Genomic DNA, 57,671 nt, shown 5'->3' on the forward strand with positions numbered 1-57,671 from the left:
ATGACTAAAGTTGACGGTGTGCTTTATTACGCCAATGATGTGTCGCAACCAGACATCGGCCAGGTTGCGGGTCATCGCCGCCAGCTGTCCGCCCTCCGCCGCCAGACCGGCAAGGCACCCCTCCAGCACTGCCATGGCGTTCGTGCGACCGGCGCGGACGGCGGTGGCGATCTCTGTCACTTGCCTCACGGCGGCCTCGTTCGACAAGGTGGCGGCATGCTGATCCAGCAAGACGAAATTCGCTGTCACACCGGGGATGCAGGAGTCCGGGATGGTCAGGCAGCGATCTTCTTTTCGGAGCGAGGAAGCTCGGGGAGGGCCGGAGCCTGCCGCGCACAGGAAAAGCTGCAACTGGTGGAAGATCATTAGCGGCAGGATGAGCAGGCCGACCTGCGTCGCGGGAAACAATGCCCCCCCCCCGCCATCGGCACGCCGGAAACCTTCTTCGGCCCGCAACATCAGCACGATGGCGTCGGCGCGGGATAATCCCACCAGCCATGCCATGCCCCGTGTCGGAAAGAGGGAGGCTCCTATCACCACCACAATCAGGCACAGCAGAAAAGGATCAGGGAAAAGAGGAACGGGGACCAGCGCGCCATAAAGATCATATGCTGCCGCTCCCCCTACCGATCCATTAGGTGTGTGTGGATTCATCTCATGAGGGGCTGCAAATGTCGCCTTTCCGCGCTTCGAAATCCACCACTTTCGTCGCACCCTGAACTGAATCCCCTACACACCCTGGAATGAGTTGTATCCATCGTTGCAAAAAGAGCACGGTTGATAAGGATGGCTATTTTAAAATCCCTGTACACAACCCGCTATTCCGGAATCGAGCAATCGAGCCGATCAGCAGCCGCATGGCTACGCGCCAATATCCTAACCCGCTTGCGCGGGAGTGTCGCTTGGGCTGACGGAGCGTGGTATTTACAGGTTTTACACGGTCAACCGAGGGTCCCACATGGATCGTCATGATCCCTTATCTGTTCCTCGCCGCCTCGGCGGCGGCCAGCACGCGCAGGACATTGCCCGACCAGATTTTCTGGACATCGGCCTCGCTATATCCAGCCTTGAGCAAGGCGGCGGTGATTTTCGGCAGGTCGACCACATCCTCCAGCCCGGCAACGCCGCCACCACCGTCCCAGTCAAGCCCGATGCCAACATGATCCGGCCCGATCACCTTCAGCGCATGGAGCATATGCGCCATGAAATCGTCGAAAGTCGCCCGGTCCGTCTCGGGATAGAGCCGGTCGATTTCCTGCCGCTTGGCCAGAAGTTCGGCGCGCTTTTCGGGCGACAGCTTCGCATCCTCGCGCAGCTGGCCGAACAGAGCCTTCAGCGCTTCCTGCCGCTGCGGATTGGGCTTTGAGCTACGTAGATAGGCGCCATATGCGTTCATCTGAATGACCCCGCCTTTGGCCGCCAGCGCTTTCAGATGCTCGTCGTCAATGTTGCGCGGATGATCATAGACCGCCTTGCAGCCCGAATGGGTCAGCAGCACCGGCGTGGTGGAAAGCGCCAGCAGATCGTCCAGCACCTGGTCGCTGCTGTGCGATGCGTCTGGCACGACGCCGAGCCGGTTCATTTCCTTCAGCAATTCCTTGCCCAACGGACTGAGCCCACCATAGCGCGGCTTCTTCGACGGATCGGTGGAACTGTCGGCGAACTGGTTATGCGCGAAATGGGCAAAGCCCGACACGCGCACGCCCATGTCGTAGAAGGTCTTGAGCAGCGACACGTCCTCGCCCAGCGGATAGGCGTTCTCGATCGACATATAGACGATGCGCTTGCCCGCCGCCGCGATCGGCGCGGCGTCCTTCGCCTCTAACGCAAGCTGGAAATTGGCGGGGTCCGACGCCACCATCTCGCGGATCGACAGGCCGCGCAGGATCGCGAAGTCGCGGGCCTTGCGGAAGCCCTCCTCGGTCAGCGGTCCCTGCGGCGTGTAGATCGCCCAGAAGCCGCCATCCAACCCACCCTTCTTCATGCGCGGCAGGTCGACCTGGGTATAGTCCTTGTGGACGTCATGCTCCTGCTCGATCGACCAGCCGGGCAGGTCGAGCGAAGCGGGCGTATCGAGATGGGTGTCCAGCGTCAGCAATCCCTGATGAAGCTGGTAGACCTTCTTCGGCACCTCCTGCGCCTGAGTCGTAGCGGAAAGCAGCGCGACCCATGCCACCCCCATCATCATCGTGAATCGCATCAGATCTCGCCCGAAATGGTGAACTGGAAGGTGCGCGGGGAAAGCGGCCGGAAGAAGCCGTCACCCGTCACCGAGGAGGAGATGTAGGACAATGTGTCCTTGTCGAAAAGATTGTCGACATTGAACCGCGCCTTGACGCTCTTGACCGGACCGAAGCTCCAGCCGTCGCCAATATCGACATAGGCGCTGAACACGGTGAAGCCCGGCACGCTCGATCCCGCCGCATTGGTGAAGGTCGACCAGCGCCGCGAAGTATATTTGCCCGAAATGTTAGCTACCAGCCAGCTTGCCGGTTCGATCGTCACGCCGCCGCTGACGATCCATTTCGCGCTGTCGGGGATATATTTGTCCGCGATCAGGATCGGCGTGGCGGCGGGAATGTCGTCCCTGAACCTGGCATTGTTGTAGGTGACGTTCAGGTTGCCATAGGCAAGGCCGTCCAGGAAGGCGGGCTTGTAGGTGCCGCTGAACTCCGCGCCATAGGACCGCACCCGCCCGACATTCTGGTAGAAGGTTTCGGTCGCCGCGCCGCCGCTGCCGGGCAGGATCGTGGTGATGGACTGGATGCGGTTCTTGAACCTGGTGTAGAAGCCCGCGAGCGAAGCATAGAGCTGCCCCTGATTGGTGCGGATGCCGATTTCCATATTCTGCGAGCGTTCGGCGTCCGGCTGCGGCACCCGCAGGCCGCCGGGACGGATGACGGAGTAGATGTCGTCCATTCCCTTGGGCAGCGCCATATTCTCGGCATAGGATGCGAAGAGCTGGGTGCGTCCGTCGATCTTGTAGAGCAGGCCGGCCATCGGCAGGAACATGTCCTTGTAATGGGCGGTGTTGATGCTCGGCCCATAGCCCGCGACCGCCACGCCGCCGACCGTCCGGTAATAATCGTCGAAGTCGCGATAACCGTTATAGCGATAGTCCAGCAGCAATCCCTTGAAGCCGAAATCCAGCACCAGCTTCTCGTCCGCCAGCTTCAGCGTGTCCTTCAGGAAGAGCTGAAGCGTGTCGCGCCGGTAATGATAGTCGCGGCGCAGATAGACCAGCTCGTCCAGATTGGGCGCGCTGTCCGGCGCGCCGTCGACCGTGTTGTAGCGGGCCTGGGTGCGGTGATATTTGTCGACCTCCGCCCAGGCGCCCGCCTCGACCATGTTGACGCCCATTTCCCAGTGCAGCTTGGTGGTGATGCCATAGCGGTCGCCGCCCACGCCCGACCGGCCGAACTCGACCCCCTTGGGCCTGGTGACCGGCAGGCCGATGGCGACCTCGCTGTTATAGCGGCCCAGCGAATTGGAATAAGTGTCCGGCGACACGCCATAGCCGCCCTTGTCCTCCCAATAGAGCGTCGATTCCGCCCATACGTCATCGGCTATGCCCGCATGGAAGGTCGCGCCGTAGAGCTTGTCCTTCCGCACATTGATCGCGAGATTATAGACCTGCGCATAATTGCTGTTGGAATAATAGATGCCCGCAGTCGTGGGCGCGAAGCCGGGCGTCGTGTTGGGCACATTTTCGATATAGGCGAAATCGCGGCCGCAAACGCCCACCACGCTCTTCACCGTGCAATTATATTGGGCGCGGGAAATGGTGGGCGAATCATAATCGAAAAAGTCGTTCGACACGAATTTGAACCGCGCCCAGCTATCGCCACCCAGATCGGCGTGGATCTGCCCCTCCCAATGCTCGCGATCGACCGATCCGGGGCCGCGCCACAGGTCGCTGTCCAGCTTCGTGCGACTGACATAGGCCTTGAACGGGCCGATCCGCCCGGTGCTGGCGCGGATGAAGGTGCGCTTCATGCCGAAATCGCCAAAGCTCTGCGACACGAACAGGCCCATCTCATCCTGTGGTGCGATGCTGTTATACTGCACCACCGGTCCAAGTGTCGAATAGCTGGGCAGGCTGACATCCCCGGCGCCGACCGCGGCCTCCACCACGCCCAGATTCTCATTGTCGACATAGCGGAACACCGGGCTGCCACCGAAGGCGTCGCTGCGCCCGGTGGGGATACCGTCGACCACGAAACCGATCTGATCGAGGTTGAAGGCGCGGGTCTGGACGCTGTTGCCGAACTCGTAGAGGCCAAGCGCGCCGTCGGTCTGGACGTTGAAGCCGGGCAACTGCTCTAGCATCTTCAGGCCCGAAATGCCCGATGGCGCCGATAGCAAGGCTTCGCGGGTGATCGCCACGACATTGCTCACCTTGTCCTCACCGATCGCCTCCGCCGATTGCGAGATGCGGCGGCCGGTGATGGTGATGGTGCTGGCATCTTCTTCCGTATTCGGCTCCTGCGCCCGGGCGTGGTGCGATACTGCGCCGATGCAGCATGAAAGCAGCAGAGCGGCACGGCGAACGGACAGGAATTTCTGCATGAATGGTCCCCTGTTGCCCCCTTTCGGGGATTATGGGCCGTTCAGGCGTGAGCCGTGCGCCACGGCGCGCGGCACTGCATCTCTCCAACAGGCATATGGGTCGGGCACATCGCTGCATCCGGTCAGCCTGCTCAGTTTTCTTGTGAAACGAAACGACGGTGAAAATCCGCCACCGGCAAACGGATAAATCTCAGTCCTGACGTTTTGGACAGTTGCTTATGAGCGAAGCGCAAATGCTGGTTATCTTCAGATTGTCCAGGGGGCATCCGCGCCCATAATGGCCGCAATCAATATTTGACACCCGACCGGTCGGTCGATTAATGCATGAGTCGACCGACCGGACGAATGATTGGAATGGCGGGTGAATGGGAGAGCGGTTCGCTGTGTTTTTCGAGCAGTCAAATCGATCGCGCGAGTGGATGGAGCGAGTGCGCGCTTTCATGGACGGACACATCATTCCGTCCATCGAGATATTCCATCGCCAAAGCGCGGGAATCGATCGGTGGAAGGAAATCCCGCCGGTGTTCGATGAACTGAAGGCCAAAGCCAAGGCCGAAGGACTCTGGAACTTCTTCATGCCGCCGTCGGAACATGACGACGAGTTTTTCACCAGCCCCGGCCTGACCAACCTGGAATATGCTCCCATCGCGGAACTGATGGGGCGTGTGTCGTTCGCCAGCGAAGTGTTCAACTGCATGGCGCCCGATACCGGCAATTTCGAAGTGTTGCATCGTTATGGCACGCCGGAGCAGAAACAGCGCTTCATGGTCCCGCTGCGCGATGGTGAGACACGCTCCGCCTTTCTGATGACGGAGCCGGAAGTGGCGTCATCCGATGCCCGCAACATCCGGACATCCATCCTCCGCGACGGTGGCGATTATGTCATCAATGGGCGCAAATGGTGGTCGTCGGGCGCGGGGCATCCGCGCTGCGCCTTCTTCATCCTGATGGGCAAGACCGATCCCGACGCGCCTGCCTACAAGCAGCAGTCCATGATCCTGGTACCGCATGATGCACCGGGCGTGACGCTCGTGCGGCACCTGCCGGTGTTCGGATACGACCATGCGCCGCACGGTCATTTCGAGGTGCTTCTGGAGGATGTGCGCGTACCCGCCGAGAATCTGCTGCTCGGTGAAGGGCGGGGGTTCGAGATCGCGCAGGGGCGCCTTGGTCCCGGGCGCATCCATCACACAATGCGCAACATCGCGACGATGGAAGTGGCCCTTGAAAAGATGTGCCGCCGCCTGCTCTCGCGCAAGAGCTTCGGCAAGGCGATCGCCGAACATTCGGTGTGGGAAGAGCGGATTGCGCGCGCGCGCTGCGAGATCGAGATGGCACGTCTGCTCTGCCTCAAGGCCGCGCACATGATGGATACCGTTGGCAACAAGGCCGCGCGGGCTGAGATCGCGATGATTAAGATCGCCGCGCCGAAGATGGCGCAGCGCATCGTGGACGACGCTATTCAGGCGCATGGCGGGGGCGGCGTCTCCGACGATTTCGGGTTGGCCGAACTATGGGCGAATACACGTATCGTCCGCCTGACAGATGGCCCTGACGAAGTGCATGAGCGCCAACTCGCACGGTTGGAACTCGATCGTTATCGCGGAGACATCGCGCAATGACCCCGGCCCAGCCAGCCGCCATGATCGGCCAGACCGAGGCCGTCGCTCCGGGCAGCCAGTTCGATGAGGCACTGCTTGCGCGCTACCTGGAAAGCGCGGTGCGTGGCTTTTCCGGGCCTATGACGGTCGAGCAGTTTCAGGGGGGACAGTCCAACCCCACCTTCCTGCTCAACACGCCCGACGCGCGCTATGTGTTGCGCCGTAAGCCGGCGGGCGTGCTGCTGGCGTCCGCCCATGCCGTCGATCGCGAATATCGCGTCACGCGTGCCCTGTTCGAAGCAGGATTGCCTGTCCCCGAGCCGCTGCTCCTGTGCAAGGACGAGGCGGTGATCGGCACGATGTTCTACCTCATGCGTCATGTTCCCGGACGGGTCTTCTGGGACCCACGCATGCCGGGTTTGACGCGTGAACATCGCGCGGCGATCTACGATTCGGCCAATGAAACGCTCGCGCGGCTGCACCTTGTTGACTACGAAGCGCTTGGGCTTGGTGATTATGGGCGACCTGGCAATTATTTCGCCCGCCAGATTTCCCGCTGGTCGCGGCAATATGACGCATCGCGCACCATCGACATTCCTGAAATGGACAGGCTGATCGCCTGGCTGCCGGGAGCGGTCCCGGAAACCGATGATCGCACCAGCATCATTCACGGCGATTATTCGTTTCACAACCTGTTGATCCATCCGACCGAACCGCGCGTCGCTGCCGTCATCGACTGGGAATTGTCGACGCTGGGCGATCCGATCGGCGACCTGACCTATCATATGATGGAATGGCTCCGGCCGGAGGGTGTCGACGATCGGGGCACGTTAAGGGGAGCGGACCTCGCCGCGCTGGGTATCCCCAGCGCTCGTGACTATGCAAAGGCCTATCGCGATCGCACTGGTTTCGAAGTCGATGCGACCCATCCCTTCTACACGGCGTTCAACCTGTTCCGCGTCGCCGCGATCCTGCAGGGGATCGCCGGTCGTGCCCGTGACGGCATCCAGACCGCGGGCAATGCCGGCGACGTCATCCAACGCATCGTGCCCCTTGCCCGGGCAGCGTGGGAAGCGGCCAGGGAGGCGGGCGCAAGCTGATTTTTTTGAAGAACGATCCTGAAAAACAATTGAGGACAAGAGGGAGAAAAACTGATGGCACGCAAGACAGACTGGCTTCTGGCGACCGGATTGACGGTTATCGCAATGGGAACATCATCCGTCTCCGCACAGGAGGCGGCATCGCAGCCAGCGCACGCGAGCGCGCAGCAAAGTCAGGAAATCGTCGTCACGGCGCGGCGCCGCGAGGAACGGTTGCAGGATGTGCCCGTGGCAGCAACGGTCGTCGGCCAGGAACAGATCCGCCAATATGACCTGACCTCGGTCGCCAACATCAAGATCGCGGCTCCCGAAATCAGTCTCGATCGCGGCTTTACCGGTTCTGCCTCGTCGATCTCGTTGCGCGGCGTGAATTCCTCGTCGATCGACGGCGGCGTCGAACAATCGGTCCTGCTCGATTTCGACGGCATGGCGATCAGCCGCGGGCGCATCCTGAACGATGCGCTGTTCGACGTGGAGGGGTTGAGCGTGCTGAAGGGGCCGCAGGCCGTTTTCTTCGGGAAGAATTCACCCGGCGGCGTGGTGTCGATCAAGTCGGCCAATCCTGGATCGAAATTCGAGGCCTATGTCCGGACCGGCTATGAATTCACGTCGGACAATGCGCAGGTGGAGGCGGCGGCTGGCGGACCGATCGGCGCAGGTTTCGGCCTGCGCGTCGCCATGTTCGCCAGTGACAGCCAGGGCTATATCCACAACCAGGATCGGGACGGGGTCGCCGATCTGGTGCGCACCGCTGCGTCGGGCAGCACCTTCGTGCCGGCCGCGCCCAGCCGCCTGGGGGCCGAGCGGAAACTGGCAGGGCGCGTCACGCTGACCTATGACAGCGGCGATGGCTTCACCGCCAATTTCAAGATGCTGGCAAGCCGCTATCGGGGCCAGGGCATTCAGAGCTTCAGCGAGATCATGGGCTGCCCCGGCGGTCGCACCCGGCCGGTGACGGGTGGTGGTGTCGTGGACCAGACCGGCGACTGCCAGTTGAACGACCGTTCGTCACAAGGCTGGCTGTCGCCCACGATTCTGGCCAACTGGTCGCAGGTGACGCAGAACGGCAATGGTCGTCCCTATTCGAAGAATAACAGCTACCTGCCGACGCTGACGCTCCAATATGCCGCCGACGCGGTGACGATCACTTCGGTCACGGGCTATTATGATTATGACTATGCCAGCCAGGGCAATGCGGATGCGACGGCCTATTCCTATTTCTGGTCCTATAGCAACGAGCGCAACAAGAGCTTCTATCAGGAACTGCGCGCGACGACATCCTTCGACGGGCCGCTGAATTTCGCGGGCGGCGGTCATTATGAGCGCAACCGCCGCGTCCTTTTCGTCGGCGCGGCGAGTGGACCATTGCCGCTTGATCCTGCCACTGGCCGGTACAATGCGAACGACAATGAACAGCGTAACCGGTCGGAGGCATGGTCGATCTTTGGCCAGGCATCCTTCGACATCACGCCCGAACTGGAACTGGCCGGTGGCGCGCGCTACACCAGGCAGCATAATGAGGTGAATTCGGGCAACGTATATCGTCATCCGCTCGTGACCTCGCAACTGCCGGTCGGCGTTCGTATCATTGGCGAAAAGAGCCAGGACAATATCTCGCCTGAGGCGACCCTGACATGGCGGCCAAGCCGTCAACTCACCCTTTATGGTGCGTACAAGACCGGTTTCCTCGCGGGTGGTTTCTCCAACCCCGGTGCGTTGAGCGCCATCACCACGCGCGATACGCTGAGTTTCGACGCGGAAACGGTGACCGGTTTCGAGATCGGCGCGAAAACATCGACCATGAACGGCAGGCTGACCGCCAACCTGACCGGCTACCGCTATGTCTATAAGGGCCTGCCGCTGACGTCGATCCTGGCGGTCAATGCCAGCACGCTGACCTACGTCACGCAGAATGCGGCCAACACCATTGCCCAGGGCGTTGAGTTCGAAGGCGCCTACCGCGCGCCCGGCGGCCTGACCCTGCGCGCGACGGCTGCCTATAACGACGCCCATTACAAGGATTTCGCCAACGCCCAATGCTATACCGGTCAGACGGCGGCGCAAGGCTGCGTGCCGGTGGGCAACGTCACTGCGCAGGACCTGTCGGGTCGGGGAGTCTATCGCGCGCCCAAGTTCATCGCCACGGCCGGCGCCGTGCAGACATTCGACCTGGCCAGCAATATCAGCACGACGCTGAACGCCGATGTGCGCTACAGTTCGGGCTATTATACCGGGCTGAACCTTAACCCTGTATCTTATCAGGATGGTTTCCTGATGTTGAACGCCGGCGCGCGTTTCGACGTGAACGATCGCTATTCGCTCGCCATCATCGGCCGTAACCTGACCAACCGACGTTACGGTACCATCGGCTTCGACAAGCCGGGCGGCAGCGGTGAGGTCTATACTGTCGCCGGCGAACCGCGTTCGATAGTGCTTCAGTTCGAAACCAAATTCTAAGGGACGCGGGCGCATGGAAGAAACGATCGACTGCGATCTGCTCGTCATCGGTGGGGGCATGGCCGGCATGTCCGCCGCCGGCTGGGCCGCCGAACGCGGCGCGCGCGTGATCGTGGTCGAAAAGGCGGCGGCGCTCGGCGGGTCTGCCGTCCTGTCGGGCGGGGTGTTCTGGACCGCCGCCTCGCGCGCCAAGATGCAGCTTCATGGCGGCGGCGATCCCGCGCTTGGGCAGGTGGTTTTCGATACCTATCCGGACGTTGTCGCCTGGCTGCGTCGACGTGGCGTCGACATGACGCCGCGCATGGATGTGCTGCATGGTCAGGGCTACCAGATCGATATTCTCGGCCATATTCGCGGTTGCGCCGATCTGGTGGAGCAGCATGGCGGCTTTATCGTCCTGGAAACCGAGACGACGACACTGGTTCTGAACGACGATGGCGCGGTGACCGGCGCCCGGACGCATCATGTCGACGGCGACGTGACGATCCAGGCCCGCGCCACGATTCTGGCCACCGGTGGTTTCCAGGGTTCGCCGAAGCTGCGGGCGCGCTATATCCATCCCAGCGCGGAAACCATGTTGCTGCGGTCCAATCCGGTCAGCGACGGCGCCGGATTGCGGCTGGGCGAAGCTGCGGGCGGGCATGTGGCGGGCACCAACCCGCATTTCTACGGCCATCTGGTCAGCGAACCCGATCGCTGGGACGACGAACGGCTTTACGTCAACCTGTCGCAATATCACAGCGACCATTCGCTGCTGTTGAACATGGCGGGCGCGCGTTTTTGCGACGAGACACGGGGCGACCATAGCAACACCTATGAAACGCTGATCCAGCCCGGGTCCCGCGCGCTGTGCATATGGGACGCGCGCGTGCACGAGGCCTATGCGACGGTCCCGGTGGTGTCGATCGGAGAGCCGCTTGACAAGATGCAGACCGCGCTTGACCATGGCGGCAAGGGCATCGTGGCATCTAGCCTGGATGCGCTGGCGGCATTCGCCACCGATCAGGGCTTTGACGGGACGGCCGTCCGCAGGACGATGGAGGCCTATAACCGCGAAGCGCGTCATGGCTGGGAAGTGATGGACCCGCCGCGCAGCGAGGATCACAGGCCAATCGACAAGCCGCCTTATCATGCCCTGGTGGTGCATCCGGCGATCACCTTCACCTTTGGCGGACTGACAGTTGATACTGGCGCGCATGTGCTGCGTGCCGACGGTTCGCGTGTCGCCGGCCTGTATGCCGCGGGGGCCGACGCCAGCGACATATTTGGTCGTGGCTATGCTGGCGGACTGGCGCTGGCGGCCACCTATGGCGTTACCGCGGCGCGATCGGCCGGATGGGTGTGATGGACAAGACGATCCGTACAGGCGTTACCGATGCGCAGGGCGTGCGCGCCAGGCGGATGGCGTTGCTTGCCCTGTTTCTGGTTTCGGCGTTCAATTATATGGACCGCACGATCCTTTCGATCCTCCAGATTCCGATCAAGGCCGAACTCGGCCTGTCCGACAGTCAGTTGGGCGCACTGACGGGATTCACCTTCGCGCTCTTCTATGCGACCTTGTCGCTTCCGATCGCGCGATTGGCCGACCGCTACAGCCGCCGATGGATCATTATCGTCTCGCTTGTCCTGTGGAGCAGCATGACGGCCTTGTGCGGGCTGGCGATCGGCTTCACCAGCCTCGCCTTTTTCCGTATTGGCGTCGCAATCGGCGAAGCGGGCAGCGTGCCCGCGAGCACCTCTCTGATTGCCGATTATTATCCGCCGGCGAAGCGGGCGACCGCGATTTCGTCCTGGGGCCTCGCGCTGCCGGCCGGCTTGCTGATCGGCTATCCGGTGACCGGCTGGCTAGCGGACAATGTGGGGTGGCGCACGACCTTCGCCATCGTCGGCATTGTCGGCATATTGCTGGGGCCGGTCGTGCTCATGATGCTGGCCGAACCGAAGCGCGGACAGCTTGATCCGGCGCCAGTCGCGCCGCAGCCGCCATTGCCACTGGGCCGGTCGCTGGCGCTGTTGTGGCGGAATCGCGTGTTCCGTTATCTGGTCATGGCGGGCATGCTCCATGGCTTTTCGCAATATGCGATGATGACCTGGAACGCTCCATTCTTCAGGCGAAGCTTCGGGCTGTCGCTGGGCGAAGTGGCAAGCCTGCTGGCGGTGCTGAGCGGCGCGGCGGGCGGTGTCGGCATTTATGTCAGCGGCCTGGTCTGCGATCGCCTGTCGCTCAGGGACCGCCGCTGGCCGATCTGGTGGATGGGCATCGTGGTCGGTGCGACGGTGCCGTTCGCGCTGCTGCAATATTTCGCCGCTTCGCTGCCTGTCGCCATTGGCGCGGCCATTGGCGCGGGGACGTTCATGATCGCTTATTATGGTCCGATCATCGCGACCACCCAATCGGTGGTGCCCCCGCAAATGCGGGCCTTTTGCAATGCCGTGCTGTTGCTCAGCTTCAACCTTTTCGGCCTTGGTCTGGGGCCGTGGGTCACGGGCATGCTCAGTGACTGGTTGACGCCACAATTTGGCGAGCAGGCACTGCGGTACGCGCTGGTGCTGGTGCTGGTCGGCTCGCTGTTGAGCGCGTTCATGTTTTTTCACGCCGCGCGTTTCGCCGATGGCGGTCATCAGGAGAGTCTGTCGGATGCATGATTTCAAAGAGAAATGCGCGGTGATCACCGGGGCAGGCAGCGGCATCGGCGCCGCGCTGGTGGAGCGCGCCGCCCGTGAAGGAATGAACCTCGTCCTGGCCGATATCCAGATCGATCAGGCCAAGGCGCTGGCCGAGAGAATCGGCTTCGACCGCGCCTTCGCAATGCATTGCGACGTATCCGACGGCGCAAGCGTCGATGCGCTGGCCGATGCCGCGTTCGAACGGTTCGGCGCGGTCGACCTGCTGTGCAACAATGCCGGCATCGTACCCGGCGGCCGGCATCGCCGGGTGTGGGAATATACGCCCGGCGACTGGAACTGGTCGATCGGGGTCAATCTTTACGGGGTGGTGAACGGCCTGCGCAGTTTCGTACCGAAAATGATCGAGGCGGGTCGGCCGGCGCACATCATGAACACGGCTTCCGTCGCCGGATTTGTCAGTGGTTCGGGATCGGCATGCTATGGCGCTGCGAAGCATGCCGTCGTTCGGGTCACTGAGGCGCTCTATGCCGGTCTGCGGGAAATCGGCGCGCCGATCGGCGTGACGATGCTCAATCCCGGGCTGGTTCGCACCGGCATCTACGAGGCGGAGCGGTTGCGGCCGGATCGCCATGCCGATGCCAATGACCCGCCGGTTGAATCCGAGGAACTGGAGGCGATGCGCGATGAACTTTATCGCAACGCGACGACGCCCGAGGAGGCAGCCGACTTGGCGTTTCAGGGGATCATCGACAACCGCTTCTATGTCTTCACCTCGAGCAGCTTCGATGCCGCCATCGAGCAGCGGGCGCAGGATATACTGACCCGCAGCGATCCGCACTTCGAGAGCATTGTGGCGATGAGCCGCAAGGATTCGGGGCTGGGCGCGATGTCCGCCTGAGCAGTTGTCCCGCCAAGGTGTCAAAGTTGGGGTATCTCACGACGGATACCCACCTTTCTTTGCCTCACTCGAGACGAAAGTGGCGGTCGTCGGCCTCATATTACCTCGCTTCATGACGCGGAAGGCTTCACTTTGCGATGAAGTTTGGCGGACGTTTTGCCAGGAAGGCAGCGATTCCTTCGCGTCCCTCCGCGCCGCTGGCGGATGACGCTATCCATCGGCTCTCATCGTCAAGTTGCGTGGCGAGATCCTGCGTGGTCGAGGCGAGCAGCAGGGAGCGGCATCGACCGATGGCCGTCGTCGGTCCGGCGGCAAGGCTCCGCGCAATTTCCCGAGTGGTGTCGATCAACGTCTCGTCGGGAACGACGCGGGTGACGAGGCCGATGGCGGCGGCCTCCTGCGCTTCGATGCGGCGGTTGGTCAACATGATCTCCTGCGCGCGGCGGAGGCCGACGAGGCGCGGCAACCACCAGGACGCGCCGCCATCGGGCGTCAGCCCGAGTGCGCTGTAGGCGGAGGTGAAGTGAGCCGAGGCGCACGCGATCGCGATGTCGCCAAGGATCGCCAGGCTGAAGCCCGCGCCGGCGGCGGGGCCGTTTATCGCGGTGACCAGCGGCTTGGCCATGGTTGCCAGGCGGTGGATTCCTGCGTGGAAGCTGTTGGCGAGGTCGAGCACGGTTGCCTCCGCATCATCGCCTGCCTTTGCGAAGAGATCGACATCGCCGCCGACCGAGAAGAAACGGCCGCTGCCGGTCAGCACGACGCATCGCACCCGGGCATCGTCCGCACAGCGATCGGCCATGTCCCGGAGCGCGCGCGCAACCTCGGGGCCGATGGCGTTGCGCCTCTCGGGTCGCGCAAGCGTCAGCCACGCAACGCCGCCCGCCAGTTCCAAAGTGACAGGAGCGCTGCTCATGCTGCCCCAGCGCCTTCGACCTTCGCTGCGATGGTGCCTGCACGCTCGCTCACGGTGCCGAAGATCCTGTTCATTGCGCGGTCGTCCCGCCGTCAACCACCAACTCGGCGCCGGTCATGTAGCGGCTTTCGTCGCTGGCGAGGAACAGGATGGCGTTGGCGATCTCGTCGGGCTCGCCGGGACGGCCGATGGGCACGTCCGCGAGCAATTTCTTCGCGATCTCGGGGTCTGCATAGGCGGGGGCGGACAGCGGCGTCCTGATATGCCCGGGGTGGATCGAATTTGCCCGCACGCCGTTGCGGGCTTCCGCGCATTCGAGCGCAGTGACCTTGGTGAACATCCGCACGCCACCCTTCGCTGCACAATAGGGGCCCGTTCCGGACGCAGCCACGATGCCGCGGATCGAGGACATGTTGACGACCGCGCCATGGCCCGATGCGGCGAGCAACGGCATCATATGCTTGGTCGCCAGGAACACACTGTCGAGATTCACCGAGATGATGGAGCGCCATTCCTCGAGCGAGGTTTCGGTAATCGGCTTGAACCGGCCGAAGCCGGCATTGTTGACGAGGATGTCGAGCTTGCCGAAGCGGGCCTTTATCCGCTCGGCAAGCGCGATCCAGCCCTGCTCGTCGGTCACATCGAGCGTGATCGCGTCATGCGCTTCCCCGGCCAGATTGTTGCGGACGGTCTTCAGCTTTTCCCTGTCGCGATCGACCAGCAACAGAGTGGCGCCTTCGGCGGCAAATCGCTGCGCGGTGGAAAGGCCGATGCCCGATGCGGCACCCGTGACCAGCGCAATGCGACCGGCAAAGCGGGTCACGCCGTCTTCTCCCTCATGCCGGCATCATCGAAACGAGCGAAGGTGAAGACGCCGGTGGTAATCGCCATTTTTCCGGAGAATATGTGCATGCCGGCTCCCGTTCCTCTCTCATCCTTCGGTCCGATACAGGACTCGGTATCTGATTTGTATCTATTCGACCGTCCGGTCGGGCGTCAATCTCAATCGCGCCATTGACGCCAAGGAAAGAGGGGCATAGCTGAGGAATCAGCCGACCGGACGGTCTGGAAAATCAGGAGAGATCATGACTATCCCTTCCAATCCCCTCCTTGCGCTCGGGCTGTTGCGTCGGGATGCGCCCAAGACGGTCGCCGGTTTCCGGCGCTGGCGTGCGATCATCGACACCGACGGCGTCATTCCGGGCCGGATCAAGCGTCTGTTCGTTGCCTGTGCCGCGACTGTGAAAGGCTATGAGGAGATGGCGCTCCGCGAACTGATGGCGGCGCGCGATGCAGGCCTGAGCGAGCAGGAGGCCGGCGCGGCGGTGGCGATCCTGTCGAGCGTGCGCGGGGAAGGGGCGGCGCTGCGTTTCCACGGGTTGTTTCGGCGGGCCTATCCCGATGCGGTCGATCCGGACGCGGCAGATGAGGATCTGGTCGTTGACCCTGGCGCCAGTGAGGCCAATTTCCTCCAATATTTCGGTACGATGCCGCCTTCGCTTGGCAAGCTGCTCGAACTCAAGCCGCTCGGCGCGGATGCCTATTATCTGATGCGCGAAGGCACATTGTCCGGCACCGCTCTTGGGCCGGTGCATGCCGAGCTGCTGCTCGTCACCATACTCGTCGCGGACTATAGCAGCTGGGCATCCGTGCATATGAACGGCGCGAGGAAAGCGGGGGCCAGCGAGGAGGCCGTTGCGGAGGCGGTGATCTGCGCGGTGCCCACCGCTGGCCTGTCGGCCTGGGTGATCGGCGCCACGGCGATGGATGCCTGATCCCCTACAGCCCGCTGACGAGGTGGCCACCATCGACCGCAATGACGGCGCCCGTCATGTAGCGCGACTGGTCCGAGCAGAGCAGCAGGAAGGGGCCGTCGAGATCGCTCATCCGGCCGAGCTGGCGCTGGGGGATGCGCGCGATCAGGCGCTGACCGGCTTCGGATGCGAAGAAGTCACGGTTGAGATCGGTTTCGATATAGCCGGGCGCCAGCGCGTTGACGCGTATGCCAAGCGGCGCCCATTCGAGCGCCAGCGCCTTGGTCAGCTGGATCAGGCCCGCCTTGCTGGTGGCATAGGCGGCAAGTCCCTTGGAGACGCGCTCGCCCAGGATCGAGGCGATATTGACGATCGCGCCCCCGTCCCGGCGCATGGCGCGCGCGCCCTCCCGGGCGACGAGGAAAGCGCCGGTGAGGTTGGGCGAGAGCACATCCAGCCACTCCTGCGCCGTCACATCAATCGCGGCGCGGGTCTGGGCGACGCCGGCGTTGTTGACGAGGATCGACAGCGGTACGGGCGCTTCGCACGCGATCCGTTCGAACGCATCGGCGACGGAGGCTGCATCGGTCACATCCATGGCAAGCGGCAGGCAGGCGCCGCCTGTCCGGTGGATTTCCTCGGCAAGCGCTTCGAGCGCGCTCGCGCGTCGGGCCGCCACGAAGACCGTCGCGCCCTGTGCGGCAAGCAACATCGCGAAATGGCGGCCCAGCCCGGAACTGGCACCCGTTACCAGAGCCACCTTGCCGTTCAATTGCATTTTTCCTCTCCATCACACTTGCGCCATGGCGCGAACGGGGACATCAGTAGTTACAACCGACCGGGCGGTCGAGTTGCCATTTGGAGAGGGGCATCGTCTTCTCTTCTTCCGGGGAGTGAGGAAGCGCCCCGCATCAACCGTGCCGCACTTCCCGTGGACGCTGCGGCCCTGGTGCAATAGAGTGAAAACCGGCGGCCTTGCGGCGGCTGGCAAAGAGGAAAAGGACTAAGGCCCGGCATGGCTCGGCAAGCGACGAAGAAAAGACAGACGACCGAAGCGCATGGCGAAAAGCGCAACGAGATATTGAGGCACTGCGCGATCCTGTTCGACAAGGTTGGCTATCACAAGGCGTCGATGCAGATGCTGGCGGACGAAGTCGGCCTGGGCAAGCCGACGCTCTATCATTATTTCCCGAGCAAGCACGCCATTCTCTACGCGATCCATGAAGCGCATATGAGCGTGCTGCTCGACGGGGTGGCGGACAAGGACCCGGCGGCCAATCCGTTCGATCGGCTGCGTTCGGGCTGCATCGATATCCTGCGCCAGATCGCCGAGCATCCGGGCTACGTCCGCGCCTTCATGGACCATTATGAGGATCTGGAAGGCAAGATGCGCAACGAGATAAGGGCGCAGCGGAAGGAATATTTCGAGCGGATAAGGGGCATCATCGTGCTTGGTATCGAGAATAAACAGTTCCGCGACTGCGATCCCGACATTACCACTTACGGCTTCCTGGGCATGTGCAACTGGGCCTATAAATGGTATCCACCGCTGGCGAAGAAACGGTCACCCGAAGAGGTTGCGGACGCGCTGTGCGGCCCCTTCTTCGAGGGACTGAGGTTGACGAAGCAATAGGCCATGCCGACACCGTCCCGACCGTCGGTGTTCCTGTCGACCGAAGCAATTGCGGCGGTGCGCTTCATTGATCCGTCGGGCATCCGGTCCGCGGCAGAGGCGCTTCGCGACGAGGTGGAGGCGCTGTGCGGCCTTCGCACGGCGGTATCGCACAATATCGCGATTCGCGATTTGATGCGCGATGGCGACGGGGCGCTCCTTGCGAGCGAAGTGTTCGGTTTCCGGGAAGGCGAGGCGCGTTGGTGGGAGACGCCGCACCTGGCCCTTTCCTCGCCACTCGTTCATGCCTGCCGCGTCGAGGCGGAGCCATTCTGGTGCAATGCCCAGGGGTTCCGCACGCGGATCGCCAATCCGCTGCTCGATGCCATCGATCTCACGGAATTTCGGGCGCGCGCCATGACGGCTGCGGCGCTGGTCGTCCCTATCCATCTGCCGTTCGGGCAGATAGGGGCTGCCAGCTTTCTGTCGCCCGATCCCGATGAAGAGGACCTGTCGGCGGCCTATGATGCGTGTGCCGATATGCTCGCGGTGCTCGCCCGCGCCTTTGTGGAAAGCTATGTGAAGGTCACTGCGCGGGCGCGGCCGGACCTGGCGGGGGTTTTGCTCAGCAAGCGGGAGGTCGAGTGTCTGCGTTGGGCGGCGGCCGGAAAGACGAACGATGAGATCGGGCTGATCCTGGGTCTACAGCGCACCACCGTCCGCTTCCATATTCGCTCCGCCTCGCAAAAGCTCGATGCGGTCAATCGCGACCAGACGCTGTTCAAGGCCGCTCAGCTCGGTTTCCTGGCCACGATGCGTTAACCGCTGTCGCATTGGTCAGCAGCCGACCGGACGGTCGAACGCTAGAAGGTCGGGCAGGAGAGATTCCATGCCCGACATGCTTGCACCACCTATCGCCACCGATCTGTTGTCCATAGTCGCCGGCGACCTTCGCCTCATCGCGTCCCGCGAGCGCGCCACCGGAAGGATTGTCTTTCCGCCGCGTCCCGCAACCGAGAGCCGCTTCGAGCGCGTCGTCCTGCCGGCGGAAGGCCGGCTCTGGTCCTGGACCGTCCAGCGCTTTCGTCCCAAATCTCCGCCCTATGCCGGACCGGAAGCGTTCGAGCCTTATGCGGTGGGTTATGTCGAGCTGGATGGGGCGCTGATCGTCGAAACCCGGCTGGCCCATGTCGATTTTGCAGCGCTGCGCATCGGCATGCCTATGCGGCTGGTGCCGCTGCCTTTCACGCTGGAGAGCGGCGAGGTCCGCACCAGCTTCGCCTTCGCACCCATTGAAGGAGCGCAACCATGAGCGAGGACGTCTTCATCGTTGGCGCGGGCATTCACCGGTTCGGCCGGACGCCGGGGCTGAGCGGCCTTCAGCAGGGGGTTTACGCCGTCCGTCAGGCGCTCGAGCGCACCGGCCTCACCTGGCCGGACGTCGGCTTTGCTTTTGGAGGATCGGATTCGGCGGGCAATGCCGACACGATGGTGTCCGAACTGGGGCTTACCGGTCTGCCTTTCGTCAATGTCGCCAACGGATGCGCAACCGGCGGATCGGCGCTGTTCGGCGCCTACAGCACGATCAAGTCGGGTGAATTCGATCTCGGCATCGCGGTCGGCTTTGACAAGCATCCGCGCGGTTCCTTTTCGCCGCTGCCCGCCGATTGGGGCCTCCCGGACTGGTATGGCGAGACGGGGCTGATGCTCACCACCCAGTTCTTCGCGATGAAAATCCAGCGCTACATGGCGAATTTCGGCATCACCGCGCGGATGCTGGGTGCGGTGGCGGAGAAGGCGTTCGCCAACGGTGTGCTGGCCGATCATGCCTGGCGGCGCGAGGCCGTTGATATCGAGACGATCCTGACATCGCAGATGGTCAGCGATCCTCTGACCAAGTTCATGTTCTGCTCGCCGGCCGAAGGTGCTGTGGCGCTGGTGTTGGCGAGCGGCAGGAAGACACGCGAGTTGGGCCTGCCCGCCGTCAGGCTGCGCGCGGCTGCCGTACGCACGCGGCCGCCCGGCTCCTTCGAGGTCTTCTCGCCCGCGCTTGACATCGCGCGGGGCGGATCACCGACCACGGTTGCATCGAAGGCTGCCTATGAGATGGCGGGGGTCGACCCTGAGGATATCGACATCGCCCAGCTTCAGGATACGGAGGCCGGCGCCGAGATCATGCACATGGCCGAGAACGGGTTCTGCGCGGACGGTGAGCAGGCCGCGTGGATCGCCGAGGGGCGCACCGGGATCGGCGGCGCATTGCCCGTCAACACGGATGGCGGATGTCTTGCCTGCGGCGAGCCGATCGGCGCTTCCGGCCTGCGTCAGGTCTATGAGAATTATGTCCAGCTGACCGGCCAGGCAGGCGCCCGGCAGGTCCCCGGCAGGTTGCGTCTGGGCTATAGCCATGTCTATGGCGCGCCCGGCGTCTCGGCCGTCGCGATCGTGGAGCGCTAAGCCCCATGGACCTGGCCCTCGATGCAGCCCAGCGCGCCTTTCGCGACGAGGTCCGCGCCTTTCTTGATCAGTCCCTGTCGCCGGAGCTGCGGCGGGGGGCGGCTCTTACCTCGGGCGTCTTTGCCGACCCGGACATTGCGCGCCAATGGCAGGCGATTCTCGAAACCCAAGGGTGGCTGGTCTATCATTGGCCCGTGGCGGCCGGCGGACCAGGCTGGACGCCGATCCAGCGCTGGATATTCGAGAAGGAATGCGCCGAGGCAGGAGCGCCGATCCTGCCCGGCATGGGTCTGAAGCTGGTCGGCCCGGTCCTGTATAGCTTCGGGAACGACGCGCAGAAGGCGCATTATCTTCCGCGCCTGCGCAGCGGCGAGCATATCTGGGCGCAGGGCTTCTCGGAGCCCGGCTCCGGCTCCGATCTCGCGAGCCTGCGCACCCGCGCGGTGCGCGAGGGCGACCATTATATTGTCTCGGGCCACAAGATATGGACGACCCAGGCCCAGTTCGCCAACCGTCTGTTCGCGCTGGTCCGCACCGATCCCGATGTGAAGCCGCAGCAGGGCATCAGTTTCCTGCTGATCGACATGGCCGCGCCGGGCGTGACGGTGAAGCCGATCCTGAGCGCATCCGGCGATCATGAGCTTAATGAGGTTTTCCTCGATGAGGTGCGCGTGCCCGTGTCGGATCGCATCGGGGAAGAAGGGCAGGGCTGGTCCATCGCCAAGTTCCTGTTGGAGAATGAGCGCGGCGGTTCCTGCTTCGCGCCGCAGTTGCTGGCCGATCTCAAACGCCTGCGTTCGGCCTATGGTCCGCTTCGGGGTGAGCTGGCGGACCGCGGGACCCGTCTCCAGCTTGAGGCGGAAGCGCTGGAGATGACCGAACTGCGCACGCTGATCGAGATCGAGGCGGGTGCCGCGCCCGGTTTCCGCAGCCTGATCACCAAGCTGATCGCATCCGAAATCCGGCAAGGCATCGAGGCGCTGTCGGTCGATGTCTTTGGTCTTGCCGGACTCCAGCTTCCGGAGCAGCGCCCCTTTTATGGCGCAGATGTCCCGTCACCGGTCGGTTCGGCCGAAGCGCAGGCCGCCGCCGCCCGCTACCTCAATGCCCGAGCGTGGTCGATCTTCGGCGGGACCAGCGAAATCCAGCTCACCATCATCGCCAAGGCCGCGCTCGGCCTTTGAAAAGACAAAGGAAAGACCCATGCCTGAAGCCTATATCGTCTCCGCCCGTCGCACCGCCGGCGGCCGCCGTAACGGCCGCCTGGCCGGCTGGCACCCCGCCGATCTGGGCGCGGCGGTGCTCGATGCGCTGGTCGCCGATGCCGGGGTTGATCCGGCCGCCGTCGACGATGTCATCATCGGCTGCGTCAGCCAGATCGGCGAACAATGCTTCGCGTTCGGCCGCAACATCGTCCTGGCGTCCAGCCTGCCGGACAGCGTGCCGGCGGTAACGATCGACCGCCAGTGCGGCTCCTCCCAGCAGGCGTTGCACTTCGCCGCGCAGGCGGTGATGTCGGGCATGCAGGATATCGTGATCGCCGGGGGCGTGGAAAGCATGAGCCGCGTGCCGATGGGATCACCGATCAACGCGGCCAAGGCCTTTGACATCGGCGCCGATCCCTTCGCTGAATCGATCAAGAAGCGTTACGGCGTGCCCTATTTCAATCAATTCGTTGGCGCGCAGATGATCGCCGACAAATATGGCTTCACGCGCGAGGAGCATGACAGATTCGCGCTCGCGAGCCACCAGAAGGCAGGCGCGGCGATCGAGGCCAGCGCTTTCGCAAAGGAGATCGTGCCGTTGTCGGTGGTGACGCCGGATGGTGACACGCTGGTCCATGATCGCGACGAGGGCGTTCGCGCCGATGCGTCGCTTGAATCGATCGGCGCCGTCAAACTGCTGACCGAAAATGGTACGCTGAGTGCTGCCTCCGCCAGCCAGATCTGCGACGGCGCCAGCGGTGTGTTGGTCGCGTCCGAAGCGGCGGTGAAGGCGCATGGGCTGACGCCGCTTGCCCGTATCGTCAACCTTGCCGTCACGGCGGGCGATCCGGTCATCATGCTGGAGGAACCGATCCCGGCGACGCGCCGTGTTCTGGAACGGGCTGGCCTGTCGATGAACGACATCGGCCTGTTCGAGGTGAACGAGGCATTCGCGTCGATCCCGATGGCCTGGGCCAAGGCGCTCGATGCCGATCCCGCGAAGCTCAACGTCAATGGCGGTGCGATCGCGCTGGGCCATCCGCTCGGCGCCACCGGCACGAAGCTCATGGCGACGCTGATCCATGCGCTCAGGGCGCGGGGGCAGCGCTATGGCCTGCAAACCATGTGCGAGGGCGGCGGCATCGCCAATGCCTCGATCATCGAGGTGTTCTGACGATGGATCTGGCGCCCCGTGAGGAGCAGGCGATGGCGCAGGAAACCGTGCAGCGGTTCCTTGCCGATCGGTATGACGCCGGCAGCATGGCCAGGGCCCCGATGTCGCTTGATGACTGGCGTGCGCTGGGCGAACTGGGCCTGTTCGCCTTTCTGCTGCCTGAGCGGCTCGGCGGCATGGGCGGTGGCGCGGCGGACGTGATGTTCGTCGCCGAGGCCTTCGGGCGAAGCCTCGCCATCACGCCGCTTGCCGAAGGCGTTCTCCTTGCCGGCGAATTGATCGCGCGGGGTGGCACGGATGCTCAGGTCGCGCGCTGGGCCGGGCGGCTTGCGCAGGGCGAAGCGATCCTTGGCTTCGCGCGGGGCGGCACCATAGAGGCGGGCCGCGTTTCGGGGCATCCCGGCCTGATCCGCGACGGCATGGCGGCGGCTGCCTTCATCGTCGCGCTGGACAGGGGCGGCGTGGCACTCGTCGCGGCCGAAGCGCCCGGCGTGCTCCGCCGGCCCGTGCGGCTGGTGGATGGCAGCATCGCGGCCGAAATTTCGCTGGACGGCACGCCGGCAGAGCTGCTCGACCTTTTGCCGGGCGATTTCGATGCGGCCATCGCGCTGGCGGAACTGGCGATCGTTGCCGAGCTTGTCGGCGCGATGGATAGCCTGCTCGACCAGACCGTCGATTATGTGAAGCAACGCCAGCAGTTCGGCAAGGCGATCGGCAGCTTCCAGGTCATCCAGCATCGCTGCGCCCGGCTCTACGTCATGCTCGAGCAAGCGCGCTCGATGCTGCTGAAGGCGGCGCTGGATGAGTGCGTGGCCGTGACGGCTGCCAAAGCCTATGTCTGCGATGCTGCGCTTCGGCTGGCCGAGGATGCCGTGCAACTTCACGGCGGCATGGGCGTCACTGACGAACTTGCTGTCGGGCGAGGACTACGCCGCGTCCTGTTGCTGTCGAGCCTGTTTGGTGGCGGCCGTGCGGCTCGTGAGGCGCTCGCCGCCTGATTGGGTCGTGAATCGAACAGCGAGCGGCTAAAACGCCCGTAGCGATCATGAAGCCGCCGTCATTTCGCGGCGGTCGACGTTATGATTGAAATATTCGACCGATCGGTTGGCTGTCAAACTGGTCAGGAAGAAATTTTTAAGTTGACGCCCGACCAGTCGGTCGAGCATTTTGCCGGGCAGGAGAGAACCTCATGACAACAAGCCCGCTCATGGATATCGCACTGCTGAAAGGCCATGCACCCTACACGCTGGCGGGGTTCGCGGCGTTTCGGTCGGTCATCGATTCGGACGGCGCAGTCCCCGCGAAACTGAAGGCGCTGTTTGCCGCGGTAGCGGCCGTCGACCGCCGCCATCTGGACCTGGCTCGTCGCGAGATGGCGCGTGGCGTCGCGCTGGGCCTTGCGCCCAAGGAGGCGACGGCGGGCCTGATCGTGCTCACCAGTCTGCGCGGGGAAGCGGCGGCGGCGGATTTCGCGGCGATCCTGTCGGATTGCTTCGACGATCTCGAGGAGCCCGAGGCGAAACCGCTGCCGGTCGCTGGCGAAGGGGAGGCGGCGGCCAATTTCACCGCCTATTTCGGCACCATTCCCGCGCCGTTGCAGCAATTGCTGCGGCTCAGCCCCAAGGCGGCCGACGGTTATTATCTGATGCGGCGCGGCAGCATCGATGCCAATCCGCTATCCCCCAAACATGGCGAACTGTTGCTGCTCACCATCCTTGCGGCAGGATATAGTCCGATGGCGGCCACGCATGTGCGCGGCGCCCGCAATGCGGGGGCGACTGACGAGGAAATCGCCGAGGCTGTGCTTTGCGCGGTTCCCGCCGCGGGGATCGCCGCCTGGATGGCGGTGGGAGGCATGCTCGCGCCTCCGGAGGAGGGCGGCATCGCCCGTTGACCGGACGCAACCATTTTTACCGACACATTTTACCAAGGAGAGAATCAGTGGAACTCGAAAAGGACGTCATTCAATATGAAGTGGCAGATAATGGCATCTGCACCATCTGGCTCAACCGCCCGCATGTGAAGAATTGCGTCAGTCCTCAGCTTCTGCGCGACCTGGAAGTGGCGGTCGATCGCGCGGCCGAGGATGACAAGGTGCTGGCGGTCGTGTTCCGCGGCCGTGGCAATACCTTCTGTGCCGGCGCTGACCTTGGGCAACTCGTCGGCCCGGTGCTGCATGAAACCAGCACGTCGCTCCAGCTCGCCATCGACTCGGCCCGTACCTATGACAAGATTTACAATATGAAGAAGCCGACCATCGCCTGCGTCGAGGGTTATGCGGTTGCCGGCGGGTTCGAGCTGTTCATCTCCTGCGACTTCGGGATCGCGGCATCGGACGCGAAGATCGGCGATTTTCACATCCGCCGCGCGCTGTTCGGCGGCGCCGGTCCGATCTATCGCCTGCCGCGCTATATCGGCATGCGCAAGTCGAAGGAACTGATGCTGACCGGCAAGCTGCTTTCGGGCGATGAATGCGTCGAATGGGGTCTGTGCAACGCCTCGGCGCCCAGCGACCAGCTCGAACAGTTGATCCAGGACTTCTGCGCGCCGCTGATCGACAAGAGCCCGTTCTGCATGTGGATGACCAAGATGGCGGTCAACCGCGGCATGGACGCCGACACCAATTCGCTGATCACGCTGGAAACGATGACCTGCAACGTGGTCCATCATTCGGCCGATGCGAAGGAAGGCGTCGCCGCGTTCCTTGAGAAGCGCCAGCCGGTCTGGACGGGCAAATAGGCCATGGCGGTCAGCATGGTCATCCTGGCCAGCCGGCCAAAGGACTGGACGCACGAGCAGTTCACCCTCTGGTGGCGTGGCCCGCACGCCGACGCCGCCAGGGTTCTGCCTGGGCTGATAGCCTATCGGCACGGCGCGGTGACGAAGGATTACGACAATCCGGAAGCGCCGGGCTGGGACGGCCATGCCGTACTGACTTTCGCTGACCAGGCCGGGCTTGACGCCGCCTTCGCATCGCCCGAGTGGAAGGCGGCCACCGCCCAGACCAAGGGCATGGGCGGACGGCGGATCATCCTCATCACCGACGAGGTGGATTTGCTGGCTGGGGAGGGGAAATGACGGATCTCGTTCCCGGCTTTGCGGCGGGCCAGTTCCGGCTTGACGGCAAATGCGCCCTGATCACCGGGGGGCGCGGCGCGCTGGCCGAGGCGATGGCGGCGACGCTGGCTGATCTCGGCTGCGCGGTGGCGCTCGCCTCGCGCACTGAGGCGGATTGCGTCTCCATCGCTGCCGCCATCTCCGGGCGCTTCGGTGTACCGGCCATCGGGCTCGCCTGCGATATCGCGGACGAAACCTCTGTGGAGGCCGCGATCGCGACGGTGGTTGAGCGGCTGGGCGGCCTCGACATCCTGGTCAACAATGCCGGTGCTTCCTGGTGGGGCCTGCCGCAGGACATCCCGCTCAAGGGCTGGCAGAAGGTGATGGACGTCAATGTCACCGGCACTTTCCTCGCCTGCCGTCATGTGGCCCGCCACATGATCGCGAAGGGTGGCGGTGCGATCGTCAACATCGCCTCGGTCGGCGCCTTCCTTTCCTACCAGCCGGATGCCGGGCAGGTGGTTCCCTACACCACCAGCAAGGCGGCAATCGTGCATCTGACAAGCGATCTCGCTGCCCAATGGGCGGGTCACGGCATCCGCGTGAATGCGATTGCGCCGGGCTCGATCGAAACCGGCATGACCGAGACGCTCGACGCCGTCACGCAGGAAAAGACCCGCGCCGGCATCCTGCTGCGTCGTTTCGGGCGGCCGGAGGAAGTGGCGGGCACATTGGCGCTGCTTGCTTCAGATGCGGGCAGTTTCATTACCGGGCAGACTTTTCTTGTCGATGGAGGGCAGTCCATTGCCTGACGACATCGGACATCCGCCGCTCGAATGGGGGCGGGAGCGGCTCTGGCCGCAGTTCGACGCGCTGGCCGACAGCGATCCCGAAGCGCTGGCGCTGGTCGATTGCCAGGATCGGCTGTGGAGCCGGGGCAAGCTCCATGCGCTAGCGCTGGAGATTGCCGGATCGCTGTCCGCGGCAGGCGTCGGTGCAGGCTCGCGCGTCTTGGTCGCCGCGCACAAGACCCCTGCGACAATCGCAGCCGCGCTGGCCGTGTCGTCGCTGGAGGCTGTCTTCTGCCCTATCTCGCCCAAGCTTGGCGCGGGCGATCTCGCGCTGCTGGAATCGCGTCTCGGCCATGCCGCCAAGGTCGTGCCATCGGACGGCGACGGCGCGGAGGTCATACCGGCGGATGGAACCCGCTCGGCCGACCCGCGCGACAGGGAAACCGTGCTGATCGGCTTCACCTCCGGCAGCACCGGCGTGCCCAAGGGGGTGATGCAGGGCGCGGGCGCGCTCAATTATGCGACCCGTGCCTGCGCCGCCATCGCTGGCCTTCAGCCCGACGATGCCATCCTTGGCATCGTGCCGTTGGACAGCGCGCCGGGCTTCACCTTCACGGCTCATTTCGCGCTTTCCCTGGGGCATCCGTTGGTGCTGGTCGATCCGTGGGTGCCGGTCGAGGCATTGAAGCGGGCCGAACGCTACCATTGCGGCTGGGCGATCGCGGTGCCGACCCACCTCTTCACCATGGTGGAGGCGGCCCGTCTTGGCGAATGGAGCGGCCGGTTGCCGCTGCGCGCCATGGCGGTCGGGGGCAGCGCCATGACCGCCGAACTGATCGCCGACGCTGATCGTCTGCTCGGCCTCAAGGCGCTGCGCATGTTCGGCATGTCGGAGTGCATGGGCCATGCCTCGACCCGGCCCGGCCATTCGCTGGAGCGGCGCCAGATTTTCGACGGCATGCCTTTTCCGGGCACCGAGGAGGAAGCCTTCGATCCTGCTCTCACGCCTCTTCCGCGTGGGTCGCGGGGGCAGGCCGGAGTGCGCGGCCCCTCCCTGTTCCTTGGCTATGCCGAGGGACTGGGCGCGGGGCAGGAGCGCATGACGCCCGACGGCTTCTACCTGACCGGCGATGAGATCGTGCGCGATGAGGCGGGGTTCATCCGCGTGGTCGGCCGGATCAAGGATCAGATCATCCGCGGCGGCTTCAACATCGATCCTGCCGAGGTCGAGGCGGCGCTGCTGCGCCATCCGGCGGTTGCCGAAGTGGCGGTGGTGGCGGTGCCTGAGCGCAAGCTCGGCGAGCAGGCCTGCGCGGTCTGCCGGCTGCGGCCCGGCGAGGGCGTGATCGATCTGGCGGCGCTGCTGGACCACATGGCGGACCAGGGTGTGTCCCGCAAGAAATGGCCCGAGCATCTCGTGCTGGTCGAGACGATGCAGGTCACGGCAACCGGCAAACTCGACAAGAAGGCGATGGCCGTGATCGCGGCCGACGAGATCGGTCGCCGCCGCGCGGCCATCGCCGTGTCGCGCCCGCCGATGTTCGGCCGCCGGCAGTTCCTCGTTGGCGGGAGGCTGCTGGAACGTCAGGAGCGCCTGCTCGATGATGCCCACGCGCGCGGCCATCGCCGCTGCCTAGAGCGTTTTCCAAGCAGTGGAGCACCTGCTGACTCGGAAACCGCGGACAAACAAAAGACAAGAGCAGTCGAGCCGATGCAATCGGATCGGAATCTGCTCCAGGAGACAGACAAGTGACCCAGTTGGTAGCCAGCGCCGTGATTGACGGCGTTGCCATCATCACGCTCGACAATCCCCCGGTCAACGCGTTGGCGGCGCCGTTGCGCGCCGCCGTACTCGCCGCGATCGAGGAAGCTTTCGCGGATGCTGCCGTGCGGGTCATAGTGCTGATCTGCGCGGGCCGCACCTTCATTGCGGGCGCCGATATCACCGAATTGGGCAAGGCGTCGCAATCGCCAAGCTTCGCTCAACTGTTCGAGGCCATCGAGCAGGGGAGCAAGCCGGTGATTGCGGCGATCCACGGTACCGCGCTCGGCGGCGGCTTCGAGCTGGCGTTGGCATGCCACTACCGGGTCATTGCGGAAAATGCGAAAGTCGGCCTGCCGGAGGTCCATCTCGGCCTGTTGCCCGGCGCCGGGGGGACACAGCGGGTTCCAAGGATCGTCGGCGCGGAAGCCGCGCTGGAGATCATCACTTCTGGTCGCCAGATCCGGGCGAGCGACGCGCTTGCCCTGGGACTTGTCGACAAGCTTGTGCCCGCTGCCCAATTGCACGAGGCGGCGCACGCTTTTGCAAAAGTGATCGTCGCGGATGGCGGAGCATGTCCGAAGGTCCGCGATCGCGAAGACCGCATCGCGCAGGATCGCGACAGACCTCAGATATTCGAGGCTTTCACCAGCGCCAACACCCGCCGCTTCAAGGGCTTCGTTGCGCCCGGCGCCATTGTCGAGGCGGTGAAGGCAGCGGTGACGCTGCCGTTCGACGAGGGCATGGCACGCGAAGCGGAACTGTTCGCGCAACTGGTTGCTAGCCCTGAATCGGCGGCGCAACGCCATGTCTTTTTCGCTGAGCGCGAGGCTGGGCGGGTGCCGGATGTGCCTGCCGACACGCAGGCGATCGACATTCGCTCGGTGGGGGTGGTGGGTGCCGGTACCATGGGCGGTGGGATCACCATGAACTTCCTCAACGCGGGTATTCCGGTGACGCTGGTGGAGATGACGGAGGAAGCGCTCGATCGTGGCATCGGCGTGATCCGGGCGAATTACGAAGCGACGGCAAGGAAAGGCCGAATGACGGCCGTGCAGGTCGATCAACGCATGGGCCTCATCACGCCAGGCCTCGATCTCGGCGTGCTGGCTGATGTCGATCTGGTGATCGAAGCGGTTTATGAAAGCATGGACGTCAAGACCGGGATATTCGGCAAGCTGGACGCGATTGCCAAGCCGGGCGCGATCCTTGCATCCAATACCTCCTTTCTTGATCTCAACCGGATCGCCGCCGCCACCAGACGCCCGGAATGGGTCATCGGCCTGCATTTCTTCTCGCCGGCCAATGTCATGCGGCTGCTGGAGGTGGTGCGCGGTCCCGCGACGTCGAAACCGGTGGTCGCCACCGCGATGAAGCTCGCCAAACGGATCAACAAGGTCGCGGTGCTGAGCGGCATCTGCGATGGTTTCATCGCGAACCGCCTACTGGCCCCGCGCGGCACACAGGCCGAGGCGATGATGCTGGAAGGCACGCCGATCGCCGCTATCGATCGGGCGCTGACCGACTATGGTTTTGCCATGGGCCATTTCCAGATGATGGACCTGGTCGGCCTTGATGTGATCGGCCGCGACGCGACCGAGCGTAGCGTGATGGGCGACCTAGTGGCGGCTGGCCGCCTCGGCCAAAAGCGCGGCGCGGGCTATTATGACTATGATGATAAACGCCGCTCCCATCCGTCCGAGGTGACGGCGCGACTGATCGCTGAGGTGGCGGCAGCAAGGGGCATCACGAACACCCCCACGGCCGGTGATGAGGCGCTGCTGGCGCGGCTCCTCTATCCGGTGGTGAATGAGGGCGCGAAGATTCTCGACGAAGGCATGGCGTTGCGCGCGTCCGACGTCGATGTCGCCGCGATCCTGGGCTATAACTGGCCGGTCTATCGGGGCGGGCCGCTATTCTGGGCCAATCAGGTCGGCCTGGGGAAGATCGTTGCCGGGATGCGGATGCTGGAAGCCGGGCATGGCGAGTCCTTCCGTCCCGCGCCGTTGCTTGTTCGCCTCGCTGAAAAGGGCCTGGGTTTCGGGGAAGAGGCGTGACCCTGAACCGCTCCTGGGTGCTGGCGCGCCGACCCGAGGGGGCGGTTGCCGTTTCCGATTTCGAATATCGCGAGGAATGGTTCATCGCGCCGGAACTGGCCGAGGGCGAAATACTGGTCAGGAGCCGCATCTTTTCTTGCGCGCCGACGATCCGTAACTGGTTGAACGCGCCGGGCCGCAGTTACCGAGGCTCGATCGGCATAGGTCAGCCGATCCGGGGCATGGCGGCCGTCGAGGTGCTGGCATCGCGGCATCCCCGCTTTTCCCAAGGTATACGGGTGACGGCTGTGGCGCCCTGGCAGGATCATGCCGTGCTGCGTCCCGACGAGGCGGCGGTGCCCGTGACCGCGATTCCCGATGGCATGGATACTGCCGATGCCATGACCCTCTATTCGCCCAACAGTCTGACCGCCTATTTCGGACTGTTCTCGGTTGGGGAGCCGAAACCGGGGCAGACCGTCCTGGTGTCGGGCGCGGCGGGATCGGTCGGCATGATGGTTTGCCAGATGGCGCGCATCGCGGGTTGTCGCGTGGTTGCTGTTGCGGGCGGCATGGAAAAATGCCGTTGGCTCGAACAGGCTTGCGGCGTGGCACGTGCGATCGACTATCGGTCAGCCGATGTGGCACGACAATTGAAGGCGGCCTGTCCCGAAGGCATCGATATTTTCTTCGACAATGTCGGGGGTCGGATCTTGCAGGATGCGATCGATCGGATGGTCCCGCATGGGCGGATTGTCCTTTGCGGTCAGATATCGGCCTATGACGCTGGCCGGCCTGCGGCCGGACCAGCGGACATGATGAAACTTGTTTATGGGCGCATCCGTATGGAAGGCTTCGTAGTCGGTGACTTTGCTGATCGTCATGAAGAGGCCATGGCAAATATCCGCGCATGGGCAGGCAGCGGCCGCCTGAGCTGTCGCGTGGATTTACGGGAGGGTTTCATGAAATTACCCTCGGCATTCGCTGATCTGTTTGCGGGACGGAACAAAGGTACGCTGCTGGTGAGCAATCCAGAAGAACGTCTTTGATGGCGGCAGGCGACCCCTCGTCAACTTGCCCTAAACGCTACATCGGCATGGGTTTTCCCAAAAATCCTTCAAAACGACCCTCGGGATCATAGCGTATCCGCAGCTTTTCCAGCTTTGCATAGGCTTCCTCGGAGAAATAGCGCTGTGGGTGGTGGAGCATATTTTCATCGTTCATCTGGCCACCGAGGGACAGGTCGTCCAACTCCTTCATACGTGCCGGCGGCCAGGCCTCCATTGCCTCGTCATCCTTCGGGTCGGTCCAGAGTGTATAGGTGCCGACATAGATCGGTCCCTGCATCGACAGAGCCATATCCTTTGGGAAAGGCTTTATCGGTCCCCAGGCGAACCAGAATGTATGGGTATGCGGTGTCGGCAGATCCAGAAACACCTTGCGCAGTCTTGGCACCAGCTTTTCCGTCGGCGCATCGGTATAGAAATTATCAGCGGCAAATCGAAATCCCGCGGGATCGGCCTTGAATCCGCTCTGATATCGTTCTTCCAAAGTCGTGGATGCCCTTTCAACCTTGAACTGCGCCCTGTCGATCACCGGACAGCTTTTGAGGATATCGAGCGCCTTGTCGGCTTCCGCTTCGTCATCTGTGATGACCAGCGCTGCCATCGAGATTCGGGTCGGCACCTTCTCGCCCGTTTCACGGCTGTTCGCGGTCGAGGACATGACGAATTCCATATGAGGCGGGATTTGCGGCACGACGTTGCAGGCCCATGTCATCAATTCGTCGAAGACTTCGGCGGCATTGTCCCAGCCATAGGCGCTGCCCTTCCATACCTTGGGCCGGGCATGGGCCTGCAACTGCATTCGCGTGATGACACCGAAGAAGCCGGCGCCGCCGCCGCGCGCCGCCCACCAATAATCACTGTTCTGCGTCGCATCGGCGCGGATCAGATCGCCATCGGCGGTCACGACGTCGATTGCCAGTACATGGCGCGCGCCATTGCCCCACAGCCGACTGTTCCAGCCGAAGCCGCCATTCATGCAGAAGCCGCCAATGCCGGGCGAGGGATGATGGGCAGTGGGGATGAGCAGGCCCAGCGGTTCCAACTGGGCGTTGATTGCGGAGCCGATGACGCCGGGATTGGTCCACAGCGTCTTGCTGGCCTCGTCAATCTCCACCGTCTGCATCCGCGACATGTCGACAAGAAGGCAGTTGTCGCGAATATGGGCGGAGGACCAACTGTGGCCGCCCGACCGGGTGGTGACCTTCAGTCCCTGCGCCTTGGCGAATTTGACGGCGGCGACCACATCCTTGTCGCTTTGCGCCTGGACGACGACCTGCGGATAGCGTTTGGGCTTGTTGGCGCGATAGGCGGTTGCGCCGCGCGCGCTCTCATAGGCTTCGTCGCCGCGCCAATAGACCGGGCCCTCCACCGCATCGTTCAACTGCTGCCTGGTACTCTGCGAAATCGCCTTGCCCTTTCCATCGCACGCCGTCAGCAGCCCAGCCGCGCCCGCCGCGATTCCCCCGGCTGCCATTCCGCGCAACAATGCACGGCGGTGCAGTCCCTTGCCTGAAGTCATTCACCCATCTCCTGAAATGTCTAAAATTCGCATAGACGATAATTTATTGGACGGAAAGAGGGTGATTGGCTAAGCACCGGCCGATTGCATGACAGGCGGATAAGGGAGTGGAGAATGTCCAAGGGTTCAGGCTTGGTCCTGCTGTCGGTGCTGGCCCTGCTGTCGGCTTGCGGGTCCGGTCGGCCGCCGGTGGAGGAACGCGGCGCGGAAAGACCGGATCGCGATCTTTTTCTGGCGATGAATCGGATGCTGGTGGCGCATGGCTGCTCCAATTGCCATGCCGCCGACTATGCGCGGGTTGGTCCGGCGATGCGAGATGTCGCCACCGTGTATGAAAAGGCGACCGATGCCGATCGGCAGCGGCTGCGCGATGCGATCCTTCACGGTACCAAGGGACGCTGGGGCATGGCGATCATGCCTGCGCAGCAGCAGGTGACAGCTGAGCAGGCCAGCGCGATCGTCGATCAAATCTTGACGCCGAAGGCGGTGACGGCGCCCTGACGCCGCGCAGGGGAAGGGCGGCAAATGAATGACGGGGATAATGACCATCTTCGACAGGGAGAGAGGCTTATGCCGCGCAGGCTGTTCTGGCCTGGCACGCTGCTGCTGTTAGCGGCCGTCGCGCTGATCCTCCTCGTCCTCCATGCCGGGCGGGACCGGAGCCTGCGCAACGCGGTCATGCAGGCCGATCCGGAAACTGTGTTGAACATGCCAGCGCTGGCGCCGGCCACTCTGGCACGGGGGCAAGTGGTGTTCGCGGCCCATTGCGTCACCTGCCACGGCCTGGCCGGCAAGGGCGTGGCGGCAAAAGGCGCGCCGGACCTGACCGACGAGGATCATCTCTACGGGTCGGGCCTGGTGGCGGAGATCGAGCAGATCGTGCTCCATGGCATCCGGTCGGGCGACGCCAGGGGCTGGCACCTTGCCTCTATGCCCGCTTATGGTCGCGCCAAGCCCTATGCAATGGAACCGATCCCGCCGCTGCGGCCGCAGGAGATTCAGGATATGGCAGCCTATCTTCGTTCCTTTCAGGGCGACTGGGCGGACAAGGCCGCGGTCGAGCGGGGTAAGGCGCTCTATGTCGGGAAAGCGGGCTGTTTCGATTGCCATGCCCAGGATGGCAGCGGCGACAGCGCGGTCGGCGCGCCCAATCTGGTCGACGGCGTCTGGCTGTATGGCGACGGATCGGCGGCGACGATCGCCGACAGCATCGCCAATGGCCATGCCGGCTCCAGCCCCGCTTTTGCGAAAAGCCTGTCTGCATTCGATGCGCGGGCCGTATCTCTCTATGTCGCCAGCCTGGGCGACGCCTCGACCCGAAAGACGCTCTGATGATGCACGGCAATCCTTCCAAGTGCTCCAAAGCCGACGACATCTGGTCGATGGGTCGGCCCGGCGCGCGCCGGTCGCTGCTGCTGTGCGGCGCGGGCGCGATCGTCGGGCTGATTATCGCTGGGTTCGGCCTGTTCACGGCGGACGGCACGCGCACATCGATCGTCCCGGCGGAGGATGTCGCGCTGGTCAACCAGGTGCCGATCCTGATGAGCGACTATGCCGCGCAGCTGCGCGCGCTTTACGATGTGTCGCTCAGTCAGGCGACGATGCGGCAGAAACGGCAGGTGCTGGACGACATGATACGCGAGGAACTCTACGTTCAGCGCGGCGTGGAACTGGGCATGCAGGCGGACACGATAGAGGTCAGGCAGGCGCTGGTGGGCGCGGTCGAGGCGCAGGCGGCGGCGGACGCGACCATGGCGGTGCCCGATGAAAGCGCGCTGCATGCCTATTATGAGAAGAACCGCGCCCGCTATGCCGATGAGGGGCAGATGGCGCTGGACGATTATGTCCAGCCCGTTTCGGCCGCTGGACGGGCGGCCGCGGCGGCGGCTGACCTGCGGCTATCGGGCACCGCGCCCGCCGTGTTAGCGCGCCATGGCCTGCGGCGCAGCGCGATCATGACCGACGGGGAGGAGTTCATCTTCGCCGCCCGGTTGCACCTTGGCGAGCGGCTGTTCGCGGTCGCGAGCAGGATGAAGGATGGCGAGGTGTCCGAACCCGTGCCGCTGCCCGATGGCATCCATATTCTGGTGATGCGGCATCATATCGCGCCGCCGCCCCGCCCGTTTGCGGTGGTGCGCGATCGGGTGCTCCAGGACTTCGTCACCGATCAGGCCAAGACGCTGACGGCGGGCAACGAACGCTTCCTGCGGAAGCGCGCCGACATATCGCTTCAAAAGGGCTATGAATGATGCTGCCCCGCGCGCCGCTGTTCCTTCTGTCGGCGCTCCTGTCCGTGCTGCTGTCGGCCCTGCTGCTGGCGACGCCTGTTGCAGCCCATACCCGCAGCGAATCGCACAGCGCCTGGACGCTGGATGGGCGGCTGGTACATATGAGCTTCAGCGTGGCCGACACGGAAGCGCGGCGTACCGATGGCGGGCGGATTCCCGATGACCGCCGGCTGCTGACTTATCTGAACGCGCATGTCGGCGCGATGGCGGACGGCAAGGCCTGTCCAAAGACTGCGCCGGCGCGCATGATCGCCGCCGCCGCTGGCTTCCGCCGGGCGGAATTTCAATATGCCTGCCCCTCGACGCAGGACATGAAGATTTTTTCCACCGCCTTTTTCGAGCTGGTTCCGACGCATATCCATTTCGCCCAGATCCAGCGGCCGGATGGTGAATTTGTCGAACAGTTGATCGACGCCGGCGCGCCTGCCATCGATCTCGACGGCGCTGGCGGAAACAGCCTGACCAATGCCGGTTTTCTGCGCTTTGTCGAGATGGGGGTGATGCACATCTTCACCGGCCTCGATCATATGGCGTTCCTGCTGGGGCTGGTGCTGATTTCGCGGCGGCTGCGCGATCTGATCTTCGTGGTGACAGGCTTCACCATCGGGCACAGCCTGACATTGGGGCTGGCGGTGACGGGCATCATCCGTCCCCATGCCGAGTATATCGACGCGCTGGTGGCACTGACCATAGCGCTGGTCGGGACGGAAAATATCGCGATTGCGGCGCGGCGGCCAGGCATGGTGGCGCTATGGACGGGCGGGACACTGGCGTTGATGGCGGTGTTGCGGCTGGTGGGGATCGGACTGTTGCCGCCTCTGTTGCTGATCGGGGCCGCGATCTTTTCGACCAACTATCTGATGGTGTCCGGCCATTTGCGCGACGCGGGACGGCTGCGCATGGTGGTGACGCTGGTGTTCGGGCTGATCCATGGTTTTGGCTTTGCCGCCGACCTTCTGGAAAGCCGCCTGCCGCCGGAAAAGCTGGCGCAGATATTGGTCGGCTTCAATCTGGGCGTGGAAGTGGGGCAGATCAGCATCGTGCTGCTGGTAAGCGTGATCGCCGCCGCGCTGGTACGAATGCGGCTGGCGCTGTCCCGGCCGCTGGTCGTGGACGTGATCGCCTCGCTGCTGGTAGCGATTGGCACCTATTGGTTCGTCAGCCGCAGTTTCGTTTGAGGGGGGAAGGGGAGGCGTGGCCTCCCCACCCGGTTTCAGCTACCGAGCCCCGTCTTCAGTGCCACGTAAAGCGTGCCGATGAACGCGTCCGCATTGTCCGGGCCGCCCGGATGGACCGACCTGTCATTGGCCAGTAATTTGGCGTCGATCACCTCCTGCTTGCTCTTGCCTTGCGCGATCAGCGCCCTCACCTTGATCCGTACATCCTCCAGCATGGCGACATAGGCGGTCAGTTCCGCCTTGTCAGTGAGGCCGCCATGGCCCGCCACCACTTTCGTCCGATCATCGATCATCGCCAGCGCCTGATGATAGACTTTGAGGTTGCCATCATAGGTGCCGCATTTGCAGCCGGTCTGCGCGTCATAGACCGGATATTCATGGCTGTGATGCAGGTCGCCCAGCACCAGCACATTCTGGCGCGGGAAGAAGACCATCGCGTCGCCGTCCATGTGCGAGGGCTGCACCGGAATGAAGCGCAGGCTTTCACCCGCTATGCTGATCGTGGTGGGCTTTGCATAGGTGATGGTGGGCCAGCCCGCCCTGTCGATCGGCGGCGATGTCTCGCCCTTCATATTGGTGGAAGGTTCCGCAATCCGTTTCGCCGCCGCAGGGGTGGCGATGATCTTCGCGCCCAGCCCGGCAAAGGTCGCGTTACCCCCCGTATGGTCGCGATGGGCATGGGTATTGACGACATATCGGATTGGCTTGTCGGTGATCTTGCGGACCGCCTCAGCCAGCCTGTCGGGGTTGAAGAAGAGGGAGTCGATCAGGATCGCTTCCTTTGCCCCGACCGCGAGTACGGCGTTGGAGCCGGCACTCAGCTGATAGAGACTGCTGCTGATTTGCACCGTCTGGATCCGGGTTTGAAAGGGATTGCCCGGCTGCGCCCCTGCCGGCGCCGTGCCCAGCATCAGCGCTGTCACGGCGAGCCATAATGGCCTATTCAATTGTCGCATCTTGCCTCCCATGGTTTCTGCCTGCCGGGTAGCACCCTGCTATGTCCGGATAGGTGGACCATGCGTCGGGTGGGGCGGTCCGGTCAATAATTATAGATGGTAATAATTTTTGAATAGGGCGTTTCAATATATGGAAACTGCCGATTTCCTTGGCACATCCGTCAATTGCATAGCTGCTATGGTCCAGTTCAAATTAACAAAGAAGATAATTTATATTTCCGTACTCCGCCTTTTCGCCTAGAAGGCACCTCAACAGCGTTCCGCGTTCGGCATCGGATGAAGAGAAGCGCGAATGAGAAGGATCTATGGGAACAGGCGCTTTTTCAGCGCCGTTCGGCAGGGCGTCCCTCACCTCGTCTCAAAACTATTTCAGGGTTTCACAGGGGAGGACCATGTCCTTGCAATTTACCGCCTCTTTATCTGCGGGCGTTTCCGCTCTCGCCATCATGCTGGCCGCGCCGGCCGTCGCTCAGGACAGCGCCGTGCCGCAACCGGCCGAGCAGAGCGCGGCCGACGCGCCCGCCAATGCGTCCGACATCATCGTCACCGGCACGCGCCTTCAGAACAGCACCTTCACCGCGCCGACGCCGGTTCAGGTGCTGACCGCCGAAACCGTGCAGCAGCGCGCGCCCAGCAATATCGCGGATGTGGTCAACGAACTGCCCGCCTTCCGCGTGAGCCGCAGCAGCAAGGGCAGCGGCCGCGTTGCTGACCAGCAACTCGGCGTGCAGGCCCTGTTGGACATGCGCGGACTGGGTGCGGAGCGGACGCTGGTGCTGGTTAACGGCAAGCGGCATGTCGGCACCAATTTCCGCGGCACGCTGGATACAAGTCTGATTCCTGTCGGCCTGATTGATCGCGTCGACGTGGTGACTGGTGGCGCCTCTGCCGCTTATGGTTCGGATGCGGTGGCGGGCGTCACCAACTTCGTCCTGCGCAACAAGATGGAGGGCATCACCGCCAGTATCCAGAGCAGCATCACCAAATATGGCGACGGGGGTGAAGTCGCGGGCAATTTCGCGGCGGGCACGGGCTTTGCCGATGGGCGCGGCCATGTGATCGTCGGCTTCGACTTTTCCGACAGCCGGGGCGTCGGCAATATCTATACGCGCCCCTATGGCCGGACGGAGCCGGGCATCGTGTCGCCGGGCGGCACGGGCAATGCCTATAGCCTGTTCAAGGAAGGTGTCGAATATGGCAGCTTCGCGCCGACGGGCCTGATCACCAACAATTATGGCACCGCCGCAAACCCGATCTATTACAGCTTCGACGCCAGCGGCAATCCGGTTCGATTTGATCGGGGCACGATCTACAGCAGCTATATGACCGGCAGCGACGACAATTACGGTTACAGCCCCTATGGCGCGTTCCAGTTGCAGAATCCGAACAGTCGTCAGGTCGCCTATGGGCGGGTGGAATTCGAAGCAACCGACGCCATCAGGGTTTTTGCCGAGGCCAATTACGGTCATAGCAAGATGCCGCGCACGGTGACGTCTTTCACCACATCGACCTTCACCATTGCGACCAGCAATCCGATGGTGCCCGCTTCGCTGCTGGCGTTGTTGCCGGCGGGGACGACCAGCTTCACTCTGGGCCGGGTCAATACCGACTTCGGCAATAATGAAAGCTGGCAGTCCAACGAGACGAAGCGCGGGCTGGTCGGCGCGGAAGGCGATATTTTCGGCGGCTGGCATTGGGACGCCTATTATCAATATGGCCGCACGCATCAGAGCTTCGGATCTTCGGGTCTGCCGACCGCCGCGCTCAAATATGCGGTCAATAATTGCAGCCTGACGGGTCTGACCGCTGCCGAGCGGACGGCGATCTCCGTCTATGAGAGCTTCAACAGCAAGAGTTGCGTGCCATTCAATCCCTTCGGCACCAACCGGAACAGCCAGGCTGCGATCGACTATGTGACGCAGGATCAGGAACAGGACAGCTATATCACGCAGCAGGTCGCGGCGATCAACCTGTCGGGTTCGCCCTTCTCGCTATGGGCGGGCGATGTGTCGCTGGCCGTGGGCGCGGAATGGCGCAAGGACAAGCTGCGCGTGGTCGCTGCGCAGCCGGTCGCCAACCTCTATGCCTTTGGCAACTACACCAATTTCGGTGGCCAGAACACGGTGAAGGAGGCCTATGCCGAACTCGGCGTGCCGTTGCTGAAGGATGTGGGCTTTGCCAGGTCGCTCGATCTGAACGGCGCCGTCCGTCGCACCGATTACGAGCTGAGCGGCCCGGTCACGACCTGGAAGGTTGGCGGGACCTGGGAACCGGTCGACTGGCTGCGGCTGCGCATCACCCGGTCGCATGACATTCGCGCGCCCAACCTCAACGACCTTTATTTCGTGGGTGGCGGCACGACCAGCACGGGATTGCTCAACACCATTCCCAACGGCACGGTCGGGGCGAATGGCACGATCAACACCGGCTATGGTCTGCGCGGCGATACGACCGTGCAGGGCACCGGCAATCCGGACCTGAAGCCCGAAACCGCCGAAACGTTGACGGCGGGCGCGGTGTTCAGCCTGGGCAAGTTCCGGGCGGCGGTCGACTGGTATCGGATCAAGCTGGAAGGCGCGATCGCGCGGCTGAATTCGACCCAGACGCTGGCGGAATGCGCCGCGGGCAACGGTCTTGCCTGTTCGGCGATCACCTTCGACGGCAGTTCGGCCTCCGGCATTTCGCTCTTGCGGAACCAGTCCTACAATATCAACGCGATCAAGGTGGAGGGCGTCGACGGCGAAATCTCCTACCACTTCCCGATCGGCAAGCTGCCGGGCGAGTTTTCGATCCGGGCGCTGGTCAATTATGCGATCGATTATACGCAGGTGACGTTGACGGGCGCGACCCAGCTTGCGGGAACGGCGCTGGCATCGCCGCGCTGGACGGGCAATGTGACGCTGGGTTATGACACCGACAGGTTCAGCGCCGGCCTTCAGTTCCGGGGTTTCAGTGGCGTGGTCTATGATCCGACGTTGCAGGGACCGGATGATGCAGGTTACAGCACGACGACGGGCACGACCAGCATCAACCAGAACTGGTTCGACGGTCGGGTCTATGCGAACTTGTCGATGAGCTACAAGATCACGGACAATTTCCAGATATTTGGCGTGGTCAACAATCTGCTGAACAGCAAGCCACCCAAATATGCGATCATTGCGATGACGACGGGTTCGCGGTCGCTGAACTATGACCTGATCGGACAGGAATATAAGGTCGGGGCGCGAGTTCGTTTCTGATAATGTCGAAGACTGTCACGAAGAAGGCCCGGGGCGTGAAATCCCCGGGTCTTTTTGTGGGTGTTGGATGCTTTGGGTGACAAAGGTGACACGATAGAGGCGCGGACACGCGCGGGTTCGGGCGAAATTTCCTATTGCGGTTTTACGGTTCAAAGATCGGCTTGGGCTTTACGCTCGTTGGGGTGCTGTAGGACAGGGAAATCTTTTGGGGCGGGATGGGCCATTGGCTGACATCAAAACCGTCATCCCAGCGAAGGCTGGGGCCTCGTGAGGCTGGGTCGTGCCCGACCGCCTGAGATCCCAGCCTTCGCTGGGATCACGATTATAACGTCCACTTCCCACCCCAAAGTGGAAGCTAATAGGCGTCCGCAGGGTCGAAGCTCTGATAGGGCACGGGCGGCTTCAACGGCTGGACCGGCGGCGCGCCCAGGCCGTTATAGCGCCACTTTTGTTCCGTGCCCGCCGGAGGCAATCCCGCCATGGCGGCCGGACGCGGGGCTGGTTGGGCGGGCCTGGCGGCGGGGTTGTCGCTGTTTGCGCCGCCGCTTTTTTTGCCAGCCGAGGATTGCCGGACCATTTGCGACCAGGCATCGCCATAGGGCGCCTTCCACACCGGCAGGACGCGCATATGCCAGATTTTCCAGCCCTGCGGGGTCTTCTTGAAGTCCACCGCATAGCGGACCCAGGCCCAGTTCGCCATCGTATCGCCGTCGCCCACGTCGATGCCGGGGGAATCCCACACGCCCTTGGCCGTCTGGCCATCGCCCGCCACCTCGATGATCGGGGCAAGGAAGCTGTGCTGGTGCATCACCCCGTCCTTCAGCGGTTCGGCGGCGCGGCGGCGGAAATAGTCGCGAACCGCCGGGCCCTCCATGGTGGTGGGCACATTCTGGCGGACGTCCGGTTCGTCCAGCGCGAACATGTCGCCGATCGCAAGCCACTGGTTGGCGATGACATAGAGGGAATAGCGGCCCATGATATTGTTGATCTGAAGCGCTTCAGCAGCCTTTTCGACATTGCTGAGCGCCTTGGCGGCGGCGGGGGCCGGGGCCAGTGGCATGGCCAGCAGCGTGGCGGCCATGAGAAGGCTTTTTGCTTTCATCGTCTCCCATTCCTGTTCTCGGGCTGCTTGGACTGGCGGCACCCGGCGAAAGAGTATCGCATCGACCGAATGAGGCCATAATATTTAACGCATAGGTGAATATCCTTTTCCGGCCGGTCGGAATGGCTATAGTCCGGCCCAAATGATCAGCGACCCAAGCGGATAGGAAGGAAAGCCTTTGGTCGACAATCGTACATGGCATCGCTGGATCGCGATGCCGCTGGTGCTTTTCTTCGTCGTCATCGCGGGGACGGGCGTGGCGCTTCAGGCGGACATGTGGCTGGAGGGGAAATCGCCCCCCGGATCGGAAAAAGCGCCGCCGCCCGCGCCCGGCTATTCCGCCGAGGCCGCGCGGGCCGCCGTGGCGAAGGCGCTGGCGATGGTCGCTGCGGCGCATCCCGGCGCGGCGCTCAGCGGCGTCAGCCTGGATCGCAAAGGCCAGATCGTCACCGTCAATCTGGCCGAGAGCAGGCCGGTACGCATTGATATCACGACGGGCGCCCTGCTGCCGCCGATGCCGCCACAGGAAAAGGGCTGGCATTATGTTCTTCAGGACATCCATGCCGGCTATTTCGCGGGGACGGTGGGGCGGGTCGTCAGCGCGCTGGCGGGGCTGGGCATGCTGGTGCTGAGCGCGACGGGGCTGTTCGTCTATCTCAATCTGTTCCGCCGTCGTTTCCGCATGGGGCGGAAGAATCCGTTCTGGCGGTGAGCTTCAGTTCGACGCGTTACAGTTGTCGCTGCGTTCCGGGCTGCCGCGGCCAGGACGTGTGGGGATTTGGCTTGGAAAGGCAGAATTGGGTGGATGGCGGACGGGCCGCTTCCTTGAAGCGCACCGTGTTCCTGCGCAGGCAGGAACCCAGTCCCGCCCTCACTTCGTCCTGGCAACATCTGAACTGGGCTCCTGCCTGCGCAGGAGCACGTCGCGCTGAATGTCCACACATGGCCAATATTGATCATCAGGCCCATGACCTACCCGTTCCATTCTCATAGCTGCTATGACGATGACGTGACTATTGCTCATTGTTTCTGCCGTTAGGCTTCCCGGCAACGACGAAGATCGTAAGGGGGGGAAACAAAGCGCGGGATCATCGCGTCTTCTCCCCATCAGAGGAGAGGGAGAAGTTGATGCGGAAAGTTCATGCCGGTATTGCGTCCGGTGCATTGGCGCTGGCGTTGATGATGTCGGGCGGGGCCTGGGCCCAGTCCCCCGATACGCCGGCGGATGGCGGCAATGCAGCCAGTCAGGATGACGACCGGCGCGTCTCCCTCCATGATATCGTCGTGACGGCGCAGAAGATGCGCTCCTCGCTTCAGAAGACGATCGGGTCGATTGCCGCGATCGACGGCGACCGCGCCGCAAAGGAAGGAAAGGGCACGCTGAACGAAATCCTGCGCGATACGGCGGGGGTTCAGTTGATGGGCACGGGCGCTTCGGGCCAGGGCTTTTTCGTGTCCATTCGCGGCGTCGGCTTTGCCCCGGTCTTCGGGCAGGATTCGCCGGTCACGGTCAGCCTGAACGGCGTGTTCCAGCAGCGGGCCCAGTCGACCCGCGCGCTCTTTTACGACATTGCCCGCGTCGAAGTGGTGCGCGGGCCGGACTCGACGCTGAACGGGCGTAATGCGGAGGGTGGATCGGTCACGGTGATCGCCAATGATCCGTCGCATAAATTCGAGGCGTCGGGCACGCTGGAGGCAGGGAATTACGACCTGTTCGCGGGGCAGGCGATGGTCAATATCCCGATCGGCCAGACGCTGGCCCTGCGCGCGGCGGTATCGGGCGAGCGGCGCGATGGCTATCTGTCGAACGGCGGCAGCGACAGCCATGTGCTGGGCGGGCGCGTCCGGGCGCTGTGGGAACCGAGCAGCGATTTCAAGGTCATCCTGACCGCCGACTATGCCAGGCAGACGGGCCTTGGCCAGCAGCAATCGGCCAGCGGTTTGATCGACCTGACCGGCGCGGTGCACTTCCCCAACGGCTATTGGACTTCGGCCAATCCTTCGACCGGGTTCCGCCATTTCAACAATGGCAATTATTATGCCGATATCACGGCCAATCTGGGCTTTGCCGAGCTGTATATTCAGCCGACCTATAATCGGTCGCGCTATAATCTGGAATCCAACACCTTCAGCCTGCTGACCTACCAGACGCGGCTGTCGCAGGCGCTGGCCTCGGGGCATGCCAATGCGAACGGGATCGCGAGCGCATTGGCCTCCACCAATGGCAAGGAGGTGTCGCGGCAGGACCAGAAAACGCTGGAGGTCCGCCTGTCTTCGCCTGCATCATCGCCGGTCAAATGGCTGGTCGGCGGCTATTTCCTCGACAATAAGGAGGATACCAGCGTCAACATGCAGACAGGAACCGGCTATACCACGGCGGCCCGCACCACGACGCTGAGCGCGACGGCGGTGCCCGCGACCGCCGTGGTCGATCCGGGCATTGCGCCGCCTGCCTTCTACAGCGAGGTCAGCCCGCATCGCGAGGTGCGCGACTATGCCGGCTTCGCGCAGGTCACCGTGCCGCTGACCGAACGGCTGCGCGTGATCGCGGGCGGGCGCTACACGCGGGAGCGCAAGCTGCGTAATGAGCAGGTCGGCAATATCTGCGTTGCGAACAGCATCCAGACCAGCACCTGCGCGACGTCGGGCAGCGGGGCGCTGAACGGGACGCGGATCAACACGACGCTTTTCTATCTGCTGGACAATGGCGTTGCGGGCACGACGACCAATAATGGCGAATGGTCGGCGACCAATACGGGCGGTAATCGCGTCTATTTTTCGGTTCCGGAGGGGCGCGCGGTGTTCGAGCGGGCCGATTATAAATTGTCGCTGCAATATGATGTCAGCCCGACGTCCAACGTCTATGGTCTGGTGTCGTCGGGCTTCAAGAGTGGCGGCTTCATCAATCTGCCACCGGCGAGCAGCGGGTTGCTCAATCCCGGTTTCCGCAACACCTTCGATCCGGAAAGCCTGACCTCCTTCGAGATCGGCATGAAGAATGATCTGCTCGACCGGAAATGGCGACTGAATGTCAGCGCCTTCGTCTACGATTATCGCGACTATCAGTTCAGCTATGCCGCGCAGGTGTTCAATCCCAATGCGACCCTGGGTTATACGACGCGGAAGGTTGATCCGGACTTCACCACCACCATCACCGCCAATGCGGCCCGGGCGCGCAGTTTCGGCGGCGAAGTGGAAAGCACGCTGATCCTGTCGGATCATGACCGCTTCACGATGAACATCTCCTATCTGCACGCGCGTTTCCGCAAGGTGAATCTGGCGGGCGGCACGGCGGCGACGGTGACCTTCGGGGACTCGCTCAAGGGCTTCGCGCTGCCACGCTCGCCCAGCTGGACCATCATTCCGGGTTATTCGCATGTGTTCGACGTGGGCAAGGCGGGGACGTTGGTGGCATCGGTCGACGGGCATTTCGAGACGGAGAGCAACCTTGCCATCCCCTCCAACGCCGCCGCTCTGGCCGCCGGATATTATGAGCAGCCGTCCTTCATGAAGGTGAATGCATCGCTGGCCTTCAACCCGGCCAAGGGGAATTGGGGGATCACCGCCTATGTCCGCAACATCGGCAATGTCGGCACGCTCCAGAGCATCACCGTGCCGACCGCCTATACCAACACGGTACCGGTGTTCGGGGCGCTCAACCAGACCAATATCGGGTTCGAGGCCGCCGATCCGCGCACTTATGGCGTGACGGTGACGGCGCGTTTCTGATCGGACTTCCTGCCTGCACGCCCTTGCCCCATCGGCAAGGGCGCGTCTTTTCGTCAGAACAGATATTTGACGCCGACGCGGACGGTGCGGGGTTCCACCACGCGGCTCAGGCGGCCCTCTACCGGAGCGCTGTCGAAGGTGGGGATGTAGGATTCGTAATAATAGGCGATGTCCTTGTCCCGGCTGTTGAAGATGTTGAGCAGTTCTCCGAAGATTTCGACATTCTTGCTCTTCCAGGCGGCGCGGCTGTTGACCACGGTGCTGCCCTTGTCGCGCACGCTATTGTCCTCGACCAGTGGCGAGGGGCCGAGATGGCGCATGCGCAGGCTGGCCTCCCATGGTCCCGCGACCACCGAAGCGCCGAGCGCGGCGGCATTTTCAAAGGCGTTGGGGATGCGGTCGCCATTGTCGTAGCGGGCGCGGGTGGCGGTGTAATTGCCGTCGATCGCCAGCCAGGGGAAGGGCCGCCAGAAACCGACCAGCTCATAGCCGCGCCGGCGGCTGGCGCCTGAAGGCTCGACCGCGTTGGAATCGCCCACGAAGCGCAGTTCGCTGCCGACGTTCAGCCAGAAATATGTCGCGGTCAGGCTGAAGCTGCCATGCTGGAAGCGCGCGCCCAGTTCCTTGCCGGTGCCGCGCACCAGCAGCGGGACCGGCGTGGCCGTATTGACCGCGCCGCGCGCATCGTTGGAATGAAAGCCCCGGCCCCAATTCGCGTAGAATTCGAGGGCGGGCAGGGGGGAATAGGCCGCCGAGATTTTGGGCGAGAGGATGGTGTCGGTCGCGTTGCCCTGCCCCAAAGCGGTGGCGGCGGCGTTGCGGGCGCGGACGTCGACATGATAGACATCGCCGCGCAGCCCGCCGATCATGCGCAGGCTCGGCAGGGGGCGGACGGTTGCCTCGGCATAGAGCGCCGCCGACGCTTCGGTCAGGGAATAGGTGCCGAGTTCGCTCACCAGCACGCGCCGGTCGGTCTGGTCGACGCCGCCCTTGCCCACATCGTCGATCCGGTTTTCGGTGCCGATGGCGAAATCGAGCAGCGGCGAGAGCGTCCATTGCTTCTCGCCCTTCAGCCCATAGACCTGCCGCCGGTCGAACTGGCGGATCTGGGCGCTGGCGCCGGTGGCGTCGGCATAGGTGGGGTTGGAGTACATCGACCAGTCATAATGCTGCATAGTGGCATTGATGTGCCAGTCCGGCCCGGTCAGCCGGACATTGCCGACGATGCGGGTGGTTTGCCCGGTCGCGCTGGGATCGGGCGAGCAGAAGACGTCGGCGCAGACGGACGAGCCGATGATGCGTTCGGGAATCTGCTCGGTCGGCCGCCAGGTGCCGCGATAGCCGTGCAGCGTGATGTCGAGATCGCCCAGGGACGTGGCGCGTGAATAGCGGGCGAAACCGGCATAATGGCGCAGATGCTCCGGTTCCTCCCATGGTCCATCATAGATTTTGAACTGCGCCGCCAGCGTCAGCTCGCCGCTGTTGGCGTCGCCGATCGTGCCGCCCGCCGCCAGTCGCCGCGCGCCATAGGAACCGATCTCCGCCGACAGCCAGGGCCGGTCGAAGCGGGCGATGCTGGTCATATAGGCCGCGCCCGCCAGCGCGAAGTCGCCGCCATCGGCGCGATAGGGTCCCTTGCGGAAATTCTCGCTCTGGATGATCTCCGGGATCAGGCCGTTGAGGTCGAGATAGCCTTGGCCATGACCGTGCGAGCGGAAATTCATCTGCACGTCATCGATATAGGTGGTGAAGTCCGACCCATGGTCGAGATTGAAGCCGCGCAGGAAATATTGATTGGCCTTGCCCGATCCCGAATGCTGGGCGGCGACCATGCCGGGCACCGCCTCCAGCAGTTCAGCGACGCGCAGCAGTGGGCGGACCAGCAGGTCGGCGCCGGACACGCTGCCCTCGCTGGCGGCGTGGGAGACGCCGATCTTCGCTTCGCCCCGGCCGAAGACGATGATGTGCGATGCCTCCATATCGTCGACAGCCGCGCTCTCGGTTGTGGCGGTATCTTCGGCCGCATGGGCCAGCATCGGGGCGAGGCCGATGGCCAGCCCGTAAATCAGATGATCCCCGATCCGGCGCCTTATGCCTTTGTGTCGCACCGTCATTCCCCTTCTTCTGTCCTTGCTGTGGACGGCGGCATGAAGAAGCGGAAAGACGGGGCCAAGTAATGAACGGTAGCAGGATGTACGGGTTGCGCTGTAACCCGCTGTAACATGACGGAGTTCGGCGGATTTTGATGGTCAATAGGGACGGGTGGCGAGCGCCGTCCGCTCCGCGTCGCAGTCGGCGGGCGGGGGAGCGGGGGCGGTTCGGGAAAGGGCGCCGATCTCGGCCCTCGCCTTCTGAAGATCGGCGGCGAAGGCGCTGTCCGACCGGCTGCGTGCCAGCATCGCGGCGGCAAGGTCGCGGCCGCCGGTCACTTCGCTGGCGGAGGCAAAGCCGCACAGCGCGGCGCTCTCGCCATAGGCGCGGCCTCGGGCCAGCAGCGCGTCGGTGCGGTCGGGCAGCGCTTCGGAAAGGATCAGCGCCACGGTCCAGCCCCAGGCGGACTGGATCAGCGGGGTGCCGGTCGCGGTCCTGAGCGCCTTGTCGGCAAGGCAGACCGGTCCCTTGTCACGCTGGAACGGGCGGAGGCTGGCGGCGTCGGCACGCTCCCGCGTCACATTGATCAGGTCGGTGCGGTAGCGGGACAGCAGGGCCACCAGCGCAGGCGCGTTATCGTTGGTCAGGCCGATCCCGGCGGCGCAGCTGAATGCCTTCAATATGCCCCTGCCGGAATCATTGACCGCCATGGTCCAGCGGGGCGATCCTTCCGACTGGCTTCGGTCGCGGAAGGTCGCGCGGTCTGCCTTGTCCTGCACACCGTCCTTTGCCACCGGCGGGGCCACTGTGGCGCGGTCCACGCCCGGCGCCGGCAGATAGGCGCGATATTCGGGCGGTAGCGCAGGGCCGGACCCGGGCGCCTGCGCGGTGGAAGGCCTGCCCGCGATCAGGGCGGCGCTCGTCAGGATCAGGGCAAGGGAAAGACGCATTTTCATCTCCATCTTCATTCCTTCTCTCCCTAGACAGGATGGGGATGGCTGTTGCGGCCATGGCGACGTCTTTCAGCTATGCGTTTTTGGGCAAGACATGGAGGAAAGGCCCTCTATTTTCATACAACAATCTGAAATCGCGTGGAAATATTGGAATTTCAGGACCGGTCGCGCGATGCCTTGCGCTTTTGCGTGGGCGGGCATTGCGGTTTAGGGGCAAGGGCACGGGTCAAAAGCCGTGCGAAGGAGAGCGAATGATGCGGACGGGATTTATCGGCAGGATAGGGATGGCCACCGCCGGGATGGTGGTAACGGTGGCGGGATTGGCCTGCGCACCGGCGCAGGCGTCGCCCGCTTCCTGCCCTCTGCCTGCGGCGGACCGGATCGTGGCGCTCAACGACATCCAGAATCTGATGGGCCGTTACAATCATCAGGGCACGATGAAGGGGGAGGGCACACTGGCCGACCTGTTCGCCCTCAGGACCGAGGGCGTGAGCTGGAAAACGCCCGGCGGTCCGGTCGGCATCGCGGCGATGAAGGCGCGCTTCGCCGATCCGGATGAAGTGCAGGCGCCCGGCATCCTCCACATGCATTCCATGCTGTCCCCGGTGATCGAGGTCGCGGGCGACGGCGAGACGGCGAAGGGCGTCTGGGACAGTTTCGGCGCCAGCGTCAACGGGCCGGACGATGTCGGCGGCTGGCTGGCGGTCAAATATGGCGTGGACTTCGTGAAGGAGGATGGGGTGTGGAAGATCTGGCATCTTCAGGTCTATCCCTTTTACTCCACCAAATATGACAAGAGCATCACCCAGACGGCGAAGGAAAGGGCCGCGCGTCCGCCCCAGCCGATGGTCGCGGGTCAGACCGGCCGCGACGTGCCGCGCGCCGCAGGGCCGAACGGCGCGCCGCCCGCTGCGCGTCCGGGCTATGTGATGCCCGCCAGTGTCTGGCATTATGACGGCAAGTCGACGCCGCAGGGCCCGTTCATTCCGGTTCCCTATTGCCACTTCGATCCCGCTACCTCTTATTGAGGAAATCGTCTTGCCGCCGGGCACGTTTCCTGCCCTTTTCAGGGGATTGGACATGGGCATGGCAAATAGCTGAAATACCCCCGCGCCGATAGCCTGGGCCGGGGAAACGGATGAAAGATGAGCGCAGGCGCCCCGAAGCCCGGCGCAAAGGAGAGGTGGAAGATGAAGTTCCCGTTTCGCGTTGCCCTGATGCTGGTTGCAGCGGCGGTTCCCGCCGTCGGCATCGCGCATCATTCGGCGGCGGCGTTCGACCGGTCGAAGCCCATTGTCGTGGCTGGCACCATGAAGAAATTCCAGTGGGCCAACCCGCACACCTGGATCGACCTGACCGTGCCGGACGGCAAGGGCGGCACCCAGAACTGGCGTCTGGAGGGGCCGTCGGTGTCGATCCTTGCCCGTAACGGGTGGAAGAAGGATTCGATCAGGCCCGGCGAGAAGATCCGCCTGCTGGTCGCGCCCAACCGGGACGGCAGCAATGGGGGCGAGTTCCTGACCGTCAAGAAGGCGGACGGATCGGTCCTGAAGTTCGGCATCGTCTGAGCATATAGATTAGGGAGAAGGATGATGGGGTTGCGAGCAGCCCGCGCCGTCTGGCGCGCCGGCCTGTTGACGGGCCTGGCGGCGGGCGGATTTCTGGCGGCATCGCCGGGGATCGGTCAGGTCGGACAGGCGACGGACGAGGATTTTCAGGAAGCGCCGCCGCAATTTCGCGAGGCGTTGAGCGGCGGCCGGATCAAGCCGGATGAGAGCGAGCTCACCCGGCAGAATGTACAGGGCGTGCCGCCCAGCGCCGATCCGCGCGATTTCAACGGCATGTATAATTTCCTGCGCAAGCCGCGTGCCGGCGGGCCGGGTGGTGGTCCCGGTGGAGCGCCCGGCGGTGCCGGCGGTCCGCCGCCCATGCCGCGCCCTGCCGCTGCGGGTGGCGCGCCTGCCGGTGGTGGGCGCCAGCCCAATATCGGTTCGCGCGCCTGCCAGTTCGCCTTCCCCGGCCTGACCAGCTATTCGACCACGATCGTGATGAATGACCGGTCTGTGATCTTCCTGATGGAGGAAAATCATGCGCTGCGCTGGGCGCGCTTTACCGACAGGCATCAGGCGAATTTCACGCCGACCTACAGCGGTGATTCCATTGCGAAGTGGGAGGGCAACACGCTGGTCGTCGACACGGAGGGCGTGAAGGTCGAAGGACAGGCAGCCACCGACCATTATGTCGAGAAATTCGCCAAGCTGCCCGATGGCAATATTGCGATCGACCGGTTCAGGGTCGACGCATCCGGCGCATTGACGCCGGCCGAACAGGTGACGCTGCGCTGGCGGCCGGACCTGCATTATGTCGAGGATATTTGTGAAGATCTGGGTGAGGCCTTCGGTGTCAACTATCAGTGAAAATTTGCGTGGCGCCGCGAAAAAAGCGCTGATCGTCGCCCTGCTGGCGGGTGCCGGCATGGCTTCGGCCCAGAATGCAGCGCCCTCTCTGGAAGGGGTATGGCTGGCGCAGGGCGATGGCCTGTTGCGCCCGGTGGATGGCAAGGCGCCACCGCTGAAGCCTGCCGCCGCCAGGGCCTATCAGGCTGTCCGCGCCAAATATCTGGCGGGCGATGCGAAGGTCGATCCGGCGAAGCGCTGCAAGCCGCCGGGCGAACCGCGGCTGATGATCGACCCGGCGGTGCCGTTCGAGATCGTCACGACCAAGCCGCGCATCCTGTTCCTCTATCAATGGAACCGGCTGGTGCGGATGGTGGAGATGGGCGCCCCGCGCGAGGTGATCGGGCCGACCTATTTCGGGCAGAATGCAGGCAGTTGGGATGGCGAGACGCTGGTGGTGGATGTGCAGGCGCTGCACGACAGCGCAGCGCTCGACAAATCCGGGCTGCCGCATGGCGAAAACGCGCATCTGACCCAGCGCTTCAAGGCGGTGGGCGACAGGCAGATGGAAGTCACCATCCATGTCGATGATCCGGAGGTGTATACCAGGCCCTGGGACGCGAAAATCCTGTTTGTCCGGCAGCCGGAGGGCACGCGGATCAAGGAGGATATCTGTCTGGAGCGCGAAGGCCTGCTCGGCAAGATCTGAACCGGGGGAAGGCCCCGCCCGATCATAAGGGCGGGGCCTTTTTCGCGTCAGCCGCCGCGTCGCTTGAGAAAATCGATCAGCGTCGCGTTGAAGGCGCGGGGCTGTTCCCAATAGGCCGAATGGCCTGCGCCATGGATGATTGCCATTTCGCTGCCCCTCGTGCGGGCATGGAACTCCGCGAGGAGCGGCGGTGGGGTGAAGAGGTCCGCGTCGCCTGTCATCCAGAGGATCGGCATGGGCAGGGCGGCGACGTCGCTCCATTGGGTGCGGGGGCCATTGCGCTGGCCAGCGGCGGGGGGCGGACCCATGGGCGCGGCGCGCGCCTTATGCTCCAGCGCCAGCCATTGAGCCACGCCTTCGGGATTGGCGGCGCGATAGCAGGGGCCAAGTTCGCGCAGCTCGGCGGGAAGCTTGTCGAAGGGCGCGGGGCGCAGCGCGACGCTACGGGCGCTGTAGGCGGGGTCCGCGATATTGCCGATGGAGCAGGCGATGGCCAGCGTCCGCACCCGATGCGGCCGGGCCACCGCATAATCCAGCATCACGCCGCCGCCCGCCGCCGATCCCAGTGCGTGGAAGCGGTCGATTTTGAGCGTGTCGGCCAGCCGGTCGATATCGTCGCTGGCGCCGCTGTTCGGCCCGGCCTGTTCCACCACGGTGCCATAATGACCGCGCCGCGACCAGGCCACGACACGATAGCCTGCCGCGACCAGCGCCGCTTCCTGATAGGCCCAGATCAGCGCGCTGCCCGTGCCCGGATGGGCGAGCAGGATGGCAGGTCCCTTGCCGCCGCTGTCGCGATGGAAAAGTCGCGCGCCGGGCACATCGACAAGTCCCTCCCGCATCTCGATCGGCGGCGGCAGGGGTTGAGGCACGGCCAGTTCCGGCGCAGCTTCGCGGAGGCGAGGCGCTGCGGGTGCTGCGCTGCTCCATGCCGGAATGGCGAGTGACAGGCCCGCCAGCGTCATGGCCTGTCGGCGGTTGATCGAAGAGTCGTCCTTCGCCATTGGCATCCTTTCCCTTTCATTTGGAAAGGACTGTCGGGGTTCGCCCGGTGGCGGTCAACGCCAGAGCCGCTATGCGAATTTCGACATGGCATATTTGGCGGGCGGTGATTATTCGGAAATAGAATGGAGATGGGAGATTTGATCGACCACGGGGACGCGCTGCGCCAACAGGCCAGATTGCTGCGCGATGGCCAGCATCTGGGCAAATCGGCGGCGCTGATCGGCCTGTTCGATTATCTTGTCGGCACATCGCTGGAGGGGCGCGCGCCCAAGGAGATCGAGGTCGCCTCCGCCGCCTTCGGGCGGGGCGATGAATTCGACGCGATGCAGGATTCGTCGGTTCGCGTCTATGCGCACCGCCTGCGCAAGCGGCTGGCCGATTTCTATCAGGCCGAAGGCGCGGCCCAACCCTATCGCCTGACCTTGTCCAAGGGCGAATATCGTTTGATTGCAGAGCCTCAGCAGCAGGCGGAGGAAGCGCTGCCCCCTTCCAGGACGGCGGCTTCCGCGCTGGCGGCCGGTTCGGGCTGGCCGGTCATTGCGCTTTCCAGCGGCATTACCGTGCTGGTCTGCGCGGTGCTGGGCGTCCTGGCCTGGTTGAGTTGGTGGCGGCCCGATGCGGCCGATCGCGATCTGGCGGCCCTGCGCGAGAGTGCCTTATGGGCGCCGGTGCTGGAGCCGGACAAGCCGGTCGTCGTGGTGCTGGGCGATTATTATCTGTTCGGTGAAAATGCTCATGACGGCGTGCCGAACCGGCTGGTGCGCGAATTTTCGGTCAATTCGCGCTACGATCTCGATGATCGGATCATGCAGGAGCCGGCGTTGAAGGATCGCTATCGCGACCTTGGCCTGCGTTATTATCCGATCGGCGTGGCGAGCGCGCTGCGTGACATATTGCCCGTGCTGCGGACCGACGGGCGGAAGGAAAGGCCGGTGCGCGTCGTGCCGGTGTCCGACCTGACGCCGGACATGCTGCGGATCAGCAATATCGTCTATCTCGGCTATTTCAGCGGATTGCGCGGTCTTCGCGATCCGCTGTTCAACGGGTCGCGTTTCCGGGTCGGGGACAGCTATGACGAGTTGGTCGATGCTCGCGACGGCAAGGTCCATGTCGCGACATCGGCCGATGCCGGAAGCGGCAACGGCCCCCGGCAGGATTATGGCTATGTCGCGGCCTTTCCGGGGCCGAATGGCAATCGGGTGGTGGTGATCGCGGGCACCCGCGACGCGGCACTGATGCAGGTGGCCGACTATGCCGGGCATGATGCGCCGACGCGCGCCATGCTGGACAAGGTGAAAGGCGCCAGAGGGTTCGAGGCGCTGTTCCAGGTCGACAGTTTCGGTAATCAGAACCTAAGCGGCAAGATGCTGTCGGCCACGCCGATGAATGTCGACCAGATCTGGCGCGACCGGGTGCCGCAATATTTCCCGGATGATGACCGGCCCCAGCCGCTCAACTGGTGAACGTCAGACCAATGTGAGGCAGGTCGGGCAGGGGGTGGCGAGCAACTGGCCGCTGTCGCTCAGTGCGCCGCTGCGCGGGTCGATCGCGAAAATCTGGGTGCTGCTGTCCGACTGATTGGCGACGATCAGCCAGCCGCCGCTGGGGTCGATCAGGAAATGCCAGGAAACCGGGGAGCGCAGCATCGTCCAGCCCTGCGGAGCGAGGCGGCCGTCCGTCTGGTCGATGCCGTAGATGGCGATGCTGCCATGGCCGCGATTATTGACATAGGCGAAGCGGCCGGAGGGGTGGATGGCGACATGGGCGGGCTTGTTGGCGCCGTTCGTGCCTGCGGGCAGGGTGGGGAGTTGCTGCATCGCCTCCAACGCGCCTGCCCGTGCATCCCAGCGCCAGGCGGTGATGGTCGATCCCTCCTCGTTGGCGCTGTAGAGAAAACGCCCGTCGGGCGCGAAGGCGATATGGCGGGGGCCGGAGCCATGGCGGTCATGCGCTTCGCCATGCGGGATGAGCGTGCCGGTCTGGGCGTCGAAGCGCAGGATGACGCAGCTGTCCGTGCTCATCTGCGTGGCGATGGCGAAACGCTCGTCGGGGGAGAGAAGCGCCATGTGCGGACGCAGGCGATCGGTGGCGCCGGTCTGTCGCGCGCCGCCGGCGATGGCGCCGGGCGCGGTGGGCGGACTGTCCTTCGCGGGGATCGCGCCTATGGGTTTGCCGATCACGCTGACCAGCGATTGCAGGCCGCCATCGGGGCGCAGGGAGAAGCTGACGATATTGTCGGAATCGAAATTGGTGGTGACCATGAAGCGGCCGGACCGGCTGACCGCGCCCTGGGTCGGGATGCCGCCGCCCGAGGGCAGATGGTTGATTTCGATGAGACGGCCTTGCTCGATCGCGAAGGCGGTCAGCCGGTGCTGCCCCTGTTCGATCGGCAAGCGGCTCGACCCGGCATAGAGGATGCGCCGGTTGGGGTGCAGGATCAGATTGGCGGGATTGGGGGTGTGGGCGGCAAGTTCGACGGGTCCTGCGCGGCCCGAGCGGCTGTCGAAGGGAAAGCTGTATATCCCCTCGCTCACCATGTCGGGCGGGCCGAAATTGCCGCTTTTGGGCTCGTTCGGTCCCCAGCTGTAGCTGCCGGTGAAAATGCGGTGGAGCCGGCCTTTTGCCTGTGCCATGGCGGGGACCAGCGCCGCCGCTCCGGCTCCGGCCAGAAGGGTGCGCCGGTCCCACTCCAGCATCAGACGAAGCCGATCCAGCGGCCGAAAAAGACCACGCCGACCCAGAAGGTCAGCGACATGGTGCCCGCGATCCGCGCGGCGCCGGGCGTGGGCAGCTGGTTGTTCCAGTGATGGACGCTGCGATAGGCGGACAGGTGGAAAATCGCCATGTTGATGCCCGCCAGCAGCAGCAGCAGCATCTTCACGCGGAAGGGGATATTGTCGAAATAGCGCGTCGCCGCCGACGCGAACATCAGCAGGCCGCTGCACAAAGCGAGTCCAAAGGCGCCCCATGTCCAGGGCAGCGTTTCATTGGCGAGTTCGATCACCCCCTGATCGCGTCGCGACACGCCCAGCAGGCGCAGGTCGAGCATCGCGATGGAGCCGACCACCAGCACGATGGCGATGACGTGGATGACTTCGATGGCGGGGAACAGCCAGGGGGATTCAGCGATCGCCACGGCGAAGGGTGCTGCCTCCAGCGCGGCGAGCATGTCGATAAGGGCCATTTTTTGACTCCGGAAGGGCTGGCGCGCGTCAGGCGTAGGCGATCCAGCGTCCGCAAAAGACGATGGCCAGCCAGAGCATGAGCGAGAAAAGGGCAATGAGGCGGATCAGCTGGCGCTTGCCCGCATCATGCTCGCGGAAGGGGCGGTCCTCGATCATGCGCTGGAGCGGCAGGGTCAGCAGGACGACGGCCAGCAGCATCGTCATCTTGTACCAGAAAAAGGGATTGAGCAGTTCGCGCGCCGGTTCCCCGACGATCATCAGGCATCCGGTGATCAGCAGGACCGGCAGCGCGCGCCACAGCCATGGCAGGAAGCGGTGCGCCATGTCCCGCACCGACTGGTGATGGCCGATCAGGCCCGCGAGGCGCAGGTTGAGCATGGCGATCGACGACATGACCGCCGCGATGGCCAGGATGTGGATGCTCTGAATGGTGGGAATGACCCATTCATGACTTTGTATCGCAAGGCTGACGGGGGTCGCCGCCAGCCTGTCTGCCCATGCTGCCATGTTGGCCATGACGCTCTCCTCAAAATTCTTCCGGGCCTGTACGGACCGTTCATCATGGTCCTATGATGGGAGGGCAACAGCGCGCAAGTGATAATTCATTTAAGCGCTAATTATAACGTCGCGCAACGTTATGCCTGCCCCTGTAACCTGACGATCAGCCCCTATTTCCAGCGCGTCTTGCGGACGATTTCCAGCCTTCCGGGAGTGGGGGCTTCTGCGCCTTGGGACGGTCGAGCGCGGCCTTGGAAGGGACGAGCGACGCGATCCGATCCGTGCCGGTCGGCGGAGCGCCGGGTTCCGGCACGCACAGGGCAGGCGCGGGCGGACAGGGCATTTGTTCCGCAGCAGCCGGGGTAGCGCGGGGATCGACGCCATAGGTGATGGTGGCGACATAGCGGTCCAGTTCTTCCTTCACCTGCGCCACCATGGCACGGCTGCCCGCCTCCATGATCCAGTCGGTGACGTTGATCGTGTCGCGGACCGCCGCGCGCGTATAGCCTGGCACATGGGTGTAGACATATTCGTTGATCGCGTCGGGGAAGAACATCTGCGCGGTGAGGCGCGTGCGCCCGCCAATATAGATTTTGAAATGCACATGGGTGGTGCGCCCGCGATACCAGCCGGGGAAGATCGAACTGAAGACGACCCAGCCGTCCGCGTCGGTCATCTGCGTGCCGCGCAGGAAGGTCTGGCCGGGCGTCGCGACCTTCAGATCGTCGCCCTGGTTGGGGAAGTTGGAATAGATGCCGAGCGCGTCCGCCTGCCAGCAATCGACCCGTGCGTCCGCGACCGGGCGGCAGGAGGCGTCGACCACGCGCACGCGCATTTCCAGGGGAATGCCCTGCCTGCCTTCGGTAATGTCGCGGCGGACGATCTGCTCGTCCACATAATAGGGGCCGTCCACCACATCGGGGGTGATCCGGCAGACGTCCTCGCCGGGCACGCTGGCGGCGGTCGCGGCCCTGGGGGCGGCGGCCAGCATCACGGCGGTTGCCGCTGCGCTCCCCGCGCCGATGCCCGTCAGCATGGCGCGACGGTTGAGGCCATGGGTCATGTCCGTCATATAATCTCCTGATTTTTATGGATTCAGCGCCGCGCTCGATCGGGAGGACGGAGGAACGGTTCGAATATTTTCCTCATGCGGAAAGCCCTGTTGATTTCAGAAATGCGCCGAGAGCCGCACGCCCCATGTCCGGGGCGGGTCGAGCGTGGCGGAGCGGTGGCCCAGCGGATTGCTGCTGGGACGGAAGAAGGTGCCAAGCGCGGTCTGTCCGCTGGAGCCGACGCCGACCACTGCTTCATTGGTGACGTTGCGGACAAAGGCTTGCAGCGACCAGGCGTCGTTCGGGGCATTATAGGTGAGGTCGAGGTCGGTCTTGACATAGGCGTCGCGAATGTCGCCCCTGGTCAGCAAGGCGGGATCGATGATGCGAAGCCGCGCGCTGCTTTCGAAATGGGCGTGGACACCGGCGCTGACATTGCCACCATTGGCAAGGTCGAAGCGGTGATTATAGCCGCCGCTGATCGACCATTTGGGCAGGTTGATGCGCGGCAGATCATATTGCGGCGTCAGTGCGCTGCTATTGACGGTGGCGACCGGTGGCGTCTGGTCATATTTGCCTCTGGCATAAAGGATGTCGAGGCTCAGGCGATCGTTGCGCGTCACCGCCGCCTGCAAGTCCAGTTCCGCGCCATGGAGATTGCCGTCGAAATTGGACGGATAGCTGGTC

Annotated in this window: 49 protein-coding genes and 1 pseudogene (1 of these 50 running past the window's edge); 33 read left to right on the forward strand and 17 right to left on the reverse strand. The window is 63.7% G+C overall.

The annotated features are described in order from the left end of the window. The 3 genes and pseudogenes from RUH75_RS07120 to RUH75_RS07130 all read right to left on the reverse strand — a co-directional run. Positions 1-504, reverse strand: a pseudogene (locus RUH75_RS07120) (hypothetical protein); the annotation flags it as partial. A gap of 472 nt (positions 505-976) precedes the next feature. Then, positions 977-2,200: a dipeptidase gene (locus RUH75_RS07125; RefSeq protein WP_313803638.1), complete on the reverse strand. Its 1,224-nt coding sequence runs from the start codon at positions 2,198-2,200 to the stop codon at positions 977-979. After that, on the reverse strand, positions 2,200-4,569 hold the full coding sequence (locus tag RUH75_RS07130; protein WP_313803641.1) for a TonB-dependent receptor: 2,370 nt from the start codon (positions 4,567-4,569) through the stop codon (positions 2,200-2,202). The genes RUH75_RS07125 and RUH75_RS07130 overlap by 1 nt, the downstream gene beginning before the upstream one ends. A gap of 419 nt (positions 4,570-4,988) precedes the next feature. Between RUH75_RS07130 and RUH75_RS07135 the strand changes: the two genes are divergently transcribed. Genes RUH75_RS07135 through RUH75_RS07160 form a run of 6 tightly spaced genes read left to right on the forward strand, consistent with a single transcriptional unit; the run spans position 4,989 to position 13,253 of the window. Further along, a complete protein-coding gene (locus tag RUH75_RS07135; RefSeq protein WP_313803644.1) occupies positions 4,989-6,191 on the forward strand; it encodes an acyl-CoA dehydrogenase family protein in 1,203 nt (400 codons plus the stop codon). Further along, on the forward strand, positions 6,188-7,270 hold the full coding sequence (locus tag RUH75_RS07140; RefSeq protein WP_313803647.1) for a phosphotransferase family protein: 1,083 nt from the start codon (positions 6,188-6,190) through the stop codon (positions 7,268-7,270). The genes RUH75_RS07135 and RUH75_RS07140 overlap by 4 nt, the downstream gene beginning before the upstream one ends. A gap of 54 nt (positions 7,271-7,324) precedes the next feature. After that, positions 7,325-9,727 (forward strand): TonB-dependent receptor domain-containing protein, encoded by a 2,403-nt coding sequence (locus tag RUH75_RS07145; RefSeq protein ID WP_313803649.1) that lies wholly within the window; start codon positions 7,325-7,327, stop codon positions 9,725-9,727. 13 nt (positions 9,728-9,740) lie between these two features. After that, a complete protein-coding gene (locus tag RUH75_RS07150) occupies positions 9,741-11,072 on the forward strand; it encodes an FAD-dependent oxidoreductase (protein WP_313803651.1) in 1,332 nt (443 codons plus the stop codon). Next, a complete protein-coding gene (locus RUH75_RS07155; RefSeq protein ID WP_313803654.1) occupies positions 11,072-12,373 on the forward strand; it encodes an MFS transporter in 1,302 nt (433 codons plus the stop codon). Before RUH75_RS07150 ends, RUH75_RS07155 begins: the two co-directional genes overlap by 1 nt. Next, entirely contained in the window at positions 12,366-13,253 is an 888-nt protein-coding gene (locus RUH75_RS07160) for an SDR family NAD(P)-dependent oxidoreductase (RefSeq protein WP_313803657.1), read from the forward strand. Before RUH75_RS07155 ends, RUH75_RS07160 begins: the two co-directional genes overlap by 8 nt. 127 nt (positions 13,254-13,380) lie before the next feature. Here the strand turns inward: RUH75_RS07160 and RUH75_RS07165 are convergent, their stop codons facing one another. Then, the gene (locus tag RUH75_RS07165; RefSeq protein WP_313803660.1) at positions 13,381-14,169 is read right to left on the reverse strand and encodes an enoyl-CoA hydratase/isomerase family protein; all 789 of its coding nucleotides are present in this window, start codon (positions 14,167-14,169) and stop codon (positions 13,381-13,383) included. A gap of 70 nt (positions 14,170-14,239) precedes the next feature. Further along, positions 14,240-14,992 carry a glucose 1-dehydrogenase gene (locus RUH75_RS07170; protein WP_313803662.1) on the reverse strand — a complete coding sequence of 251 codons (753 nt, stop codon included), beginning with the start codon at positions 14,990-14,992 and terminating at the stop codon, positions 14,240-14,242. 262 nt (positions 14,993-15,254) lie between these two features. Between RUH75_RS07170 and RUH75_RS07175 the strand changes: the two genes are divergently transcribed. Then, positions 15,255-15,944, forward strand: coding sequence for a carboxymuconolactone decarboxylase family protein (locus RUH75_RS07175; RefSeq protein ID WP_313803664.1), 690 nt, complete (start codon positions 15,255-15,257; stop codon positions 15,942-15,944). Positions 15,945-15,948: 4 nt separating this feature from the next. Here the strand turns inward: RUH75_RS07175 and RUH75_RS07180 are convergent, their stop codons facing one another. Next, the gene (locus RUH75_RS07180; protein WP_313803666.1) at positions 15,949-16,701 is read right to left on the reverse strand and encodes an SDR family NAD(P)-dependent oxidoreductase; all 753 of its coding nucleotides are present in this window, start codon (positions 16,699-16,701) and stop codon (positions 15,949-15,951) included. Positions 16,702-16,938: 237 nt separating this feature from the next. Here RUH75_RS07180 and RUH75_RS07185 point away from each other — a divergent pair, with 237 nt between their 5' ends. From RUH75_RS07185 to RUH75_RS07250, 14 genes are all read left to right on the forward strand, one after another. Continuing rightward, positions 16,939-17,556 carry a TetR/AcrR family transcriptional regulator gene (locus tag RUH75_RS07185; RefSeq protein ID WP_313803668.1) on the forward strand — a complete coding sequence of 206 codons (618 nt, stop codon included), beginning with the start codon at positions 16,939-16,941 and terminating at the stop codon, positions 17,554-17,556. A 3-nt stretch (positions 17,557-17,559) separates the two neighbouring features. Next, positions 17,560-18,357, forward strand: coding sequence for a helix-turn-helix transcriptional regulator (locus RUH75_RS07190; RefSeq protein ID WP_313803670.1), 798 nt, complete (start codon positions 17,560-17,562; stop codon positions 18,355-18,357). A 67-nt stretch (positions 18,358-18,424) separates the two neighbouring features. Continuing rightward, positions 18,425-18,847 (forward strand): OB-fold domain-containing protein, encoded by a 423-nt coding sequence (locus RUH75_RS07195; protein WP_313803671.1) that lies wholly within the window; start codon positions 18,425-18,427, stop codon positions 18,845-18,847. Next, positions 18,844-19,992, forward strand: coding sequence for a thiolase family protein (locus RUH75_RS07200; RefSeq protein WP_313803672.1), 1,149 nt, complete (start codon positions 18,844-18,846; stop codon positions 19,990-19,992). The genes RUH75_RS07195 and RUH75_RS07200 overlap by 4 nt, the downstream gene beginning before the upstream one ends. Positions 19,993-19,997: 5 nt before the next feature. Then, positions 19,998-21,176, forward strand: coding sequence for an acyl-CoA dehydrogenase family protein (locus tag RUH75_RS07205; protein ID WP_313803674.1), 1,179 nt, complete (start codon positions 19,998-20,000; stop codon positions 21,174-21,176). A gap of 19 nt (positions 21,177-21,195) precedes the next feature. Further along, entirely contained in the window at positions 21,196-22,371 is a 1,176-nt protein-coding gene (locus tag RUH75_RS07210; RefSeq protein WP_313803677.1) for an acetyl-CoA C-acetyltransferase, read from the forward strand. A gap of 2 nt (positions 22,372-22,373) precedes the next feature. Beyond that, positions 22,374-23,369 (forward strand): acyl-CoA dehydrogenase family protein, encoded by a 996-nt coding sequence (locus RUH75_RS07215; protein ID WP_313803679.1) that lies wholly within the window; start codon positions 22,374-22,376, stop codon positions 23,367-23,369. Positions 23,370-23,560: 191 nt separating this feature from the next. Then, positions 23,561-24,265: a carboxymuconolactone decarboxylase family protein gene (locus tag RUH75_RS07220; protein ID WP_313803682.1), complete on the forward strand. Its 705-nt coding sequence runs from the start codon at positions 23,561-23,563 to the stop codon at positions 24,263-24,265. 47 nt (positions 24,266-24,312) lie between these two features. Next, complete coding sequence (locus RUH75_RS07225; protein WP_313803685.1) at positions 24,313-25,110, forward strand: enoyl-CoA hydratase/isomerase family protein; 798 nt, start codon at positions 24,313-24,315, stop codon at positions 25,108-25,110. A gap of 3 nt (positions 25,111-25,113) precedes the next feature. Continuing rightward, the gene (locus RUH75_RS07230; RefSeq protein ID WP_313803688.1) at positions 25,114-25,449 is read left to right on the forward strand and encodes an EthD family reductase; all 336 of its coding nucleotides are present in this window, start codon (positions 25,114-25,116) and stop codon (positions 25,447-25,449) included. Next, positions 25,446-26,240, forward strand: coding sequence for an SDR family oxidoreductase (locus tag RUH75_RS07235; protein ID WP_313803691.1), 795 nt, complete (start codon positions 25,446-25,448; stop codon positions 26,238-26,240). Before RUH75_RS07230 ends, RUH75_RS07235 begins: the two co-directional genes overlap by 4 nt. Beyond that, positions 26,218-27,972, forward strand: a complete 1,755-nt coding sequence (locus tag RUH75_RS07240) for a class I adenylate-forming enzyme family protein (RefSeq protein WP_313803694.1) — start codon at positions 26,218-26,220, stop codon at positions 27,970-27,972. The genes RUH75_RS07235 and RUH75_RS07240 overlap by 23 nt, the downstream gene beginning before the upstream one ends. Then, positions 27,969-30,038 carry a 3-hydroxyacyl-CoA dehydrogenase NAD-binding domain-containing protein gene (locus RUH75_RS07245; RefSeq protein WP_313803697.1) on the forward strand — a complete coding sequence of 690 codons (2,070 nt, stop codon included), beginning with the start codon at positions 27,969-27,971 and terminating at the stop codon, positions 30,036-30,038. The genes RUH75_RS07240 and RUH75_RS07245 overlap by 4 nt, the downstream gene beginning before the upstream one ends. Further along, positions 30,035-31,066, forward strand: a complete 1,032-nt coding sequence (locus RUH75_RS07250) for an NADP-dependent oxidoreductase (RefSeq protein ID WP_313803700.1) — start codon at positions 30,035-30,037, stop codon at positions 31,064-31,066. Before RUH75_RS07245 ends, RUH75_RS07250 begins: the two co-directional genes overlap by 4 nt. Before the next feature lie 37 nt (positions 31,067-31,103). Here RUH75_RS07250 and RUH75_RS07255 read toward each other — a convergent pair whose 3' ends face one another. After that, entirely contained in the window at positions 31,104-32,603 is a 1,500-nt protein-coding gene (locus RUH75_RS07255; RefSeq protein WP_313803702.1) for an FAD-binding oxidoreductase, read from the reverse strand. 114 nt (positions 32,604-32,717) lie between these two features. Between RUH75_RS07255 and RUH75_RS07260 the strand changes: the two genes are divergently transcribed. The 4 genes from RUH75_RS07260 to RUH75_RS07275 all read left to right on the forward strand — a co-directional run bounded on the left by RUH75_RS07260 (position 32,718) and on the right by RUH75_RS07275 (position 36,069). Then, positions 32,718-33,104, forward strand: a complete 387-nt coding sequence (locus tag RUH75_RS07260) for a c-type cytochrome (protein ID WP_313803704.1) — start codon at positions 32,718-32,720, stop codon at positions 33,102-33,104. A 69-nt stretch (positions 33,105-33,173) separates the two neighbouring features. Further along, positions 33,174-33,935, forward strand: a complete 762-nt coding sequence (locus RUH75_RS07265; protein WP_313803707.1) for a c-type cytochrome — start codon at positions 33,174-33,176, stop codon at positions 33,933-33,935. 50 nt (positions 33,936-33,985) lie between these two features. Next, positions 33,986-34,852, forward strand: coding sequence for a peptidylprolyl isomerase (locus RUH75_RS07270; RefSeq protein ID WP_313803709.1), 867 nt, complete (start codon positions 33,986-33,988; stop codon positions 34,850-34,852). Next, positions 34,849-36,069, forward strand: coding sequence for a HupE/UreJ family protein (locus RUH75_RS07275; RefSeq protein WP_313803711.1), 1,221 nt, complete (start codon positions 34,849-34,851; stop codon positions 36,067-36,069). The genes RUH75_RS07270 and RUH75_RS07275 overlap by 4 nt, the downstream gene beginning before the upstream one ends. Before the next feature lie 35 nt (positions 36,070-36,104). Here RUH75_RS07275 and RUH75_RS07280 read toward each other — a convergent pair whose 3' ends face one another. Then, positions 36,105-37,025, reverse strand: a complete 921-nt coding sequence (locus RUH75_RS07280) for an MBL fold metallo-hydrolase (RefSeq protein ID WP_313803713.1) — start codon at positions 37,023-37,025, stop codon at positions 36,105-36,107. 392 nt (positions 37,026-37,417) lie between these two features. Here RUH75_RS07280 and RUH75_RS07285 point away from each other — a divergent pair, with 392 nt between their 5' ends. Further along, entirely contained in the window at positions 37,418-40,264 is a 2,847-nt protein-coding gene (locus RUH75_RS07285; RefSeq protein ID WP_313803716.1) for a TonB-dependent receptor domain-containing protein, read from the forward strand. Positions 40,265-40,619: 355 nt separating this feature from the next. On the opposite strand, the gene RUH75_RS07290 is transcribed toward RUH75_RS07285, so the two are convergent. Continuing rightward, a complete protein-coding gene (locus tag RUH75_RS07290) occupies positions 40,620-41,366 on the reverse strand; it encodes a nuclear transport factor 2 family protein (RefSeq protein ID WP_313803719.1) in 747 nt (248 codons plus the stop codon). A 178-nt stretch (positions 41,367-41,544) separates the two neighbouring features. On the opposite strand from RUH75_RS07290, the gene RUH75_RS07295 reads away from it, so the two are divergent. Together RUH75_RS07295 and RUH75_RS07300 are read left to right on the forward strand one after the other, a co-directional pair. After that, positions 41,545-42,078: a PepSY-associated TM helix domain-containing protein gene (locus RUH75_RS07295; protein ID WP_313803721.1), complete on the forward strand. Its 534-nt coding sequence runs from the start codon at positions 41,545-41,547 to the stop codon at positions 42,076-42,078. Between the two features lie 416 nt (positions 42,079-42,494). Beyond that, the gene (locus RUH75_RS07300; RefSeq protein ID WP_313803724.1) at positions 42,495-45,095 is read left to right on the forward strand and encodes a TonB-dependent receptor; all 2,601 of its coding nucleotides are present in this window, start codon (positions 42,495-42,497) and stop codon (positions 45,093-45,095) included. A 53-nt stretch (positions 45,096-45,148) separates the two neighbouring features. On the opposite strand, the gene RUH75_RS07305 is transcribed toward RUH75_RS07300, so the two are convergent. Together RUH75_RS07305 and RUH75_RS07310 are read right to left on the reverse strand one after the other, a co-directional pair. Next, the gene (locus RUH75_RS07305) at positions 45,149-47,131 is read right to left on the reverse strand and encodes a TonB-dependent receptor (RefSeq protein ID WP_409592334.1); all 1,983 of its coding nucleotides are present in this window, start codon (positions 47,129-47,131) and stop codon (positions 45,149-45,151) included. Positions 47,132-47,344: 213 nt separating this feature from the next. Further along, positions 47,345-48,136 (reverse strand): hypothetical protein, encoded by a 792-nt coding sequence (locus RUH75_RS07310; RefSeq protein ID WP_313803730.1) that lies wholly within the window; start codon positions 48,134-48,136, stop codon positions 47,345-47,347. 257 nt (positions 48,137-48,393) lie between these two features. On the opposite strand from RUH75_RS07310, the gene RUH75_RS07315 reads away from it, so the two are divergent. The 4 genes from RUH75_RS07315 (at position 48,394) to RUH75_RS07330 (ending at position 51,244) form a co-directional block, all read left to right on the forward strand. Then, positions 48,394-49,167, forward strand: a complete 774-nt coding sequence (locus RUH75_RS07315; RefSeq protein WP_313803733.1) for a nuclear transport factor 2 family protein — start codon at positions 48,394-48,396, stop codon at positions 49,165-49,167. A gap of 162 nt (positions 49,168-49,329) precedes the next feature. Further along, a complete protein-coding gene (locus RUH75_RS07320; RefSeq protein ID WP_313803736.1) occupies positions 49,330-49,707 on the forward strand; it encodes a DUF6152 family protein in 378 nt (125 codons plus the stop codon). Between the two features lie 24 nt (positions 49,708-49,731). Then, entirely contained in the window at positions 49,732-50,556 is an 825-nt protein-coding gene (locus RUH75_RS07325; protein WP_313803739.1) for a hypothetical protein, read from the forward strand. Beyond that, a complete protein-coding gene (locus RUH75_RS07330) occupies positions 50,540-51,244 on the forward strand; it encodes a hypothetical protein (protein WP_313803742.1) in 705 nt (234 codons plus the stop codon). Before RUH75_RS07325 ends, RUH75_RS07330 begins: the two co-directional genes overlap by 17 nt. A 47-nt stretch (positions 51,245-51,291) precedes the next feature. On the opposite strand, the gene RUH75_RS07335 is transcribed toward RUH75_RS07330, so the two are convergent. After that, positions 51,292-52,248, reverse strand: a complete 957-nt coding sequence (locus RUH75_RS07335) for an alpha/beta hydrolase (protein WP_313803745.1) — start codon at positions 52,246-52,248, stop codon at positions 51,292-51,294. Positions 52,249-52,386: 138 nt separating this feature from the next. On the opposite strand from RUH75_RS07335, the gene RUH75_RS07340 reads away from it, so the two are divergent. After that, positions 52,387-53,712 carry a hypothetical protein gene (locus RUH75_RS07340; RefSeq protein WP_313803747.1) on the forward strand — a complete coding sequence of 442 codons (1,326 nt, stop codon included), beginning with the start codon at positions 52,387-52,389 and terminating at the stop codon, positions 53,710-53,712. Positions 53,713-53,715: 3 nt separating this feature from the next. Here RUH75_RS07340 and RUH75_RS07345 read toward each other — a convergent pair whose 3' ends face one another. From RUH75_RS07345 to RUH75_RS07365, 5 genes are all read right to left on the reverse strand, one after another. Continuing rightward, positions 53,716-54,945: a lactonase family protein gene (locus tag RUH75_RS07345; RefSeq protein ID WP_313803750.1), complete on the reverse strand. Its 1,230-nt coding sequence runs from the start codon at positions 54,943-54,945 to the stop codon at positions 53,716-53,718. Beyond that, entirely contained in the window at positions 54,945-55,433 is a 489-nt protein-coding gene (locus RUH75_RS07350) for a DUF6644 family protein (protein ID WP_313803753.1), read from the reverse strand. Before RUH75_RS07350 ends, RUH75_RS07345 begins: the two co-directional genes overlap by 1 nt. A gap of 28 nt (positions 55,434-55,461) precedes the next feature. Beyond that, a complete protein-coding gene (locus RUH75_RS07355; protein WP_313803756.1) occupies positions 55,462-55,950 on the reverse strand; it encodes a DUF6644 family protein in 489 nt (162 codons plus the stop codon). 145 nt (positions 55,951-56,095) lie between these two features. Continuing rightward, a complete protein-coding gene (locus RUH75_RS07360) occupies positions 56,096-57,004 on the reverse strand; it encodes an intradiol ring-cleavage dioxygenase (protein ID WP_313803759.1) in 909 nt (302 codons plus the stop codon). Between the two features lie 96 nt (positions 57,005-57,100). Next, positions 57,101-57,671, reverse strand: partial view of a TonB-dependent receptor gene (locus tag RUH75_RS07365; RefSeq protein ID WP_313803762.1) — the 3' end only. 1,832 nt of this gene lie beyond the right edge of the window; only the last 571 of its 2,403 coding nucleotides appear in the window; its start codon lies beyond the right edge, outside the window — the gene reads right to left on this strand; its stop codon occupies positions 57,101-57,103.

Source organism: Sphingobium sp. (genome assembly GCF_032153725.1).
Lineage (GTDB): Bacteria > Pseudomonadota > Alphaproteobacteria > Sphingomonadales > Sphingomonadaceae > Sphingobium.

Excerpts from the sequence above, each read along its gene's own strand:
- RUH75_RS07125 (WP_313803638.1), bottom strand. The coding sequence starts at position 2,200 with ATGCGATTCACGATGATGATGGGGGTGGCATGGGTCGCGCTGCTTTCC.
- RUH75_RS07130 (WP_313803641.1), bottom strand. The coding sequence starts at position 4,569 with ATGCAGAAATTCCTGTCCGTTCGCCGTGCCGCTCTGCTGCTTTCATGC.
- RUH75_RS07135 (WP_313803644.1), top strand. The coding sequence starts at position 4,989 with ATGGAGCGAGTGCGCGCTTTCATGGACGGACACATCATTCCGTCCATC.
- RUH75_RS07140 (WP_313803647.1), top strand. The coding sequence starts at position 6,188 with ATGACCCCGGCCCAGCCAGCCGCCATGATCGGCCAGACCGAGGCCGTC.
- RUH75_RS07145 (WP_313803649.1), top strand. The coding sequence starts at position 7,325 with ATGGCACGCAAGACAGACTGGCTTCTGGCGACCGGATTGACGGTTATC.
- RUH75_RS07150 (WP_313803651.1), top strand. The coding sequence starts at position 9,741 with ATGGAAGAAACGATCGACTGCGATCTGCTCGTCATCGGTGGGGGCATG.
- RUH75_RS07155 (WP_313803654.1), top strand. The coding sequence starts at position 11,072 with ATGGACAAGACGATCCGTACAGGCGTTACCGATGCGCAGGGCGTGCGC.
- RUH75_RS07160 (WP_313803657.1), top strand. The coding sequence starts at position 12,366 with ATGCATGATTTCAAAGAGAAATGCGCGGTGATCACCGGGGCAGGCAGC.
- RUH75_RS07165 (WP_313803660.1), bottom strand. The coding sequence starts at position 14,169 with ATGAGCAGCGCTCCTGTCACTTTGGAACTGGCGGGCGGCGTTGCGTGG.
- RUH75_RS07175 (WP_313803664.1), top strand. The coding sequence starts at position 15,255 with ATGACTATCCCTTCCAATCCCCTCCTTGCGCTCGGGCTGTTGCGTCGG.
- RUH75_RS07180 (WP_313803666.1), bottom strand. The coding sequence starts at position 16,701 with ATGCAATTGAACGGCAAGGTGGCTCTGGTAACGGGTGCCAGTTCCGGG.
- RUH75_RS07185 (WP_313803668.1), top strand. The coding sequence starts at position 16,939 with ATGGCTCGGCAAGCGACGAAGAAAAGACAGACGACCGAAGCGCATGGC.
- RUH75_RS07190 (WP_313803670.1), top strand. The coding sequence starts at position 17,560 with ATGCCGACACCGTCCCGACCGTCGGTGTTCCTGTCGACCGAAGCAATT.
- RUH75_RS07195 (WP_313803671.1), top strand. The coding sequence starts at position 18,425 with ATGCCCGACATGCTTGCACCACCTATCGCCACCGATCTGTTGTCCATA.
- RUH75_RS07200 (WP_313803672.1), top strand. The coding sequence starts at position 18,844 with ATGAGCGAGGACGTCTTCATCGTTGGCGCGGGCATTCACCGGTTCGGC.
- RUH75_RS07205 (WP_313803674.1), top strand. The coding sequence starts at position 19,998 with ATGGACCTGGCCCTCGATGCAGCCCAGCGCGCCTTTCGCGACGAGGTC.
- RUH75_RS07210 (WP_313803677.1), top strand. The coding sequence starts at position 21,196 with ATGCCTGAAGCCTATATCGTCTCCGCCCGTCGCACCGCCGGCGGCCGC.
- RUH75_RS07215 (WP_313803679.1), top strand. The coding sequence starts at position 22,374 with ATGGATCTGGCGCCCCGTGAGGAGCAGGCGATGGCGCAGGAAACCGTG.
- RUH75_RS07220 (WP_313803682.1), top strand. The coding sequence starts at position 23,561 with ATGACAACAAGCCCGCTCATGGATATCGCACTGCTGAAAGGCCATGCA.
- RUH75_RS07230 (WP_313803688.1), top strand. The coding sequence starts at position 25,114 with ATGGCGGTCAGCATGGTCATCCTGGCCAGCCGGCCAAAGGACTGGACG.
- RUH75_RS07235 (WP_313803691.1), top strand. The coding sequence starts at position 25,446 with ATGACGGATCTCGTTCCCGGCTTTGCGGCGGGCCAGTTCCGGCTTGAC.
- RUH75_RS07240 (WP_313803694.1), top strand. The coding sequence starts at position 26,218 with ATGGAGGGCAGTCCATTGCCTGACGACATCGGACATCCGCCGCTCGAA.
- RUH75_RS07255 (WP_313803702.1), bottom strand. The coding sequence starts at position 32,603 with ATGACTTCAGGCAAGGGACTGCACCGCCGTGCATTGTTGCGCGGAATG.
- RUH75_RS07260 (WP_313803704.1), top strand. The coding sequence starts at position 32,718 with ATGTCCAAGGGTTCAGGCTTGGTCCTGCTGTCGGTGCTGGCCCTGCTG.
- RUH75_RS07265 (WP_313803707.1), top strand. The coding sequence starts at position 33,174 with ATGCCGCGCAGGCTGTTCTGGCCTGGCACGCTGCTGCTGTTAGCGGCC.
- RUH75_RS07270 (WP_313803709.1), top strand. The coding sequence starts at position 33,986 with ATGGGTCGGCCCGGCGCGCGCCGGTCGCTGCTGCTGTGCGGCGCGGGC.
- RUH75_RS07275 (WP_313803711.1), top strand. The coding sequence starts at position 34,849 with ATGATGCTGCCCCGCGCGCCGCTGTTCCTTCTGTCGGCGCTCCTGTCC.
- RUH75_RS07280 (WP_313803713.1), bottom strand. The coding sequence starts at position 37,025 with ATGCGACAATTGAATAGGCCATTATGGCTCGCCGTGACAGCGCTGATG.
- RUH75_RS07285 (WP_313803716.1), top strand. The coding sequence starts at position 37,418 with ATGTCCTTGCAATTTACCGCCTCTTTATCTGCGGGCGTTTCCGCTCTC.
- RUH75_RS07290 (WP_313803719.1), bottom strand. The coding sequence starts at position 41,366 with ATGAAAGCAAAAAGCCTTCTCATGGCCGCCACGCTGCTGGCCATGCCA.
- RUH75_RS07300 (WP_313803724.1), top strand. The coding sequence starts at position 42,495 with ATGCGGAAAGTTCATGCCGGTATTGCGTCCGGTGCATTGGCGCTGGCG.
- RUH75_RS07305 (WP_409592334.1), bottom strand. The coding sequence starts at position 47,131 with ATGCTGGCCCATGCGGCCGAAGATACCGCCACAACCGAGAGCGCGGCT.
- RUH75_RS07310 (WP_313803730.1), bottom strand. The coding sequence starts at position 48,136 with ATGCGTCTTTCCCTTGCCCTGATCCTGACGAGCGCCGCCCTGATCGCG.
- RUH75_RS07315 (WP_313803733.1), top strand. The coding sequence starts at position 48,394 with ATGCGGACGGGATTTATCGGCAGGATAGGGATGGCCACCGCCGGGATG.
- RUH75_RS07320 (WP_313803736.1), top strand. The coding sequence starts at position 49,330 with ATGAAGTTCCCGTTTCGCGTTGCCCTGATGCTGGTTGCAGCGGCGGTT.
- RUH75_RS07325 (WP_313803739.1), top strand. The coding sequence starts at position 49,732 with ATGGGGTTGCGAGCAGCCCGCGCCGTCTGGCGCGCCGGCCTGTTGACG.
- RUH75_RS07335 (WP_313803745.1), bottom strand. The coding sequence starts at position 52,248 with ATGGCGAAGGACGACTCTTCGATCAACCGCCGACAGGCCATGACGCTG.
- RUH75_RS07345 (WP_313803750.1), bottom strand. The coding sequence starts at position 54,945 with ATGCTGGAGTGGGACCGGCGCACCCTTCTGGCCGGAGCCGGAGCGGCG.
- RUH75_RS07350 (WP_313803753.1), bottom strand. The coding sequence starts at position 55,433 with ATGGCCCTTATCGACATGCTCGCCGCGCTGGAGGCAGCACCCTTCGCC.
- RUH75_RS07355 (WP_313803756.1), bottom strand. The coding sequence starts at position 55,950 with ATGGCCAACATGGCAGCATGGGCAGACAGGCTGGCGGCGACCCCCGTC.
- RUH75_RS07360 (WP_313803759.1), bottom strand. The coding sequence starts at position 57,004 with ATGACGGACATGACCCATGGCCTCAACCGTCGCGCCATGCTGACGGGC.